General features: G+C 59.6%; 49 protein-coding genes and 1 tRNA gene (2 of these 50 cut by a window edge). 21 read left to right on the top strand and 29 right to left on the bottom strand.

Annotated elements, in window-relative coordinates:
* Window positions 1–173: the 3' portion of a DUF2780 domain-containing protein gene (locus AC0ZWN_RS12275; protein WP_095050275.1), read on the top strand. The gene continues 385 nt to the left of window position 1, outside the view; only the last 173 of its 558 coding nucleotides appear in the window; the start codon falls outside the window, past its left edge; its stop codon occupies window positions 171–173.
* 1 nt (window position 174) lies between these two features.
* Here AC0ZWN_RS12275 and AC0ZWN_RS12270 read toward each other — a convergent pair whose 3' ends face one another.
* Window positions 175–1062, bottom strand: a complete 888-nt coding sequence (locus AC0ZWN_RS12270) for an acyltransferase (protein WP_476335207.1) — start codon at window positions 1060–1062, stop codon at window positions 175–177.
* Window positions 1063–1319: 257 nt separating this feature from the next.
* Between AC0ZWN_RS12270 and rloA2 the strand changes: the two genes are divergently transcribed.
* From rloA2 to creD, 4 genes are all read left to right on the top strand, one after another.
* Entirely contained in the window at window positions 1320–1823 is a 504-nt protein-coding gene (gene rloA2, locus AC0ZWN_RS12265; RefSeq protein ID WP_007909997.1) for a retropepsin-like aspartic peptidase RloA2, read from the top strand.
* Window positions 1824–1896: 73 nt separating this feature from the next.
* A complete protein-coding gene (creB, locus tag AC0ZWN_RS12260; RefSeq protein WP_414927150.1) occupies window positions 1897–2577 on the top strand; it encodes a two-component system response regulator CreB in 681 nt (226 codons plus the stop codon).
* Entirely contained in the window at window positions 2577–3995 is a 1419-nt protein-coding gene (creC, locus tag AC0ZWN_RS12255) for a two-component system sensor histidine kinase CreC (protein ID WP_476335206.1), read from the top strand. Before creB ends, creC begins: the two co-directional genes overlap by 1 nt.
* A gap of 185 nt (window positions 3996–4180) precedes the next feature.
* Window positions 4181–5551: a cell envelope integrity protein CreD gene (gene creD / locus AC0ZWN_RS12250; protein WP_095050279.1), complete on the top strand. Its 1371-nt coding sequence runs from the start codon at window positions 4181–4183 to the stop codon at window positions 5549–5551.
* 208 nt (window positions 5552–5759) lie between these two features.
* On the opposite strand, the gene AC0ZWN_RS12245 is transcribed toward creD, so the two are convergent.
* From AC0ZWN_RS12245 to AC0ZWN_RS12210, 8 genes are all read right to left on the bottom strand, one after another.
* Entirely contained in the window at window positions 5760–6389 is a 630-nt protein-coding gene (locus AC0ZWN_RS12245; protein WP_476335205.1) for a glutathione S-transferase, read from the bottom strand.
* A gap of 176 nt (window positions 6390–6565) precedes the next feature.
* Complete coding sequence (locus AC0ZWN_RS12240) at window positions 6566–6745, bottom strand: hypothetical protein (RefSeq protein ID WP_016772844.1); 180 nt, start codon at window positions 6743–6745, stop codon at window positions 6566–6568.
* On the bottom strand, window positions 6742–7872 hold the full coding sequence (locus tag AC0ZWN_RS12235; protein ID WP_220557088.1) for a PepSY-associated TM helix domain-containing protein: 1131 nt from the start codon (window positions 7870–7872) through the stop codon (window positions 6742–6744). The genes AC0ZWN_RS12240 and AC0ZWN_RS12235 overlap by 4 nt, the downstream gene beginning before the upstream one ends.
* A gap of 74 nt (window positions 7873–7946) precedes the next feature.
* Window positions 7947–10373: a TonB-dependent siderophore receptor gene (locus AC0ZWN_RS12230; protein WP_476335204.1), complete on the bottom strand. Its 2427-nt coding sequence runs from the start codon at window positions 10371–10373 to the stop codon at window positions 7947–7949.
* 234 nt (window positions 10374–10607) lie between these two features.
* Window positions 10608–11582, bottom strand: a complete 975-nt coding sequence (locus tag AC0ZWN_RS12225; RefSeq protein WP_476335203.1) for a FecR domain-containing protein — start codon at window positions 11580–11582, stop codon at window positions 10608–10610.
* Window positions 11579–12055, bottom strand: coding sequence for an RNA polymerase sigma factor (locus tag AC0ZWN_RS12220; RefSeq protein WP_189661312.1), 477 nt, complete (start codon window positions 12053–12055; stop codon window positions 11579–11581). The genes AC0ZWN_RS12225 and AC0ZWN_RS12220 overlap by 4 nt, the downstream gene beginning before the upstream one ends.
* Before the next feature lie 353 nt (window positions 12056–12408).
* Window positions 12409–13116, bottom strand: coding sequence for a 3'-5' exonuclease (locus AC0ZWN_RS12215; RefSeq protein ID WP_476335202.1), 708 nt, complete (start codon window positions 13114–13116; stop codon window positions 12409–12411).
* Window positions 13113–15047: a putative nucleotidyltransferase substrate binding domain-containing protein gene (locus tag AC0ZWN_RS12210; RefSeq protein ID WP_305883329.1), complete on the bottom strand. Its 1935-nt coding sequence runs from the start codon at window positions 15045–15047 to the stop codon at window positions 13113–13115. The genes AC0ZWN_RS12215 and AC0ZWN_RS12210 overlap by 4 nt, the downstream gene beginning before the upstream one ends.
* A gap of 259 nt (window positions 15048–15306) precedes the next feature.
* On the opposite strand from AC0ZWN_RS12210, the gene AC0ZWN_RS12205 reads away from it, so the two are divergent.
* Complete coding sequence (locus AC0ZWN_RS12205; protein ID WP_095050287.1) at window positions 15307–15753, top strand: response regulator; 447 nt, start codon at window positions 15307–15309, stop codon at window positions 15751–15753.
* Window positions 15754–16151: 398 nt separating this feature from the next.
* On the opposite strand, the gene AC0ZWN_RS12200 is transcribed toward AC0ZWN_RS12205, so the two are convergent.
* Window positions 16152–18329, bottom strand: coding sequence for a malate synthase G (locus AC0ZWN_RS12200; RefSeq protein WP_476335200.1), 2178 nt, complete (start codon window positions 18327–18329; stop codon window positions 16152–16154).
* Window positions 18330–18833: 504 nt separating this feature from the next.
* On the opposite strand from AC0ZWN_RS12200, the gene AC0ZWN_RS12195 reads away from it, so the two are divergent.
* Window positions 18834–19352, top strand: a complete 519-nt coding sequence (locus tag AC0ZWN_RS12195) for a glycine cleavage system transcriptional repressor (RefSeq protein ID WP_093429935.1) — start codon at window positions 18834–18836, stop codon at window positions 19350–19352.
* 223 nt (window positions 19353–19575) lie between these two features.
* Here AC0ZWN_RS12195 and rarD read toward each other — a convergent pair whose 3' ends face one another.
* The 5 genes from rarD to AC0ZWN_RS12170 all read right to left on the bottom strand — a co-directional run bounded on the left by rarD (window position 19576) and on the right by AC0ZWN_RS12170 (window position 25471).
* Entirely contained in the window at window positions 19576–20463 is an 888-nt protein-coding gene (gene rarD / locus AC0ZWN_RS12190) for an EamA family transporter RarD (protein WP_476335199.1), read from the bottom strand.
* A 205-nt stretch (window positions 20464–20668) separates the two neighbouring features.
* Window positions 20669–21643, bottom strand: a complete 975-nt coding sequence (locus tag AC0ZWN_RS12185; protein WP_093429937.1) for a serine/threonine protein kinase — start codon at window positions 21641–21643, stop codon at window positions 20669–20671.
* Between the two features lie 169 nt (window positions 21644–21812).
* The gene (locus tag AC0ZWN_RS12180; protein WP_116254369.1) at window positions 21813–23714 is read right to left on the bottom strand and encodes a PhoX family protein; all 1902 of its coding nucleotides are present in this window, start codon (window positions 23712–23714) and stop codon (window positions 21813–21815) included.
* 70 nt (window positions 23715–23784) lie between these two features.
* Complete coding sequence (locus AC0ZWN_RS12175) at window positions 23785–24549, bottom strand: TOBE domain-containing protein (RefSeq protein ID WP_476335197.1); 765 nt, start codon at window positions 24547–24549, stop codon at window positions 23785–23787.
* Between the two features lie 187 nt (window positions 24550–24736).
* Complete coding sequence (locus tag AC0ZWN_RS12170; RefSeq protein WP_476335196.1) at window positions 24737–25471, bottom strand: double zinc ribbon domain-containing protein; 735 nt, start codon at window positions 25469–25471, stop codon at window positions 24737–24739.
* Between the two features lie 91 nt (window positions 25472–25562).
* Here AC0ZWN_RS12170 and bioB point away from each other — a divergent pair, with 91 nt between their 5' ends.
* The 10 genes from bioB to AC0ZWN_RS12120 all read left to right on the top strand — a co-directional run bounded on the left by bioB (window position 25563) and on the right by AC0ZWN_RS12120 (window position 38126).
* Complete coding sequence (bioB, locus tag AC0ZWN_RS12165; RefSeq protein ID WP_007910031.1) at window positions 25563–26618, top strand: biotin synthase BioB; 1056 nt, start codon at window positions 25563–25565, stop codon at window positions 26616–26618.
* A gap of 161 nt (window positions 26619–26779) precedes the next feature.
* Window positions 26780–27958, top strand: a complete 1179-nt coding sequence (gene bioF, locus AC0ZWN_RS12160; protein ID WP_476335194.1) for an 8-amino-7-oxononanoate synthase — start codon at window positions 26780–26782, stop codon at window positions 27956–27958.
* The gene (locus AC0ZWN_RS12155) at window positions 27951–28682 is read left to right on the top strand and encodes an alpha/beta fold hydrolase (RefSeq protein ID WP_476335192.1); all 732 of its coding nucleotides are present in this window, start codon (window positions 27951–27953) and stop codon (window positions 28680–28682) included. Before bioF ends, AC0ZWN_RS12155 begins: the two co-directional genes overlap by 8 nt.
* Complete coding sequence (gene bioC, locus AC0ZWN_RS12150) at window positions 28675–29484, top strand: malonyl-ACP O-methyltransferase BioC (RefSeq protein WP_093429942.1); 810 nt, start codon at window positions 28675–28677, stop codon at window positions 29482–29484. The genes AC0ZWN_RS12155 and bioC overlap by 8 nt, the downstream gene beginning before the upstream one ends.
* Window positions 29481–30161 carry a dethiobiotin synthase gene (gene bioD, locus AC0ZWN_RS12145; RefSeq protein ID WP_095050294.1) on the top strand — a complete coding sequence of 227 codons (681 nt, stop codon included), beginning with the start codon at window positions 29481–29483 and terminating at the stop codon, window positions 30159–30161. The genes bioC and bioD overlap by 4 nt, the downstream gene beginning before the upstream one ends.
* 107 nt (window positions 30162–30268) lie before the next feature.
* Window positions 30269–30565: a pyrroloquinoline quinone biosynthesis protein PqqE gene (locus AC0ZWN_RS12140; protein WP_093429944.1), complete on the top strand. Its 297-nt coding sequence runs from the start codon at window positions 30269–30271 to the stop codon at window positions 30563–30565.
* A gap of 274 nt (window positions 30566–30839) precedes the next feature.
* Window positions 30840–32645, top strand: a complete 1806-nt coding sequence (locus AC0ZWN_RS12135) for a phenylacyl-CoA dehydrogenase (RefSeq protein ID WP_095112722.1) — start codon at window positions 30840–30842, stop codon at window positions 32643–32645.
* A 312-nt stretch (window positions 32646–32957) separates the two neighbouring features.
* The gene (locus AC0ZWN_RS12130; RefSeq protein WP_093429947.1) at window positions 32958–34247 is read left to right on the top strand and encodes a GGDEF domain-containing protein; all 1290 of its coding nucleotides are present in this window, start codon (window positions 32958–32960) and stop codon (window positions 34245–34247) included.
* A gap of 90 nt (window positions 34248–34337) precedes the next feature.
* A complete protein-coding gene (locus AC0ZWN_RS12125) occupies window positions 34338–36134 on the top strand; it encodes an acyl-CoA dehydrogenase C-terminal domain-containing protein (protein WP_476335191.1) in 1797 nt (598 codons plus the stop codon).
* A 213-nt stretch (window positions 36135–36347) separates the two neighbouring features.
* Complete coding sequence (locus AC0ZWN_RS12120; protein WP_476335189.1) at window positions 36348–38126, top strand: acyl-CoA dehydrogenase C-terminal domain-containing protein; 1779 nt, start codon at window positions 36348–36350, stop codon at window positions 38124–38126.
* A gap of 227 nt (window positions 38127–38353) precedes the next feature.
* Here AC0ZWN_RS12120 and AC0ZWN_RS12115 read toward each other — a convergent pair whose 3' ends face one another.
* A complete protein-coding gene (locus AC0ZWN_RS12115) occupies window positions 38354–39268 on the bottom strand; it encodes a LysR family transcriptional regulator (RefSeq protein WP_093429950.1) in 915 nt (304 codons plus the stop codon).
* A gap of 169 nt (window positions 39269–39437) precedes the next feature.
* Between AC0ZWN_RS12115 and AC0ZWN_RS12110 the strand changes: the two genes are divergently transcribed.
* The 4 genes from AC0ZWN_RS12110 to AC0ZWN_RS12095 all read left to right on the top strand — a co-directional run bounded on the left by AC0ZWN_RS12110 (window position 39438) and on the right by AC0ZWN_RS12095 (window position 41911).
* Entirely contained in the window at window positions 39438–40721 is a 1284-nt protein-coding gene (locus AC0ZWN_RS12110) for an aspartate aminotransferase family protein (protein ID WP_476335187.1), read from the top strand.
* Window positions 40722–40973: 252 nt separating this feature from the next.
* On the top strand, window positions 40974–41330 hold the full coding sequence (locus AC0ZWN_RS12105; protein ID WP_077574786.1) for a type II toxin-antitoxin system RelE/ParE family toxin: 357 nt from the start codon (window positions 40974–40976) through the stop codon (window positions 41328–41330).
* Complete coding sequence (locus tag AC0ZWN_RS12100) at window positions 41323–41643, top strand: helix-turn-helix domain-containing protein (RefSeq protein ID WP_476335186.1); 321 nt, start codon at window positions 41323–41325, stop codon at window positions 41641–41643. The genes AC0ZWN_RS12105 and AC0ZWN_RS12100 overlap by 8 nt, the downstream gene beginning before the upstream one ends.
* Before the next feature lie 109 nt (window positions 41644–41752).
* Window positions 41753–41911: a YqaE/Pmp3 family membrane protein gene (locus AC0ZWN_RS12095; RefSeq protein WP_003228885.1), complete on the top strand. Its 159-nt coding sequence runs from the start codon at window positions 41753–41755 to the stop codon at window positions 41909–41911.
* A gap of 133 nt (window positions 41912–42044) precedes the next feature.
* On the opposite strand, the gene AC0ZWN_RS12090 is transcribed toward AC0ZWN_RS12095, so the two are convergent.
* From AC0ZWN_RS12090 to AC0ZWN_RS12030, 13 genes are all read right to left on the bottom strand, one after another.
* Entirely contained in the window at window positions 42045–43856 is a 1812-nt protein-coding gene (locus AC0ZWN_RS12090) for a S9 family peptidase (protein ID WP_476335184.1), read from the bottom strand.
* Entirely contained in the window at window positions 43822–44961 is a 1140-nt protein-coding gene (gene pqqE / locus AC0ZWN_RS12085; RefSeq protein WP_476335246.1) for a pyrroloquinoline quinone biosynthesis protein PqqE, read from the bottom strand. Before pqqE ends, AC0ZWN_RS12090 begins: the two co-directional genes overlap by 35 nt.
* Complete coding sequence (gene pqqD / locus AC0ZWN_RS12080) at window positions 44954–45229, bottom strand: pyrroloquinoline quinone biosynthesis peptide chaperone PqqD (protein ID WP_007910068.1); 276 nt, start codon at window positions 45227–45229, stop codon at window positions 44954–44956. Before pqqD ends, pqqE begins: the two co-directional genes overlap by 8 nt.
* Window positions 45226–45978 carry a pyrroloquinoline-quinone synthase PqqC gene (pqqC, locus tag AC0ZWN_RS12075; protein ID WP_093429953.1) on the bottom strand — a complete coding sequence of 251 codons (753 nt, stop codon included), beginning with the start codon at window positions 45976–45978 and terminating at the stop codon, window positions 45226–45228. The genes pqqD and pqqC overlap by 4 nt, the downstream gene beginning before the upstream one ends.
* A gap of 136 nt (window positions 45979–46114) precedes the next feature.
* Window positions 46115–47026 (bottom strand): pyrroloquinoline quinone biosynthesis protein PqqB, encoded by a 912-nt coding sequence (gene pqqB, locus AC0ZWN_RS12070; protein WP_108225161.1) that lies wholly within the window; start codon window positions 47024–47026, stop codon window positions 46115–46117.
* 81 nt (window positions 47027–47107) lie between these two features.
* Window positions 47108–47182 (bottom strand): pyrroloquinoline quinone precursor peptide PqqA, encoded by a 75-nt coding sequence (gene pqqA, locus AC0ZWN_RS12065; protein ID WP_003422658.1) that lies wholly within the window; start codon window positions 47180–47182, stop codon window positions 47108–47110.
* Window positions 47183–47338: 156 nt separating this feature from the next.
* The gene (gene pqqF / locus AC0ZWN_RS12060) at window positions 47339–49753 is read right to left on the bottom strand and encodes a pyrroloquinoline quinone biosynthesis protein PqqF (RefSeq protein WP_476335182.1); all 2415 of its coding nucleotides are present in this window, start codon (window positions 49751–49753) and stop codon (window positions 47339–47341) included.
* Window positions 49754–49791: 38 nt separating this feature from the next.
* On the bottom strand, window positions 49792–50586 hold the full coding sequence (locus AC0ZWN_RS12055; RefSeq protein ID WP_460089106.1) for a carbon-nitrogen hydrolase family protein: 795 nt from the start codon (window positions 50584–50586) through the stop codon (window positions 49792–49794).
* A gap of 12 nt (window positions 50587–50598) precedes the next feature.
* Window positions 50599–52281: a flavin monoamine oxidase family protein gene (locus tag AC0ZWN_RS12050; protein ID WP_095050305.1), complete on the bottom strand. Its 1683-nt coding sequence runs from the start codon at window positions 52279–52281 to the stop codon at window positions 50599–50601.
* Between the two features lie 205 nt (window positions 52282–52486).
* The gene (locus AC0ZWN_RS12045) at window positions 52487–52948 is read right to left on the bottom strand and encodes an Lrp/AsnC family transcriptional regulator (RefSeq protein ID WP_476335180.1); all 462 of its coding nucleotides are present in this window, start codon (window positions 52946–52948) and stop codon (window positions 52487–52489) included.
* Between the two features lie 296 nt (window positions 52949–53244).
* Window positions 53245–53811, bottom strand: a complete 567-nt coding sequence (locus AC0ZWN_RS12040) for a PBECR2 nuclease fold domain-containing protein (protein ID WP_476335178.1) — start codon at window positions 53809–53811, stop codon at window positions 53245–53247.
* A 216-nt stretch (window positions 53812–54027) separates the two neighbouring features.
* Window positions 54028–54104, bottom strand: a tRNA-Ile gene (locus tag AC0ZWN_RS12035).
* 15 nt (window positions 54105–54119) lie between these two features.
* A protein-coding gene (locus AC0ZWN_RS12030) for a bifunctional diguanylate cyclase/phosphodiesterase (protein ID WP_186619906.1) crosses the window boundary here: on the bottom strand, window positions 54120–57671 show its 3' portion. 195 nt of this gene lie beyond the right edge of the window; 3552 of the gene's 3747 nt are visible here — the last part of the coding sequence; its start codon lies beyond the right edge, outside the window; its stop codon occupies window positions 54120–54122.

Here is a 57671-nt window from a genome sequence, read left to right as displayed (position 1 = left end):
GCAACGTCAAGGACACCAATGACCTGAACAATGCCTTCAGCGCATTGGGCATGGACAGCGGCATGATCGGCCAGTTTGCCCCTGTGCTGTTGCAATACCTCGGTCAGCAGGGCGTCGGCGGTTCGCTGCTGAGCAGCCTGGGCAGCATCTGGGGCGCCGGCACCGGTAGCTGATTCAGCCGCGTTCGCCGCGCAGTTCGGCGATGCGCTGATCCTTCTCGTTCCAGAGCTGGTTGACCCAGTTCTGGACCGTCTGGCGGAACGCCGGATCATTCTCGTAATCGCCCTGCCACAGTGCCGGGTCGAGTTCGCGGGTCTTGATATCGATGATCACCCGCGGCACGTTGCCGCTGATCAAATCCCAGAAGCCCGGTATGTTCGCCTGTGGATAAACCACGGTGACGTCGAGAATCGCATCCAGTTGTTCACCCATCGCCGCCAACACAAATGCCACGCCGCCAGCCTTGGGCTTGAGCAAGTGCTTGAACGGTGATTGCTGCTGGGCGCTTTTTGCCGCGGTGTAGCGGGTGCCTTCCAGGTAATTCACCACGGTCACTGGCTGACGCTTGAACAGCTCGCAGGCCTGTTTGGTGATTTTCAGATCCTTGCCGGCCAGCTCCGGATGTTTTGCCAGAAATGCCTTGGTGTAGCGTTTCATGAACGGGTAATCCAGCGCCCACCACGCCAGTCCGAGAAACGGCACCCAGATCAGTTCTTTCTTGAGGAAGAATTTGAAGAACGGCGTGCGGCGGTTGAGGGTCTGGATCAGCGCCGGAATGTCGACCCACGACTGGTGGTTACTGACCACCAGATACGAAGTGTCACTGCGCAAGTCTTCGCCACCGCGAATGTCCCACTGAGTGGGGATGCACAGGCGGAAGATCAGCTTGTCGATCTCGGCCCAGGTTTCGGCGATCCACATCACCGCCCATGACGCGTAGTCACGCCAGCGGCCGGGGGCGACCAGTTTGAGCAGGGCAAACACCAGCAACGGCCCGATCAGGATCAGGGTGTTGAGCAACAGCAGCAGGGTGACGAAACAGCCGGTGAGCAGGCGGCGCATAAGCAACTCTTTGCAAACGGATGGGCGCGTCATGATAAGCAGCTTCGCGCGGCAGGCCAAATCGGTGGTGACGAATGTTTCACTTTAGTCGCGTTAACCTGATCGTTCCCACGCTCTGCGTGGTAACGCCGCCCGGGACGCTCCGCGTCCCTGTGACGCAGAGCGTCACTGGATGCATGCCCACGCAGAGCGTGGGAACGATCAAGCGCGCAACGGTCTAAAATCCCGTTGCCCAACCTCTCAAGGAAGCCCCTTACGTGAAATCCCTCCTTGCACTGTTTGCCCTCGTCGCCCTGCCGGTCATGGCCGCCGAGCCGACCCTGTACGGGCGCTATGAATACATCGCGCTGCCGGAAATCGGCGGTGAAGTGCTCAAGGCCAAGATGGACACCGGTGCGCTGACCGCCTCGCTGTCGGCCAAGGACATCGAGACCTTCACCCGTGATGGCGACGAATGGGTGCGTTTCCGCCTCGGCACCAAGGACGCCAGCAACAAGGTCTACGAACACAAGGTCGCACGGATCAGCAAGATCAAGAGCCGCTCGGATGAAGAGGACGAGGGCGAAAGCACCGAAGTCGCCAAACGTCCGGTGGTCGATCTGGAGCTGTGCCTGGGCAACGTCAAGCGTACCGTCGAGGTCAACCTGACCGACCGCAGCAACTTCAATTATCCGCTGCTGATCGGTGCCAAGGCCTTGCGCGAGTTCGGCGCGGCAGTGAACCCGGCGCGGCGCTTCACGGCGGATAAACCGGACTGCTGAGCCAAGTGGTCTCATTGACGTAACGTCAGGCTTGGGGCACCGTTCGCGCACCTAACCCACGGGCTCGGACGCCATGCCTCATATCCTGATTGTCGAAGACGAAGCGGCGATTGCCGATACGCTGATTTTTGCCCTGCAAGGCGAGGGGTTCGGCACCACGTGGCTGAGCCTCGGCGCGGCGGCGCTGGAGCATCAGCGGCAGACGCCTGCCGATCTGATCATCCTCGACATCGGCCTGCCGGACATCAGCGGCTTCGAGACCTGCAAGCAGTTGCGGCGCTTCAGCGACGTGCCGGTGCTGTTCCTCAGCGCCCGCGATGCCGAGATTGATCGCGTGGTCGGGCTGGAAATCGGCGCCGACGACTACGTGGTCAAGCCGTTCAGCCCGCGTGAAGTCGCGGCGCGAGTGAAGGCCATCCTTAAACGCATGGCGCCGCGTCCCGTCATTGAAGCCTCTTCGGCGCTGTTTCGCATCGATCCCGAGCGCGTACAAATCAGCTATCGCGGCCAGACGTTAAGCCTGACCCGCCACGAATTCCGCCTGTTGCAATGCCTGCTCGAACAACCCGAACGGGTGTTCAGCCGTGAGCAATTGCTTGATGCGCTGGGCGTCGCTGCCGACGCCGGCTACGAGCGCAGCATCGACAGTCATATCAAAAGCGTGCGCGCCAAACTGCGTCTGGTGCGCGCCGACGCCGAGCCGATCCAGACCCATCGCGGCCTCGGTTACAGCTACAGCCCGGGGCATAGCTGATGTCGCTGGGGCTGCGGATCTTTCTGGTGTATGTGCTGTTTGTCGGCCTCACCGGGTACTTTGTGCTCAACACGGTGATGGAAGAAATCCGCCCCGGCGTGCGCCAGTCCACCGAAGAAACCCTGGTCGATACCGCCAACCTGATGGCGGAAATCCTCCGTGATGATTTCAAGGCCGGCACCCTTAGCGAGAACCGCTGGCCCGAGTTGCTGCGCGCCTATGGCGAGCGCCAGCCGCAAGCAACGATCTGGGGCTTGCCGAAAAACCAGGTCAACCACCGTATCTACGTCACCGACGCGAAAGGCATCGTCGTGCTCGATTCCAGTGGTGTCGCGGTCGGTCAGGATTACTCGCGCTGGAACGACGTTTACCTGACCTTGCGTGGCGAGTACGGTGCGCGTTCGAGCCGCAGTGATCCGGATGACGCCAGCTCGTCGGTGATGCACGTCGGCGCGCCGATCCGCGACAACGGCCAGATCATCGGTGTGGTCACCGTGGCCAAGCCGAACAGCTCATTGCAGCCCTATGTCGATCGCACCGAGCGGCGCTTGCTGTTTTACGGCGCCGGGTTGATCGGCCTCGGTCTGCTGTTTGGTGCTTTGTTGTCGTGGTGGCTGAGCCGTGCGCTGCACCGTCTGACCGGTTATGCCCAGGCGGTGAGCGAAGGCCGGCGGGTGGAAGTGCCGCATTACCGTGGTGGTGAACTGGAACAACTGGCTACCGCCGTGGAACAGATGCGCACGCAACTGGAAGGCAAGGCCTACGTCGAGCGTTATGTGCACACGCTGACCCATGAACTGAAAAGTCCGCTGGCGGCGATTCGTGGCGCTGCGGAGTTGCTGCAAGGCGACATGCCGCCGGTTCAGCGATTGCGCTTTGTCGGCAACATCGACAGTGAAAGTGCGCGGATGCAGCAGTTGATCGAGCGGTTGTTGAATCTGGCACAAGTGGAACAACGTCAGGGCCTTGAAGAGCGGGTCGCTGTGCCGTTGGCGGCGCTGGTTGATCAATTGCTGCAGGGGCAGGCGGCGCGGATTGAAGGCAAACAGTTGCGCATCGAACAGACCATTGCGGCGGATCTGCTGTTGATTGGCGAGCCGTTTTTGCTGCGTCAGGCGTTGGGTAACTTGCTGGAAAATGCGCTGGATTTCACCCCGCGTCAGGGCTTGTTGCGCTTCAGTGCCCAGCGCGAAGAGGAGCAGATTGTTTACCGGCTCTTCAATGAAACCGCGCCGATTCCCGATTACGCCTTGCCGCGTTTGACCGAGCGCTTCTACTCATTGCCGAGACCGGACAGTGGACGAAAAAGCACGGGGTTGGGGCTTAACTTCGTTGAAGAGGTGGTCAAGTTGCATGGTGGGGCGATGCAGATTCGCAATGTCGAGAACGGTGTGGAAGTGACATTGCGCTTGCCTTGATACCGAGTCGTTGCCTTCGCGAGCAGGCTCGCTCCCACATAGGATTTGTGAACGACACAGATCCAATGTGGGAGCGAGCCTGCTCGCGAAGGGGCCGGTGAAGTCTCCACACAATCTCCACATTCCCCCCACAAAACCCCCACACCCACTCAGCAGACTCTCCCCATCCAAACAGGGAGAGTCCCATGAACAAGAATCTGACTATAAAGCTCGGCGCCATCGCCCTGCTGATCCTGCTGTTATTGATCCCGCTGCTGATGATCGACGGCGTCATCGACGAGCGCCAACAGCTGCGCGATGGCGTGCTCGAAGACATTGCCCGCAGCTCCAGCTACAGCCAGCAACTGAGCGGCCCGGTGATGGTGGTGCCGTATCGCAAAGTGATTCACAACTGGAAAACCAACGATAAAACCAACCAGCGTTACGACGAACCGGGCGAAGAACGCGGGCGTTTGTACTTCCTGCCGGAACGATTTGAACTGGACGGCCAGGTGCAAACCGAACTGCGTGCGCGGGGCATTTATGAGGCGCGGCTGTTCCACGCCGATAACCGCATCAACGGCCATTTCTCATTGCCGGCGCAATTGGGCATCAAGGAAGACTTCAGCGACTACCAGTTCGATGCACCGTTTCTCGCGGTCGGTATCAGCGATATTCGCGGTATCGAAAATGCGCTGAAACTGGAGCTCGATGGCCAGCGCCTCGATTTCGTTCCGGGTACGCAAGTCGGTTGGCTCGGTGAAGGTGTGCGGGTCACGCTGCCGTTGCTCGACACCAGTAAAACCACGGAACTGAGCTTCGGCTTCGACCTGCGTCTGCAAGGCACTGGTTCATTGCAGGTGCTGCCGGTGGGCAAGAGCAGCAGCGTCAGCCTCACTGCCAACTGGCCGCATCCAAGCTTTGTCGGCAACTTCCTGCCGGGCAAACGTGAAATCAATGATCAAGGTTTCAGCGCCGATTGGCAGACCACGTTTTTCTCCACCAACCTGCAAGACGCCATGAGCCGTTGCGTGAGCAGCAATGATTGCGAGGCGTTCAACGGTCGTAGCTTCGGTGTGAGCTTTATCGATCCGGTGGATCAATATCTGAAGAGTGACCGGGCGATCAAGTATGCGCTGCTGTTCATTGTCCTGACGTTCGCCGGTTTCTTCCTCTTCGAAGTACTCAAGAGTCTGGCCGTGCACCCGGTGCAATACGCGCTGGTTGGTGTGGCGCTGGCATTCTTTTATCTGTTGTTGCTGTCGCTGTCGGAGCACATTGGTTTTGCCCTGGCATATTTGCTGTCGGCCAGTGCCTGTGTGGTGTTGATCGGATTTTATGTCTGCCATGTGCTGCGCAGTGTGCGTCACGGCTTGAGTTTTTCGGCGGGGCTGGCGGCGTTGTATGGCCTGCTTTATGGCTTGCTGAGCGCTGAGGATTACGCGTTGTTGATGGGCTCGTTGTTGCTGTTTGGTTTGCTCGGTGTGTTCATGGTGCTGACGCGCAAACTGGATTGGTACGGGATCGGTCAGAAACCGGCGAAGCCGTTGGAGTTTGATGTCGGGGCGATGCAATGAGCCGGTCGCTGGGATTGCGTGAGGATCAGTGCTGGAGGGAGGGATTGGTGACGCGGATGATCGGTTTTTTGCCTGTGGAACCGAGGTGGTGCCATCGCTGGCAAGCCAGCTCCCACAATGAGTTCGGTGATGACACAAATCCCCGATCTACCACAAATCCTGCGGGAGCTGGCTTGCCAGCGAAGAGGCCGGAACAGGCGCCGCCGATTTAAGGCTTGGGCATCGTGGCGATCATGGACGGTCGCTGACTCACCTCAAAGAACCAGTTGGCCAGTTGCGGGTTGGCATCACGCCAGCCCAGGTCCGGGAAACGCAGATCGAGATAACCCAGCGCACACGCCACGCTGATCGCCGCGACATCGAAATGGCTGGTCAGCTCGGCAATGGCATCTTTTTCCAACACTGCGAGGGTGCGGCGGATCTTGTCGCGCTGAGCCTCGAGCCATTCATCCCAATGCTTTTCCGGCGCGCGCAGGACCATTTCATAACGCACCATCACCGACGCATCCATGATCCCGTCGGCCATCGAGGCCAGGGTCAGGCGGCGCCAGCGAGCCGCGCCTTCGCGCGGGATCAGCGGGTTGCCGACGTGTTGTTGGTCGAGGTATTCGAGGATCACACGGCTGTCATGGATGACATTGCCGTCGGCCAGGCGCAGGGCAGGGATCTTGCCCAGCGGGTTGTCGAGATTGAGCTCGGCGCTCGGGCTGACCGGGCTGAGCACGCAGTCTTGCAGCGCGACGCGATCCTGCTGGCCGGTTTCGTGCAGCAACACCATCACTTTGCGCACAAACGGGGAGAGCGTGTTGTGGTACAGGGTCATGCTGGGGGCGGACATTGGCAGGGTCTCGATCAGAACGATGAGGGAGCAGCATAGCCTGTCAGTGCACGAGCTCAAGCCTTGCGCCGAACCAAATGTAGGAGTGAGCCTGCTCGCGATAGCGTAATAACATTCAATAACTATGTTGACTGACCCGCAGCCATCGCGAGCAGGCTCACTCCTACAAAGGTGTTTCAGCTTCGCGGCAGAAAACCTCGTATCGCCAGAAACGCCGGCACACCCAGCCCAACCCAGCTCAACGCATCCCAAATCCCATCCCCAAGCAGCGCCGCAAACAACCCCGCCGCACTGAGCAACGCAATCACGATCGGCGTGCTGAACACTTTCCAGAAACTCGACTGACGCGGCTTCATGCAGAGGCCTCCGCCGTTTCCAGCACAGGCCTGGCCGCTCTGCGCCGAACCACCCACAAATACACGCCACTGCCGAGCACAATGATCGTCAGCACATCCAGAGTGGCCCAGAGGATTTTCATCGGCATGCCGCCATAGTCACCAAAGTGCAGCGGCTGCGACATGCCCATGGCGTCCATGTACCACGGCCGCTCGGCCACGGCGGTGACCTGCAGCGTGGTCGCATCGATCAGCACCGGCGTCAGCAGATGCGAGGTCAGGTGCGTACCGCCCTTCATGAACACCGAGTAATGGTGTTCGCTGGAAAAGCGTGTGCCGGGGAAGGCAATGAAATCCGGTTTCATCTCCGGCGCAACTTCAGCAGCGATATCGAGCAAACGCGTGGCCGGCGCCAGGTGGGTCAGCGGTGGCGCACCGCGGTACGGTTCGATCAGCGCAGTCAGTGCGTCATTGCGCCAGGCAGCGATCAGCAGGTCGGCGCAGGCGCTGATCACACCGGTCACGCCGACAACCAGCGCCCAGGTCAGGGTGACAACACCGATCAGGTTATGCAGGTCGAGCCAGCGCAGCCGTGTCGACTTGTCCTGACGCACCGTGCCGAACTTCAAACGGCGCATGAACGGCAGGTACAGCACCGTCCCGGATACGATGGCCACGACAAACAGCAGCCCCATGAACGCCAGCAGTAATTTGCCCGGCAGCCCGGCGAACATGTCGACATGCAGTCGCAGGATGAACAGCATCAAGCCGCCATTGGCCGAAGGCGTTTCCAGCGCTTCCCCGGTTCGCGCATCGAGCATGAACGTGTGCGAGGAATTCGGTTCGGTGCCAGCGGTTTTCGCCATGATCGTCAGCACGGCGTTCGGCTCATCGTCATCGAAACCGAAGTACTGCACGACTTCGTCGGGACGATGTTTTTCTGCGGCCTCGACCAGTTGCGCCAGGTTCAGCCGTGGCGTGTCGGCCGGCATCTCGCGTACTTCGGGTGCATCGCCGAGCAGATGTTCGATCTCGTGATGGAAAATCAGCGGCAGACCGGTCAAGGCCAGCATCAGCAAAAACACGGTACAGACCAGGCTGGTCCAGGTGTGGATGAACGACCAGCGACGAATTGTTTTACTTTTCATTTCATGACCTTCAAAAACACCAAAGCCGTCCACGAAGGACGGCCTGGTCACAGGGCCTGTTTCAGCTCAAGCGCTTACCACTTGTAAGTGGCGCTGGCGACGACACTGCGTGTGTCGCCGTAGTAGCAGTAGAAGCTGTCGCAGGTGGAAATGTATTCCTTGTCGAACAGGTTGGTTGCGTTGACCGCCAGCGACGCGCCTTTGAGGCTGTTGTCCAGACGGCCGAGGTCGTAATGCACACTTGCGTCGAACACGGTGTAGGCGTCCGCTTTGCCCAGCCAGGTATTGGCCTTGTCGCCGTAGGTGTTGCCGGTGTAACGCACGCCACCGCCAATGCCGAAGCCGTCGAGGACGCCGGCGTGCCAGGTGTAATCGGTCCACAGCGACGCTTGCTGGTTCGGCATCAGTTGCAGGCGATTGCCCTTGTCGACGCCATTCTGCACTTCGGATTTGGCCAGGGTGTAGGCAGCGATGACTTTCAGGTTGTCGGTGACGTCGGAAACCGCTTCCAGCTCCAGGCCTTTGACTTTCACTTCGCCGGTCTGGCTGGTGATCGACACGTTGTTGACGAAGGTGTTGACCGAAACGTTCTTCTGGGTGAGGTCGTATACGGCAGCGGTCAGCAGGGTTTTGCTACCCGGTGGCTGGTACTTGATGCCCAGTTCCCACTGCTTGCCTTCGGTCGGTTTGAGCGAACCCGTCGAGGTAGCGTCGGCACCCGTGGTCGGCTGGAAGGATTCGGCGTACGACAGGTACGGCACGAAACCGTTGTCGAAGACATAACTGAGCGCTGCGTTGCCGCTGAAGGCCTTGTCACGCTGGGTGTTGGTGGCATCGCCCTTGTTGATGAACTTTGTGCTGGTGTGCACCCAGTCTTCACGGCCGCCGAGGGTCAGGCGCCACTGGTCGAGGGCCATCTGGTCCTGAATGTACAGGCCGGTCTGGTAGGTTTTCTGGTCGTAATCGTAAAACGCCGTGGAGCGCGCTGGACGTACGATTGGCTGGCCGTAGATCGGGGTGATCACGTTGGTGGTCAAACCGTCGCCGAAGATCGAGGTGTAGTTGGTGTTGCTGCGCTGATGATCCAGGCCCAGCAGTAGGGTGTGGCGGATATCGCCAGTGGCGAAGTCGGCCTGGAAGTTGTTGTCCACGGCGAACTGGCTGATGTCTTCTTCGACGCTGGTGCTGGTGCGCCCGACGTTGCCTTGATCATCCACTTCGGTGAAAGGGTAGGAACCCGGCGTCAGCGACTGGAACGACAGGTCCGACTTGGTGTAGCGCAGGTTCTGCTTGAACTGCCAGACATCGTTCAGACGATGTTCGAAGGCGTAGCCCAGCGCGTAGTAGGTGCGATCGTAATATTCCCAGTCCGGATCACCCAGATTCTTGTGGTGGGAAATATCACCGAACGGTGACTTGATCTTGGTGCCCTGAATCGGCAGGAACTGACTGGTGATGCCGGTATCGTCGCGGGTGAACTGGCTCAGCAGGGTGAGCTTGGTGTCGTCGTCGATGTTCCAGGTCAGGCTCGGCGCGATGTTGTAGCGCTTGTTGTCGACGTGATCGACTTGCGTGCCGCTGTCGCGCACCACACCGCTGAGACCGTAGAGGAACTGGCCGGCGTCATCGATCTTGCCGGTGCTGGCGAAGTTGATCTGACGGTGATTGTCGCTGCCGTACTGCAGCTGGATTTCGTTGCTGGCTTCGGCGCTTGGGCGACGGCTGACCATGTCCAGCAAACCGCCCGGTGGGGTCTGACCGTACACCGACGACGCCGGGCCACGCAGCAGAGCGAGGCGGTCGAGGTTCCAGGTTTCCTGTTTCGGGTTGGCGTACACGCCTTTTGGCAGTGGCAGGCCGTCGAGGAACTGGGTCGGTTCGAAACCGCGCACCCGCAGCCAGTCGGCACGGGTGTCGCTGCCGTAGCTGCTGGCGGTGATACCCGGCATGTAGCGCACGGCGTCATCGAGGCTGTGCACGCTGCGGTCGTCCATTTGCTGGCGGGTAGCGACGGAGATCGAACGCGGTGCTTCGACCAGCGCGGTGTCGGTCTTGCTGCCAGCGGCGGTGCGGGTGGCGGTGTAGCCGTCGACCGGTCCCCAGGCGCTTTCGAAGTTTTCCACACCGATGACGGAAGTTTCCGGCAGGGCCAACGTCCCTTCAGGCACCGCCACAAGGGTGTAGGTGCCGGTGCTGCTTTGTTCCAGTTGCAGACCGCTGCCACGCAGGGCCGCGCGCAAGGCACCGGCCGCGTCGTACTGGCCGTTGACCGGTGCCGAGGTTTTGCCTGCCGCCAGCGACGGACTCAGCGACAGCGCAATGCTGCCTTGGCTGGCGATCTGGTTCAGGGTGGTCGACAGAGGCGCCGCCGGCAGGTTGTAGGCGCGCACGCTGGACGCTTGTTCAGCGGCGAGCAACGGACTGCTGATCAGCGGCGCGCTGAGCGCGATGGCGACGGCCAGCAGACCGGGGCGCAACAAGGTGTCTAGCGAACGGGACATACGGCGGCTCCTGAATGGAAATATTTCTCAATTGCCTGTGTGCCGGATGAAAAGCAGAAAGTGATAGGGCAGGATGAAAATAATTTCGATTAACTGGAAACAGCCACATTTCTGCGGGCTTGATCGTTCCCACGCTCCGCGTGGGAATGCCTCAATGGACGCTCTGCGTCCGCTTCGGCAGGGACGCAGAGCGTCCCGAGCTGCATTCCCACGCAGAGCGTGGGAACGATCAGGTCAAGGGGAGGAGGGCTCGGCCTTAGCGACTGTGACCCAATATGGCGTATGCCGCTCGATCTGCACCGGCAGGGTCGGCAGCAGGGCGCTCAGGGCTTTATCGGTGTCATGCAGCGGGAAGCTACCGGTAATCCGCAGGTCAGCCACGTCCGGTGCCACGCCCAGATGCCCGCGACGATAACGCCCGAGTTCGTGCACCAGATCGCCCAACCGCGCGTTATCGACCACCAGCATGCCGCGCGTCCAGGCATCGGCGCCGGGGTTGAGCGCGACGATCGAACCCAATCCATCACGGCGCAGCAGCATTTGCTGGCCTTCATGGAGAATTTGCTCATCAGGGTTGGATTGCGGGTGCGCCGCGACCGCCGACTGCAACACACTCAGGCGCGTGCCTTGGTCTTCACGCTTGACCAGGAACCGCGTACCCAGCGCGCGCATGCTGCCTTCGCGGGTTTCGACGATAAAAGGGCGCGCATCGCCATGCCCGGTTTCGACAAGAATTTCGCCTTCCTGCAAGACGATCAACCGGCGCTTGTCATCGAACCGCACATCCACCGCACTGTGGGTGTTCAGATTCAACACAGTGCCGTCTGCCAAACGCACGGTGCGCTGCTCACCGGTCGCGGTGCGTTGATCGGCGAGCCAGTAATCCAGCGGCAGAAAGCGTTCGCTGGCGAACAGCCCCACACCGACCAGTAGCACAACGCTGGCCAGCCCACTGCCCAGTCTGCGCACCCGGCGGCGAATGCCTTCGCGTGACTGCAGCAAGGCACTGCGGGCCGGACCTTTGGCCACGCTGAAGCGCTGATCGAGCATGCCCAGTTGCCGCCACGCGCGGGCGTGTTCTTCATGGGCCGCATGCCATTTGGCGAATTCCTCGCGCTCCAGCGGGCTGCTCGAATCGAGGGTCAGTTGCCAGGCAATCGCTGCGTCCAGCACATGCGCCGGCACCGGTCTGGAACTGGCCGGGCTCACGTCGGCTCTCCGTACAGCGCGATGTAGCACTGACGAATCCCCTGGGCCAGATACTGGCGCACGCGCGGCACCGAGACGCCGAGCTTGTCGGCGATCTCGGCATGGCTGAGGCCATCGAGGCGGTTATAAAGGAAAGCGGCGCGGGCCTTGGTCGACAGTTTGCCGAGCAAGCGGTCGATGGCTTTGAGGTCTTCGAGGATCATTTGCTGTTCTTCCACCGACGGTTGTTCGCCTTCGGGGATCAGCATCAGTTCGGTGAGATAGGCCTGTTCCAGCGCCGCACGGCGGAAGTAGTCGAACAGCAAGCCTTTGGCGATCGCCACCAGAAAGGCGCGTGGCTCGCGCGGTGTCAGCATGTCGTCGCGACCGAGCAGGCGGACGAAGGTGTCCTGGCTCAGGTCTTCGGCGCGCTGCGGGCAGGCCACGTTGCGCCGCAGCCACGCCAGCAGCCAACCGCGATGGTCACGATACATCGCACCGACGAGCTCACTATTAGGGCTTGGGACTGACGACACCGGACATCACCGATTGGGAAATATTAACTAACGCGAATTGTTCGCGATTGTGGCAGAGGTGGGAATGGTTAGCAATTGGCCACTGGTCAGGTAAGCGTTTAAAGGCAGACCCTCACCCTAGCCCTCTCCCAGAGGGAGAGGGGATCGATCGGGGGATATTCTGGAGGTACACCGACCTGAGCGAACTTCAGGGAATCCATAATCGACACGATTTCTCAGGTCGATGAAGAGCCCGAGACACCTCGGTCGGCCCCCTCTCCCTCTGGGAGAGGGCTGGGGTGAGGGCGATGGATCTTGGACTTGACTCAATTTCAGAACGAAGGCGCCTGCTGCCGCCGCTTCCACTGACTCAGCCGCTGCTGCAAATTCAACGGACTATGAATCTGCTGCCCCCGCGCCCGGCTGAACAGAATCAACGCCAACTCCGCAGTGGCCAGCGCATCGGCACTCGCGTTATGCCGCTCGAACACCTCAAGCTTGAACCACTCAATCCACTCATCCAGCCCGGCCTCACGAATATTCGCTTGCGGACACACCAGCGGTGCAATGTCGGCGACATCAAGAAAGACCTGCTGCAACTTGTGCCCCAGATGTTCCTTCAGCGCACGCCCGAGCATGTGCTGATCAAACGGCGCATGAAACGCCAACACCGGGCTGTCGCCGATAAATTCCATGAGTTCCAGCAACGCCTCGACCGGCTCACTGCCCGCCGCAATCGCATTCGGCCCCAACCCGTGAATCAACACGCTGGGGCTGAGCTTCAGCTCGCGACATTGCAGCGTGCGTTCGAACTGCTGACTGAAATCGATCGCGCCGTCCTCGATCACCACCGCGCCAATCGACAACACACGGTCCTTGTTCAGATTCAGCCCGGTGGTTTCCAGATCCAGCACTACCCAACGTTGTTCGCGCAGTGTGCATTCGCTCAGCTCGGTAATCGTCGGCAGCTGCGCCAGACGCTGCTGAAAATCCACCGGCACCACCGCACTCGCCGGGCGCAGCCACGAGAACAGGCTCATAGCTGATACCGCAAGGTCAGGCTGCTCTGCAGGCGCTGGGCCTGGCGCAGGGATTCACGCAGGATGCGCCGGTCGAGATGATTGAGGCTGTCCGGGTCGACGCGGTTGGAATAGGGCAGGTTCTCCCGCGTCTGCAATTGATGCTGCTGCATGCGCGTCTGCTGTATGAAGTGATAGGCCTCTTCATACGCCGCGCCATCCAGTCGCTCGATGACTTCTTTCTCGACCAACTGACGGAAGCGCTCGAGGGTATTGTTGGCGTCGATACCGTTAGCCAGCGCGAGCAATCGTGCGCCATCCACGAACGGCGTCAGCCCCTGCACCTTCAGGTCCAGCGTGGCTTTCTCGCCATTCTTGCGTGCCAGCACAAACTCACGGAAACGCCCCACCGGTGGACGATTGCGCAGGGCGTTCTCGGCCATCATGCGCTGGAACAAACGGTTGTCGCCGACCTGATCGAGAATGCCCCGGCGCAGTTGTTCACAGCCTTGTTCATCACCCCAGACCACGCGCAGGTCGAAATAAATGCTCGACCCGAGCAGATTCTCCGGCGTCGCCTCACGAATAAAAGCTGCAAAGCGCCGTGCCCATTCTGCCCGCGACAGACACAGCTCGGGGTTGCCGGCCATGATGTTGCCCTTGCACAGGGTGAAGCCGCACAGCGCCAGGCTCTGGTTGATCTGCTGGGCAATTGGCAGCAGCTTGCCGCGAATCTCCGCTGCATGCGCAGCATCGCGGGCGTCAAACAGAATGCCGTTGTCCTGATCGGTGTGCAGCGTCTGCTCGCGGCGGCCTTCGCTGCCGAAGCACAGCCAGCTGAACGGCACGCCGGGATCGCCTTTTTCCGCGAGGGTCAACTCGATCACCCGGCACACAGTGTGATCGTTGAGCAAGGTGATGATGTGGGTGATCTGCGTCGACGACGCGCCATGAGCAAGCATGCGCTCGACCAGTTGGCCGATCTCACCGCGCAGACCGACCAGCTGTTCGACGCGTTGGGCGCTGCGAATCGTCCGGGCTAGATGCACCAGGTCGACCCGTTGTAGCGAAAACAGATCACGTTCTGAGACCACGCCACACAAACGCTGATCCTTGACCAGACAGACGTGGGCGATATGCCGTTCGGTCATGGCAATTGCCGCATCGAACGCACTGTGATCCGGCGAAAGATAAAAGGGCGAAGGCGTCATGTGGCGCTCGATGGCCTCGCTGAAATCACCGACGCCCGCAGCCACGACATGACGCAGATCGCGCAGGGTGAAAATGCCCAGCGGCGCCTTGTGTGCGTCCACCGCAACGATGCTGCCGACCTGCTGCTCGTGCATCAGCTTCACCGCTTCACGCAATGGCGTGTCGGGGCTGCAGGTGACCGGGTGACGCATCGCCAGTTCGCCCAGTCGGGTGTTCAGCGAGTACTGCGTGCCGAGGGTTTCCACGGCTTTCTGCTGCACTTGCTGATTGACTTGATCGAGCAGACTGCTTACCCCGCGCAAGGCGAAATCGCGAAAGGCGTTGGAGAGGGCGAACAGTTTGATGAACGCCAGTTTGTTCAGTTGCAGGCAGAAAGTGTCTTCGCCCGCAAGGTGCTCGGTGCGCGTCGCGCGTTCGCCGAGCAATGCGGCCAGCGGAAAACATTCGCCGGTGGTGATTTCAAACGTGGTCTCGGTGCCGGGCTTGGTGATGTGCTGACGTTCGCCGACCACCCGACCTTGCTTGACGATATAGAAGTGTTCAACCGGGCCGTCGGCCGGTTTGATGATGCTTTCGCCCTGGCCGTAGAAACGCAGCTGACATTGCTCCACCAGATAAGCCAGGTGGGCGTGTTCCATCTGATTGAAGGGCGGGAAGCGCTGGAGGAATTGCAGGGTGCCCTGAATGTTCTGCAATACCGCGGTTTTCCCTGCCTGGGTGAAGGCGTCCGCTTTACTCATAACCATTACCGCAGTCTTTTTCGAATTGTTGTTGTCGGATCGTTCTGACCATGGTCGACCCCTGCGGGCGGGGTGCCCATTGGACGTAAGTCTAGGTTTGAGCTGCCGTTGGGCACATTTAGGAAGAGCCCTACAAAAACAGTCGGAAATTCGCCCGCCAGCCTCTTGGAAAAAAATCCGACGAAGTGCACATTGAAGCTCTGCTTAGCGATGTCTGACGACTGTGCCAGGTGATTGATTTGAAAACGTAGAGAACGCCATGTCCGACCACGATATTTTGAGCGACGCCGAGCGTGAAGCGCTCAGCGCTGTAATGCTCGAACCCGATTTGCCGCCGCAGCGTGTACTGATCGTCGATGACGACAAGGACGCTCGGGAGCTGTTGTCGGAGATTCTCGCGTTGGATGGCATTCGTTGCATGACCGCAGCCAGTGGCGAAACGGCGCTGAAGATGCTCGAAGAAAAACCGTCGATCGGGCTGGTGATTACCGATCTGCGCATGGGCCATGTCGGTGGCCTTGAGCTGATTCGCCAGGTGCGTGAGTCGGTAAGGGCGGCGATGCCGATCATCATTGTCTCGGGCGATGCCGATGTGAAAGACGCGATCGCGGCGATGCATTTGAGCGTGGTGGATTTTCTGCTCAAGCCGATTGATACGGGCAAGTTGTTGGAGTTGGTGAAACATGAATTGGGGATTGAACCCTAAGAGCCCCTCACCCTAGCCCTCTCCCGGAGGGAGAGGGGACTGACCGCGGTGAATGTTTGAGGTACACCGACCTGAGATTCCCGAGTCGAACTCCGGTTTTGAAAGCACAAAGATCGGCTCCCTTTCCCTTCTACCCTTGGCAACTCCTGAGCCGAGCTCAGATTTTGAAAAGCACAGAGATCGGCTCCCTTTCCCCTCTACCCTTGGCAATTCCTGAGTCGAGCTCAGATTTTGAAAAGCATACAGATCTGCTCCCTTTCCCCCTCTCCCCCTGGGGGAGAGGGCTAGGGTGAGGGGGGATGGATCTCAAGCCCACCACAAAAATCCAATCCACAGCACAAACAAAAAAGCCCTGATCTTTCGATCAGGGCTTTTTCATGTCCGGCATTCAGCGCAAGTTACAGGCCGTTGGCCTTCTTGAACTCGCGACGACGACGGTGCAGCACCGGCTCGGTGTAGCCGTTCGGCTGTTTGGTGCCTTCGATCACCAGTTCGACCGCCGCCTGGAAGGCGATGTTGCTGTCGAAGTTCGGTGCCAGCGGACGGTACAGCGGGTCGTTGGCGTTCTGACGATCCACTACCGGCGCCATGCGCTTGAGGCTTTCCATCACTTGCGCTTCGGTGACGACAGCGTGGCGCAGCCAGTTGGCGATGTGCTGGCTGGAGATACGCAGCGTGGCACGGTCTTCCATCAGGCCGACGTCATTGATGTCCGGCACTTTTGAGCAACCCACACCCTGGTCGATCCAGCGCACCACATAGCCAAGAATGCCCTGGGCATTGTTGTCCAGTTCGTTCTTGATCTGCTCCGGAGTCCAGTTCGGATTGACCGCCAGCGGAATGGTCAGGATGTCGTCCACCGAGGCGCGAGCACGTTTGGCCAGTTCGGCCTGACGGGCGAACACGTCGACCTTGTGGTAGTGCAGCGCGTGCAGCGCAGCAGCAGTCGGCGACGGCACCCAAGCGGTGTTGGCACCGGCCAACGGGTGCGCGATTTTCTGCTCAAGCATCGCGGCCATCAGGTCGGGCATCGCCCACATGCCTTTACCGATTTGCGCGCGACCTTGCAGGCCGGTGCTCAGACCGATATCGACGTTCCAGTTTTCGTAGGCGCCGATCCACTTCTCAGCCTTCATGTCGGCCTTGCGTACCACCGGGCCGGCTTCCATGGAGGTGTGGATTTCGTCGCCAGTGCGGTCGAGGAAACCGGTGTTAATGAACACCACGCGCTCGCTGGCCGCTTTGATGCAGGCCTTGAGATTGACCGTGGTGCGGCGTTCCTCGTCCATGATCCCGACTTTCAGGGTATTGCGCTTAAGGCCCAACACGTCTTCGATGCGACCGAACAGCTCGTTGGTGAACGCTGCTTCTTCCGGGCCGTGCATCTTCGGTTTAACGATGTAGACCGAACCGGTGCGGGTGTTGCGGCGCGAAGTGTTGCCGTTGAGGTTGTGCATCGCCGCCAGGCAAGTGACCAGACCGTCAAGGATGCCTTCCGGCACTTCGTTGCCTTGACTGTCGAGGATCGCGTCGATGGTCATCAAGTGGCCAACGTTGCGCACGAACAACAGCGAACGACCGTGCAACGTCACTTCACCGCCATTTGGCGCGGTATAGGTGCGATCCGGGTTCATGGTGCGGGTGAAGGTCTGGCCGCCCTTGGACACGGATTCCGCGAGGTCGCCCTTCATCAGGCCGAGCCAGTTGCGGTAGATCACCACTTTGTCGTCGGCATCGACGGCAGCCACGGAGTCTTCGCAGTCCATGATGGTGGTCAGGGCCGCTTCCATCAGGATGTCTTTGACGCCGGCGGCGTCGGTCTGGCCAACCGGGGTGCTGGCGTCGACCTGGATTTCGAAGTGCAGACCGTTGTGTTTCAGCAGAATGGCGATTGGCGCGTTGGCGTCGCCCTGGAAACCGATCAGTTGTGCATCGTCGCGCAGGCCGGTGTTGCTGCCGCCCTTGAGGGTGACCAGCAGTTTGCCGTCAGCGATTTTGTAGGCGGTCGAATCGACGTGGGAGCCAGCAGCCAATGGTGCGGCTTCGTCGAGGAAGGCACGGGCGAAGGCGATGACTTTGTCGCCACGCACCTTGTTGTAGCCTTTGCCTTTTTCCGCGCCACCTTCTTCGCTGATCGCGTCGGTGCCGTAGAGGGCGTCATACAGCGAACCCCAGCGGGCGTTCGAGGCATTGAGAGCGAAGCGGGCGTTCATCACCGGCACCACGAGTTGCGGGCCGGCGGTACGGGCGATTTCATCATCGACATTTTGCGTCGTTGCCTGGAAATCAGCCGCTTCTGGCAACAGATAACCGATTTCTTGCAGGAAGGCTTTATAGGCCACGGCGTCGTGCGCCTGACCGTTGCGTTCCTGGTGCCAGGCATCAATGCGAGCCTGGAAGTCATCGCGTTTGGCGAGTAGGGCTTTGTTCTTCGGCGCCAGGTCATGAATGACCTTGTCGGCACCTTCCCAGAATTTTTCGGCGGTGAGGCCGGTACCGGGAATGGCTTCGTTGTTCACGAAGTCGAACAGGACTTTGGCGACCTGCAGGCCACCGACTTGAACGTGTTCAGTCATTGCTTGCCTCACTCTGCTCAGCTATTTCGCTTTTCAGCTCTTCAATTTGACAATGAAGCCTCTGGCCATTTAAACCACAAACCTGCCGACCAGTACATGCCATTGCTGGCGGCTGGGCTGGGACCAATCAACGGCTTGGGGCCTTGCTGACGGGGCTTTCAGGGTTGCGAACAGGCTTTGGGCAGACATCGATCCAGCGTTATGTAGTGCGCGCTGCGGCATACTACATGATGAGTTGCGCTTGTGAAAATCAGACTAATTACGTCGTTCTGCGACCTCATGTCGCATTGCGGTCACATCGCGGAACGGGATGTTCTCAAAAAACAGATGGATTGTTCCAGCTAAATATAAAAAGTTGTACACATAAATAGTAATTGGCTGCTATGGCACCGGTTTTTGTGGGAGCGAGCTTGCTCGCGAAAGCGTCGGTCGCCTCAACGCAAAATCGACCCTTGCCTATACTTCCCCCTTCTATAACAAAAGTCATGACAAGAGGGCTGCGCCATGGACCATCTCGTACTCACCGTATTCGCCCCGGACAAGCCCGGGCAGGTCGAGCGCATCGCCCAATGCATTGCCGAACACGGCGGTAACTGGCTGGAAAGCCGCATGTCGCGGATGGCCGGGCAGTTCGCCGGGATTCTTCGGGTCGGGGTGCCGGCAGAGGCTTACGACGAATTAGTCGATGCCTTACAAGCATTGTCGACGCATGGCATTCGCGTATTGATTGCTGAGAGTGGCATCGAGCAATCCTGCACCTGGAAGCCGATCGCCATGGAGTTGGTGGGCAATGACCGGCCCGGTATCGTCCGCGACATCACTCGGCTGTTGAGCGAGCAGGGCGTCAACCTTGAGCGGCTGGTGACTGAAGTGCGTCCGGCACCGATGAGCAGCGAACCGCTGTTCCACGCCGAAGCGATTCTCGCGGTACCGCTAACCCTGTCGCTGGATGTATTGCAGTCGCGGCTGGAAACCCTGGCTGATGATCTGATGGTCGAACTGGTATTACGCACAGACAGTTAAGCGCTGACCGGGTTATCCAGTTTTAACGTGCACCTGCCTGTGGATAACCTGTAGAGACCGGGCGCAGCGCCAAGCCGGCCGGGGCTTGCGCGGAACTGATCAAAAAACCGCCAACATTCAGTGACTTGCACACAAACGGCGGGGATCACGTTGTGGATAACCTTGGGAAGAAACGATGCAGGCCACGAGAACCGTGGCCTGTGAGGGTTTGTACGTTTTTTGATCAGCTGCGCCGGCGTAAACTGATCACCGCGTCGACGCTGTAAACGGCCAGGCCGGCCCAGATGAAGATAAACGCCACCAATGTGCTGGACGATAGATGCTCACCGAACAGCAGCACGGCTTGCAGCAGCACCAAAGTCGGCGCCAGGTATTGCAGGAAGCCGATGGTGGTGTAGGGCAAGTGACGCGTGGCAGCGTTGAAACACACCAGCGGCACCAATGTCACCGGGCCGGCCGCTACCAGCCACCAGGCTTGCGAGGTGGTCCAGAACTCCGGTTGGGCGCTGGTCGCGGTCTGATTGAACAGCAACCAGGCAATTGCGATCGGTACCAGCATCCAGGTTTCCACCACCAGCCCCGGTAACGCCTTGACCGGCGCCTGTTTGCGGATCAGACCGTAGAAGCCGAACGTCAACGCCAGCACCAGCGATACCCACGGCAGACTGCCGACCTGCCACACCTGCTGCGCCACACCAACCGCCGCCAGGCCGACCGCGAGCCACTGCATCCGGCGCAAGCGTTCGCCGAGAATCAACATGCCCAACAGCACGTTTACCAACGGGTTGATGTAGTAACCGAGGCTCGCTTCCAGCATGCGCCCGTTATTCACCGACCACACGTAGGTCAGCCAGTTGGCCGCGATCAACGTGCCGCTCAAGGCCAGAATCGCCAAACGTTTAGGGTTGTCGAGCAGTTCGCGCAACCAGCCCGGATGTTTCCACACCATCAGCAACAACGCACCAAACAGCGCCGACCACAGCACTCGATGGATGATGATTTCAACGGCCGGCACTTCGGCGATGGCTTTGAAGTAGATCGGGAACAGGCCCCAGATGATGTAGGCACTCAGGCCCAGAGTGTACCCACGGCGCGGGTTGGCGGCTTGCATGCAGAATCCTTGCTTAGGCAGCTAACAAAGGAGGGATTGTAAGGAGATTTGTCTACGAATGCCGTAGCTGATTGGTCAGAAATGTGTGAACACACAACCCCTGTGGGAGCGAGCTTGCTCGCGAATACGGACTGACATTCAACATTATGCTGACTGACATGACGCTTTCGCGAGCAAGCTCGCTCCCACAGGGTTCAGGTTTGAATCAGAAGAGTTTCAGTGGCTCTTCATTCAGCGCGGACAGTTGCTCACGCAACGCCAGCACCTGATCACCCCAATAACGCTCGGTGCCAAACCACGGAAAACTGTGCGGGAACGCCGGGTCATCCCAGCGCCGCGCCAGCCAGGCGCTGTAGTGCATCAGGCGCAAGGCGCGCAGCGGCTCGATCAGCGCCAGTTCTCGCGGATCGAAGTCGTGGAACTCGTTGTAGCCATCCATCAATTCCGACAACTGCCCCAGGCATTCCTGACGATCACCGGCGAGCATCATCCAGATGTCCTGCACCGCCGGGCCCATGCGGCAGTCGTCGAGGTCGACGATGTGGAACATCTCGTCGCGGCACATCATGTTGCCGGGGTGGCAATCGCCGTGCATGCGGATGTTCTGGTGCGGCGTATTGGCGTAGGCATCTTCCACGCGTTTAAGCAGGTCGCGGGCGACGGACTCGTAGGCCGGCAGCAGGCTTTTCGGAATGAAGTTGCCTTCGAGCAAGGTGTTCAGCGAAGCGTGGCCGAAGTTCTGCACGGCGAGGGCTTCACGGTGCTCGAACGGCTTGGTCGCGCCGACCGCGTGGATGCGCCCGAGCAACTGGCCGAGGCGATACAACTGATCAAGGTTGCCCGGCTCCGGCGCACGACCGCCGCGACGCGGGAACAGAGTGAAGCGAAAACCGGCATGTTCGTGCAGGGTTTCGCCGTTGTGGATCAGCGGCGCTACCACCGGGATGTCGACGTTGGCCAGTTCGAAGGTGAATTGATGTTCTTCGAGGATGGCTTCGTTGGTCCAGCGTTGCGGGCGGTAGAACTTGGCGATCAGCGGTTCGGAGTCTTCGATGCCGACCTGATAGACGCGGTTTTCGTAGCTGTTGAGCGCGAGAATGCGCGCATCACTGAGAAAGCCGATGCTTTCAACGGCATCGAGCACGAGGTCGGGGGTAAGGGTTTCAAACGGGTGGGCCATGCTGACTCCTGCGCGCAGCAGGCTGCCGCGTCCGGCCCAGCATGGTAGCGCAGATGGCAGCGGGGAGGTGGTTGGTGTCTGTGCTGACGCTATCGCGAGCAGGCTCACTCCTACTGGGGAACGCACGCATTCCAAATGTAGGAGTGAGCCTGCTCGCGATGAGGGCCTGTCAGGCGCCGACGATTCCACCATCCTCGCGAGTGATCGCCATCACCGAAGACCGCGGCTTGCCATTCGGCAAATGCTCAGGGAAGGTCGACCCGCCGTTCTCCCCCGGATGCTGAATCCCGACAAACAGGGTTTTCTGATCCGGCGAGAAACTGATCCCCGTCACCTCACAACCAATCGGCCCGACCATGAATCGGCGAATTTCACCGGTCTTGGGATCGGCGCAAAGCATCTGGTTATTTCCCATCCCGGCAAAGTCGCCGGTGTTGCTCGAATCACCGTCGGTGAGAATCCACAAGCGCCCGGCCTTGTCGAAACCCAAGCCATCCGGGCTGTTGAACATGTTCTGCGGAGTGATGTTCTTTGAGCCGCCCTTCGGCGTCCCGGCATGCACGCCCGGATTACCGGCGACTACAAACAGGTCCCAGGCAAACGTCTTCGAGGCGTGATCGTCACGGTCGGTGCGCCAGCGCAGAATCTGCCCGTAAACGTTTTTCTCACGCGGGTTCGGCCCGCCCACCGGCTGGCCGTCTTCGCCACGCTTGGCGTTGTTGGTCAGGGTGCAGTAAACCTGACCGTCCTTCGGACTGACGACGATCCATTCCGGACGGTCCATGCGCGTCGCACCAACAACACTGGCGGCGAGGCGCGCGTGGATCAGCACTTCAGCCTGATCGGCAAAACCGCTGCTGGCGTCGATGCCGTTCTTGCCGTGGGTCAGTTCGATCCACTGGCCCTGGCCTTTCGGGTGATCGGGGTTGCTGTCGCCGTTGTCGAATTTCGCCACGTACAAGGTGCCGTGATCGAGGATGTCGCGGTTGGCCTTGGCGTTGCGATGGTTGATGCGGTCGCGGCTGACGAATTTATAGATGAACTCGCCACGCTCGTCGTCGCCCATGTACACCACGGCGCGACCGTCGTCGGTCTCGGCCAGTGCGGCGTTTTCATGCTTGAAGCGGCCCAGCGCTGTGCGCTTGACCGGGGTCGATTGCGGATCGAACGGATCGATCTCGACCACCCAGCCGTGTCGGTTGAGTTCGTTGGGGTTTTTCGCCATGTCGAAGCGCGGGTCGTACGGGTGCCAGTTGATCTCGCGGCTGGCGACGGAGACACCGTAACGCTTCTGCGCCGGGTCGAACTGTTGCTGGGCATTGCTGCTGCCGAAACAGTCGGTGAAGTTTTCTTCGCAGGTCAGGTAAGTACCCCACGGCGTTTTGCCGTTGGCGCAGTTCTGGAAGGTGCCGAGGACTTTCTTGCCGTGTTTGTCGGCCGCCGTTTTCATCAAGTCGTGACCGGCAGCCGGGCCGCTGATGCGCAGCGGTGAGTTGCCGTGAATGCGGCGGTTGTAGCGCGAACCCTGAACGAACTGCCATTGACCGTTCTTGCGCTGTACCTCGATCACCGACACGCCCTCGCAGGCCAGCGCCTTGCGCACGTCTTCGGCCGATTGCGGCATGCCGCCGTGCGGATAGAGGTAGCGGTAGTTGGTGTATTCGTTGTTGATCGCCATCAGCGCGCGATTGCGGTCGTCGGGGAAGGCGAACAGGCTCATGCCGTCGTTGTTGTCGCCGAATTGCACTTCCTGTGCGGCAGCGGTGCCGTTGCCACTCGGGTCGAAGGCCGGGCCGTTCTTTTGCAGGGGCTGGCCCCAACTGATCAGCACCGAAGACTTGTAGCCTTTGGGCAGTGTGATGACGTCGGTGGTTGCCGCCGGAATACTCTCGAAACCGAGCAGACGGCTGTTGCCGGCACTGACGCCAGTGGCCAGCGCGCTGCGGCTCAACAGGCTGCCGCCGAGGAACATCGCCGCGCCGCACAGCGCGCCGGCGCCGATGAAACCGCGACGGCTGAGGCCGACCATTTTTTCCAGGTCAGTGGATTGGTTTTCTTCTAATAGGCTCACATCAGGCTCCCTGCTTGGTTTTGGCAGCCACCTTAATGAGCGTCGATGACGCTTTCGTTGCAGCGCCTGATTACAGCGGCGTGCCGAGCAGCACGTTGGACGGCGAAAACTGCACCTGCACTGGTTGTGCGATGGCCAACCCGCGAGTGCGCAGGTCCAACGGTTCCGCCAGGGCACAGAGGGTATGGCCGTTGGGCAGGGCAATGCGCACTTCACTCGGGCCATCCTCGGCGTCGAGGATCGCTTCGATGGTGCCGTTGAGAAGATTGTGACCAAACGTTGCAGGCTGCTCATTGCTGAGCAATTCCAGCCAGCCGGCCTTGATCAGGGCCACCACTTCGGTGCCGGCTTGCAGCTCCAGATGCACGGTGCTGTCGTGGGTGATCTGCGCGTCGAGGCACAGGCCTTCGGCCAGTTCGAGGCGGATCAGGTCATTGCGGCCCTGCGCTTCGATCGCCACGACCTTGCCGTGCAACTGATTGCGCGCGCTGGTTCTGAGCATCAAACGACCGAGCAGATCCAGATCACTGGCGTCTTCCGCTGCCTCCAGCACCTGGGCCTGCAAGGCCTGCAGTTTTTGGTACAGGCGCAAAACGCGCTCGCCTTCGCTGGAGAGTTTCGCACCGCCGCCACCCTTACCACCGACGGCGCGCTCGACCAGCGGTTTCTGCGCGAGGTTGTTCAGCTCATCGATGGCGTCCCATGCCGCTTTGTAGCTCAGGCCAGCACTTTTCGCCGCGCGGGTGATCGAGCCCTGTTCGGCGATATGTTGCAGCAGGGCGATGCGCTGCGGACGGCGGACGATGTGCTGGGAGAGCAGGGAAGGCATGGACATGAATGGGTGCTTTTTTGCTGTGGCGGTGGAGGAGGAAGTTGGCCGCTCGCAACGCGAGAGTCAAGCTTGACGCAGAACCCTGTGGGAGCGAGCTTGCTCGCGAAAGCGGCTTGTCAGTCAACATTGATTTTGAATGTGCTGGCCCCTTCGCGAGCAAGCTCGCTCCCACATGAACATTGCGTTGGCTTCAGTTTCCGGGGTTTGGCGTGCGGGCCAAGCAATAAACATCAACCCGCGCAGCGCCCGCGTTCATCAGCAACCGGGCGAGAGCCTGTGCGGTCGCGCCAGTGGTCAATACGTCGTCAACCAGCGCGAGATGTCGGTCTTTTATGCGCGCATCCGGCATGAGGCTGAAGGCATTGCGCAGATTATGTTTACGCGCCTTGGCATCAAGATCCTGCTGGGCACCGGTCTCCTTGACTCGCCGCAGAACCCGTTCTTCGCACGGCAGATCCAGTGACTGACTCAACCAGCGCGCCAGCATCGCAGCCTGGTTGAACCCGCGTTGACGCAGACGTTTGTTCGCCAGCGGCACCGGCAACAACACATCAGGCCTCGGCAACCCCTCATCGAAGCGATGTTGCAGGTATTGCCCGAGAACGTCGGCGAGCAGGTGACCAAACGGCCATTTTGCGTTGTGTTTAAAACGCGTAATCAAACTGTCGACCGGGAAGCCGTAGCGCCACGGCACCACCACCTGTTCGAACGCCGGCGGCTCTAGCAGGCACTCGCCACAGGTCAGGCCGGCGGCAGAGAGTGGCAGGGCGCAGGTCTGGCAGTGGTCGCCGAGCCAGGGCAAATCCGTTTCGCAGGCCACGCAGATTGGCATTTCTGCTTCTGCCGGCTCATCGCAAAGTAAGCAGATCTGTACATTATTTAAACAGATGTAAACCTGTCCTTCGTATCGTGGTTGACAGCGCATGACTCTTCCTTAAATATGCCGAACATCCGTGTCGCGCCTGTGGGTATTCCGTTCCCGCAGCCGCCAGCCAAGCATAACCAAGGAACTACCCATGAGCGCGAGCACCACCGCCACCCTGCGTCACGACTGGTCTCTGGCCGAAGTCAAAGCACTCTTCGTACAGCCATTCAACGACTTGCTGTTCCAGGCGCAAACGGTGCACCGCGCACATTTCAACGCCAACCGCGTTCAGGTGTCGACACTGCTGTCGATCAAGACCGGCGCCTGCCCGGAAGACTGCAAGTACTGCCCGCAGTCCGGTCACTACAACACCGGCCTGGAAAAAGAAAAGCTGATGGAAGTGCAGAAGGTCCTCGAAGAGGCAGCACGCGCCAAGGCCATCGGTTCGACACGTTTCTGCATGGGCGCGGCGTGGAAACATCCGTCGGCCAAAGACATGCCGTACGTGCTGAAAATGGTCGAAGGCGTGAAGGCCATGGGCCTGGAAACCTGCATGACTCTTGGCCGTCTCGACCAGGATCAGACCGAAGCACTGGCCAAGGCCGGGCTCGATTACTACAACCACAACCTCGACACGTCGCCGGAGTTCTACGGCAGCATCATCACCACCCGTACTTACAGCGAACGTCTGCAAACGCTGGCCTATGTGCGTGAATCGGGGATGAAGATCTGCTCCGGCGGCATTCTCGGCATGGGCGAGTCGCTGGATGACCGCGCCAATCTGCTGATCCAGTTGGCCAACCTGCCGGAGCATCCGGAATCGGTGCCGATCAACATGTTGGTGAAAGTTGCCGGCACGCCGCTGGAAAATGCTGAAGACGTCGACCCGTTCGACTTCATCCGCATGCTCGCCGTGGCTCGCATCCTCATGCCGCAATCCCACGTACGCCTGTCCGCCGGCCGCGAAGCGATGAACGAGCAGATGCAGGCCCTGGCCTTCTTCGCCGGCGCCAACTCGATTTTCTACGGCGACAAACTGCTGACCACCGCCAACCCGCAGGCGGACAAGGACATGCAGTTGTTTGCGCGTTTGGGTATTCAACCGGAAGCCCGTGAAGAGCATTCCGATGAGGTGCATCAGGCCGCGATCGAGCAGGCGCTGGTGGAGCAGAAGAGCAGTGAGCAGTTCTACAACGCCGCAGTGTAAAAAGCTGCGCGGATTCCTCTGAAGGAATGCAAAACCCCTGTGGGAGCGAGCTTGCTCGCGAAAGCGGTGCCTCAGTCGACATTGATGTTGGATGTGAAGGCCTATTCGCGAGCAGGCTCGCTCCCACAAGGGATCTGTGTCACTTGAAAGTCGAGGCCTGCATGTCTTTCGATCTCGCCGCACGCCTTGCTGCCCGTCGTGCCGAAAATCTCTATCGCCAGCGACCGCTGCTTGAGTCCCCGCAGGGGCCTGAAGTGGTGGTCGACGGCAAACCATTGCTCGCGTTCTGCAACAACGATTACCTGGGCTTGGCCAATCATCCGCAAGTGATCGAAGCCTGGCGCGCCGGTGCTGAACGCTGGGGCGTCGGTGGCGGTGCCTCGCATCTGGTGATTGGCCACAGCGGCCCGCACCACGCTCTGGAAGAAGCGCTGGCCGATCTCACCGGTCGACCGCGTGCATTGCTCTTTACCACCGGCTACATGGCTAATATCGGCGCGGTCACGGCGCTGGTCGGGCAGGGCGATACGGTGCTGGAAGACCGCCTCAATCACGCTTCGCTGCTGGACGCGGGTCTTTTGTCCGGCGCGCGTTTCAATCGTTATCTGCACAACGACGCGGTGAGCCTGGCCAAGCGTCTTGAGAAAGCCAGCGGCAATACGCTGGTAGTCACCGACGGTGTGTTCAGCATGGACGGCGACCTCGCTGACCTGCCGGCATTGGCTCGTGAAGCCAAGGCCAAAGGCGCGTGGCTGATGGTCGATGACGCTCATGGGTTCGGGCCGCTCGGTGCGAACGGTGGCGGCATCGTCGAGCATTTTGGTTTGAGTCAGGAGGACGTGCCGGTACTGGTCGGCACCCTCGGTAAAGCCTTCGGCACCGCTGGCGCCTTCGTCGCGGGCAGCGAAGAGCTGATCGAAAGCCTGATCCAGTTCGCCCGTCCGTACATCTACACCACCAGCCAGCCCCCGGCGCTGGCTTGCGCGACCCTGAAAAGTCTGGAGTTGCTACGCACTGAACACTGGCGCCGGGATCATCTGCAGACCTTGATTCGCCAGTTCCGCCTGGGTGCCGAGCAGATCGGTCTGGAGTTGATGGACAGCTTCACGCCGATCCAGCCGATCATGATCGGCGATGCCGGGCGAGCGGTGCGGTTGTCGCAAATGTTGCGCGAGCGCGGGCTGATGGTTACCGCCATCCGCCCACCGACCGTGCCCGCCGGCAGCGCGCGCTTGCGCGTGACCCTGACCGCCGCCCACAGCGAGGCGCAGGTGCAGCTATTGTTAGAGGGACTGGCCGATTGCTTTGCCCAACTGACGTCGGAGCCAAGCCATGCGTGATCGCCTGATTCTGCTGCCCGGCTGGGGCCTCGGCGTTTCGCCGATGGAGCCTCTGGCCGCCGCTTTGCAAGGGCTCGACGAGCATCTGAAAGTGGAAATCGAGCCGCTGCCGGAGCTGGATTCCAGCGACCTGCAAGACTGGCTCGATGAACTCGATGAACGCATTCCACAAGACGTCTGGCTCGGTGGCTGGTCGCTGGGTGGCATGCTCGCGTCCGAATTGGCGGCGCGCCGTGGCGAGCGTTGCTGCGGATTGCTGACGCTGGCGAGCAATCCTTCCTTCGTTGCCCATGAACAGTGGCCGACCGCGATGCCGGGCGAGACTTTCGATGCGTTTCTCGCCGGTTGCCAGGCCGATCCCCGGCTGACCCTCAAACGTTTTTCACTGCTCTGTGCTCAAGGTGCACAAGATGCGCGCGGCTTGTCGCGGTTGATGCTCGGCGGCGCACCGCACACGGCGCCGTCGGCGTTGATGGCGGGCCTGGAACTGCTCGCGCAACTGGACATCCGCGAAGCGCTACAAGCATTTCGCGGCCCGCAATTTCATCTGTTCGCCGGACAGGACGCTCTCGTTCCGGCGGAAGCGGCGGGGGCGTTGTTCGTCCTGTTGCCGGATATCGAAATCGGTCTGATCGAACAGGCCAGCCATGCCTTTCTTCTGGAAGACCCCCACGGACTGGCGGGCGCTATCCAGGCTTTTCTACATGAGTGCGGTGATGACTGATTTGTCTCTTGTGCTGCCCGGCGGCTTGCCTGACAAGCGTCAGGTCGCGGCATCTTTTTCCCGCGCGGCGGCCAGTTACGACAGCGTCGCCGAGTTGCAACGTGATGTGGGTACACAATTGCTTCAACGCTTGCCGGCGGATTTTTCACCGTCGCGCTGGCTGGATCTGGGCTGTGGCACCGGTTATTTCACCCGGGCACTGGCCGCGCATTTTGCCGAGGGCCATGGTCTGGCGCTGGACATTGCCGAGGGCATGCTCGATCACGCGCGGCCGTTGGGCGGCGCTGATTACTTCATTGCTGGCGATGCGGAGCGTCTGCCGTTGCAGGACTCGACTTGCGACTTGATCTTTTCCAGCCTGGCGGTGCAGTGGTGTGCGGATTTCGATGCAGTGCTCAGCGAAGCCTTTCGCGTACTGAAACCGGGAGGGATTTTTGCGTTTGCTAGTCTTTGTGTAGGGACGTTGTTCGAGTTGCGCGACAGTTGGCGGCAGGTCGACGGGATGGTGCACGTCAACCGCTTCCGCGAGTTCACCCGTTATGAGCAACTGTGTACGGCCAGTGGCTTGCGTACGTTGAGTCTGGAGAATCAGCCGCACGTGCTGCATTACCCCGATGTGCGCAGCCTGACCCATGAATTGAAGGCCTTGGGTGCGCACAATCTGAATCCCGGACGGCCCGGTGGTTTGACCGGACGGGCGCGGATTCTCGGGCTGGTGGAAGCTTACGAGCAATTCCGTGAAGCGTCGGGATTGCCGGCGACTTATCAGGTGGTCTACGCCGTGTTGGAGAAACCCGTATGAGCGCAGCCTATTTCATCACCGGAACGGACACCGATGTCGGCAAGACCACGGTTGCCGCAGGGTTGCTGCACGCGGCGCGTTCGGCCGGGCTGAGCACAGCGGCGGGCAAGCCGGTGGCGTCCGGGTGCGAAGTGACGCCCAAGGGGCTGCGCAATTCCGATGCGTTGGCGCTGTTGGCCGAATGTTCGCTGCCGCTGACTTATCAACAGGTCAATCCCGTGGCGTTCGAGCCTGCGATCGCTCCGCACCTGGCAGCGCGTGAGGCCGGAGTAGCGTTGACCGTGCAATCGTTGCTGGCGCCGATGCGCGAGATTCTGGCGATGAACGCCGATTTCACCTTGATCGAGGGCGCGGGTGGCTGGCGGGTGCCGTTGGCGGATCAGGACAATCTGTCGGATCTGGCGATTGCGTTGAAGCTGCCGGTGATTCTGGTGGTGGGTGTGCGGCTGGGGTGCATCAGTCATGCCTTGCTGACGGCCGAGGCGATTGCCCGTGATGGCCTGCAATTGGCCGGGTGGGTGGCGAATATCATCGATCCGAAGACTTCGCGGCTTGAGGAGAACCTCGCCACATTGGCCGAGCGAATTCCGGCGCCATGCCTTGGGCGCGTGCCGAAACTCAAGAGCTTGAGTGCCGAAGCGGTAGCGGATCATTTGCAACTGGATCTGCTCGACTAAGCTTTTCTCTATGGGCAGGCACTGTGCCATTAGTGTTTTTGACGGGTGTTTTTCTGGCGCCTCTGGTTCAATGGCGCCATTGATCCTTCCCAAGGATGAGAACTGTTATGGAAATCTCCGGTAACACAGCTTTTTATGCAGGTCTGAGCTCGATTCAAAGCGGGCAGAACCGCGTTGATCAGGCCGCCAGTCAGATTGCCAACAACACCATTGAGCGTTCGGTCACCAGCCAGTCTTCGGAAGCGCAGGTCGATCGTCTGCGCGGCGTTGATCGCAGCCAGCAAATGGACCTGGGCAGCGACATGGTGCAAATGGCCCAGGGCAAATTTCAGGTGGAGCTAGGCGTAAAAGTTGCCAAAGCTTCCGACGAAATGCTCGGTACGATCATCGACACCTTCGCCTGATTTTTCGCCATCTACACCCTGAACGCCGCGCTTTGTCGCGGCGTTTTTCGTTGTAAGTCCTTCTCCCTCAACTAATCTTTTTTCAGCGCCCATGACTCGTTCGAGCTCATGGCGGTTTGCTGCGTCCGCTGTTTGAAAGATGCGGGGACGAACGGCAAAAGATCGATGCTTGACAAGATTTCGGCGTAAACGTATGTTTCAAACAACTGTTTGACCGTCACAACAAATCAACACGGTCGTTCATTCCCGGTTACATCAGCAGAGGTTTATCGCTATGCCTGACTACAAGGCCCCCTTGCGTGATATTCGCTTCGTTCGTGACGAACTGCTCGGCTACGAAGCGCACTATCAGAGCCTTCCGGCTTGCGCAGACGCAACTCCAGACATGGTTGACGCCATTCTCGAAGAAGGCGCCAAGTTTTGTGAGCAGGTACTGGCGCCGCTGAACCGCGTGGGCGACCTCGAAGGTTGCACCTGGAGCGAGTCCGGCGTGAAAACTCCGACCGGCTTCAAAGAGGCTTACAAGCAATTCGTTGAAGGCGGCTGGCCAAGCCTCGCTCACGACGTTGAGCACGGCGGCCAAGGCTTGCCGGAGTCGCTGGGTCTGGCAGTGAGCGAGATGGTTGGCGAAGCCAACTGGTCGTGGGGCATGTACCCAGGCCTGTCGCACGGTGCGATGAACACCATCTCCGAGCACGGCACCCCTGAGCAGCAAGAAGCCTATCTGACCAAACTGGTTTCCGGCGAATGGACCGGCACCATGTGCCTGACCGAACCACACTGCGGCACCGACCTGGGCATGCTGCGCACCAAGGCCGAACCTCAGGCTGATGGCTCCTATAAAGTCTCCGGCACCAAGATCTTCATCTCGGCCGGTGAACACGACATGGCCGACAACATCGTCCACATCGTACTGGCCCGCCTGCCGGATGCACCGGCCGGCACCAAAGGCATCTCGCTGTTCATCGTTCCAAAGTTCATGCCCAATGCTGATGGCACCGTCGGTGCACGCAACGCAGTGAGTTGCGGTTCGCTGGAACACAAGATGGGCATCCACGGCAACGCCACTTGCGTGATGAACTTCGACGGCGCCACCGGTTACCTGATCGGCCCGGCGAACAAAGGCCTGAACTGCATGTTCACCTTTATGAACACCGCTCGCCTGGGGACCGCGCTGCAAGGTCTGGCCCACGCCGAAATCGGTTTCCAGGGCGGCCTGAAATACGCTCGCGACCGTCTGCAAATGCGCTCCCTGACTGGCCCGAAAGCGCCGGACAAAGCCGCTGACCCGATCATCGTGCACCCTGACGTACGCCGCATGCTGTTGACCATGAAGGCGTTCGCCGAAGGCAACCGTGCGATGGTGTACTTCACCGCCAAACAGGTCGACATCGTCAAATACGGCGTCGATGAAGAAGAGAAAAAGAAAGCCGACGCATTGCTGGCCTTCATGACCCCGATCGCCAAGGCGTTCATGACCGAAGTCGGTTTTGAATCCGCCAACCACGGCGTACAGATCTACGGCGGCCACGGCTTCATCGCCGAATGGGGCATGGAGCAGAACGTTCGCGACAGCCGCATTTCGATGCTGTACGAAGGCACCACCGGTATCCAGGCACTCGACCTGCTGGGCCGTAAAGTGCTGATGACGCAAGGCGAGGCCCTGAAAGGCTTCACCAAGATCGTCCACAAGTTCTGCCAGAACAACGAAGGCAACGAAGCCGTTGCAGAGTTCGTCGCACCGCTGGCCGCGATCAACAAGGAATGGGGCGAGCTGACCATGAAGGTCGGTATGGCTGCCATGAAAGATCGCGAAGAAGTCGGCGCGGCTTCCGTGGACTACCTGATGTATTCCGGTTATGCCTGCCTGGCTTACTTCTGGGCCGACATGGCGCGTCTGGCAGCTGAAAAGCTGGCAGAAGGCACCGGCGACGCGGCGTTCTACACGGCCAAGCTGCAAACCGCGCGCTTCTACTTCCAGCGCATCCTGCCGCGTACCCGTACGCATGTGGCCACCATGCTGTCGGGCGCCAACAACCTGATGGACATGAAAGAAGAAGACTTCGCACTGGGCTACTAAGCCTTAACGTGGTCTTTTGAAAAACCGCTGCTCCTTAGGGGGCGGCGGTTTTTTTTTTGCGCAAGAATGGTATCTGAAAGAGGGGCTGCGGCTGCCGTTTTGCGGGGATCGTTGAGGGAATCCGCAGGTATGGCCATTACTGGTGATGGCCATGACTGCGGATTCGGCAAAAAACTTGGCAAATCGCTCAGATAGTCAGGTTTTCTGCCGTTAAAGAGACTGCGTGTGATCTGGATCACATTGTGTGTGCTTAACTGCACGCATTGCAGGCACAATGCCATCTCTTTGCTATGACGGGTCGGAGCTTTACCCTTGCCGCGTTCTTCCGCTGTACGTTTCAGTCATTTCCTGCCATCACTGCTGTTGTTACTAGCGGGGTTGGCGGCTGCGTACGTCAAAGACCTCAGCGTGTTCTTCACGTCGCTGTTCAATGTGTTGCCGACGTTGGTGCTGTTGCTGGGCGGCGCGTATTGCGCGGTTTATCGCCGTCAGCGCGAGCTGTTTCTGATGCTCACGGTGTACATCGCCTACTTTCTGCTCGACACCCAGACCGACTATTACCGCGACAACGGCAAGGTCCGCGAAGACGCTGCGGTGGTCTTCCACCTCGTCTGCCTGCTGTTGCCGTTGTTGTTCGGCTTGTTCGCCGCATGGCAGGAACGTACACATCTGTTCCAGGACATGGTCGCGCGTTTCGCCGTGTTACTGGCCTTTGGCAGCGTGGCATTGGGGCTTGAGCAAAGTTATCCCCAGGCATTGCTGATGTGGCTCTCGGAAATTCGCTGGCCGGCGCTGCACGGCGCGTGGATGAGTCTGATCCAGCTCTCGTATCCAGTGTTCATCTCGGCGTTCCTGCTATTGGCCTGGCAATACTGGCGCAATCCACGTCCGCTGCATGCGGCGCAATTGGTTGGCCTGCTTGGCGTGTTCTGGATGCTGCCGAAAACCTTCATCCTGCCGTTCACCCTGAACATCATGTGCAGCCAGGTGATGTTGATGATTGCCGCTGCGGTTGCGCACGAGGCTTATCAGATGGCCTTCCGCGACGAACTCACCGGTCTGCCGGGCCGTCGCGCGCTCAATGAACGCATGCAGCGCTTGGGTCGCAACTACGTATTGGCGATGAGCGACGTCGATCACTTCAAGAAATTCAACGACACCCACGGCCACGATGTTGGTGACCAGGTTTTGCGTCTGGTCGCCAGCAAGCTGTCGAAAATCAGCGGTGGCGGTAGGGCGTATCGTTATGGCGGTGAGGAATTCGCCCTGGTGTTCGCAGGCAAAACCCTTGAGGAATGCATGCCGCACCTTGAGGTGATCCGCGAGTCGATTGCGTCCTACAACATTCAACTGCGCAATCAGGAAAACCGCCCGCAGGATGATCAGCAAGGTCGTCAGCGCCGCGCCGGCTCTGGTGCTTCCAGCGTTTCGGTCACGGTCAGCATCGGCGTTGCCGAACGAGTGGAGCAGCGCAACCCGGAACAAGTGCTGAAGTCCGCCGACGAGGCGCTCTATGCCGCAAAAGGCGCGGGGCGTAACTGCGTGATGGCATACGGACAAAACCGCCGTGGCGCGGTGCGTATGGACACGGCCGCAGGTTGAGTGATGACGGCGCATTCAGCGTCTGCACAATGATTGTGGGGTGTGGTGGCCGGCAGTAGGTTGGAGCAATCTGCTGACGGAGAAGCCACCATGCCTGAGTACAAAGCTCCCTTGCGCGACATGCGCTTTCTGATCGATCACGTCTTCGACTTCCACAGCAATTACGCCGCCCTTGGCGCGCACGACGCCAGCCCGGACATGATCAACGCGATCCTCGAAGAGGGCGCGAAGTTCTGTGAGAACGTTCTGGCGCCGCTCAATCGCAGCGGTGATGAAGAGGGCTGCCATTTCGACAACGGCGTGGTGACAACGCCAGCCGGCTTCAAGCAAGCCTTCGCACAATACGTGGAAGGCGGCTGGCACGGTCTGGCGGCGGATCCGGCTTACGGCGGCCAAGGCCTGCCGAGCTCGCTTGGGCTGGTGATCAGCGAGATGGTCGGCTCCAGCAACACTTCCTGGGGCATGTACCCGGGCCTGACCCACGGCGCGATGTCGGCGATCCATGCCCACGGCAGCGCCGAGCAGAAAGACACCTACCTGAACAAACTCACCGCCGGGCAATGGACCGGCACCATGTGCCTGACAGAAGCCCATTGCGGCACCGACCTGGGGATCATCAAGACCCGCGCTGTGCCTCAGGCTGATGGTAGTTACGCGGTCACCGGCAGCAAGATTTTCATCTCTGCCGGCGAGCACGACATGAGCGACAACATCATCCATCTGGTGTTGGCCAAATTGCCCGACGCTCCAGCCGGGACCAAAGGGATTTCGCTGTTTATCGTGCCGAAATTCTTGCCGGATACGGCGGGTGAAGCGGGCGAGCGCAACGGTGTTTCCTGTGGTTCGATCGAACACAAGATGGGCATCAAGGCTTCGGCCACTTGTGTGCTGAACTTCGATAGCGCCAAGGGCTATCTGATCGGTGAGCCGAACAAGGGCCTGAACTGCATGTTCACCATGATGAACCACGCGCGGCTAGGCACCGGCATGCAGGGTTTGTGTCTGGGCGAAGCAAGCTTCCAGGGCGCGATCAAATACGCTAACGACCGCTTGCAGATGCGCGCGCTGACCGGCGCCAAAGCCCCGGATAAACCTGCCGACCCGATCATTGTCCACCCGGACGTGCGGCGCATGCTGCTGACCATGAAAGCCTTTAACGAAGGCAATCGGGCGCTGACCTACTTCACCGCGCAGTTGCTCGATGTCGCGCATCTGAGCGGTGATGCCGAAGCACGGCAGGAGGCCGAGGATTTGCTGGCGTTCCTCACGCCAATCTGCAAAGCGTTCATGACCGACACCGGCCTGGAAGTGACCAACCACGGCATGCAGGTGTTCGGCGGCCACGGTTTCATTCGCGAATGGGGCATGGAGCAACTGGTGCGCGATTGTCGGATTGCACCGATCTATGAAGGCACCAACGGCATTCAGGCGCTGGACCTGCTCGGACGCAAGGTGCTGGGCAGTCAGGGCAAGTTGCTGCGCGGTTTCACCAAAATCGTCCATAAGTTCTGCTCAGCCAACGCTGAGCACCCGCAGCTGGGCGGTTTCGTTGCGCAGCTCAATGAGCTGAACCAGCAGTGGGGCGACCTGACGATGAAGGTCGGCATGGCGGCGATGAAGAACCCGGATGAAGTGGGCGCGGCGTCGGTGGATTACCTGATGTACAGCGGTTACATCATCCATGGCTATCTGTGGTTGCGCATGGGCCTGGTAGCGCAGGCGCAACTGGAGGCCGGCAAGGGCGATGCGGATTATCTGCGGGGTAAGTTGGCGACCTGCGAGTTTTACTTCAAGCGGTTGCTGCCGCGTACGGCGGCGCATCGTGCGGCGATCGAGGCGGGCAGTGATTGCTTGATGAAGTTGCCGGCTGAAATGTTTGCGCTTTAAGGCAGATCAAAAGATCGCAGCCTGCGGCAGCTCCTACATGGGACCGAGTTTTATCTGTAGGAGCTGCCGCAGGCTGCGATCTTTTTTTGCGGTGACTAAAAATAACAAATCGGTCACCGGTTGACCCTATGTGTCGCAAAAGTTGTTGAGGTACACTCGGGCTCAGAAAACATCATTCCACGAATCACCTGTTTAGATCTTGCGAGGTTTGCCATGGCTGACTACAAAGCGCCGCTGCGCGATATGCGCTTCGTCCTCAATGAAGTGTTCGAAGTCGCCAAACTCTGGGCCGAACTGCCGGCTCTGGCCGAGACCGTCGACGCCGAAACCGTTGAAGCCATTCTCGAAGAGGCCGGCAAAGTCACCAGCAAAAGCATCGCACCTCTGAGCCGCGCTGCCGACGAAGAAGGCTGCCACTGGAAGGACGGTGCCGTCACCACGCCGGCCGGTTTCCCACAGGCTTATCAGACGTATGCTGAAGGCGGCTGGGTTGGCGTCGGTGGCGATCCGCAATACGGCGGCATGGGCATGCCCAAAGCCGTGTCGGCGCAAGTCGAAGAAATGGTCAACTCCGCCAGCCTGTCGTTCGGTCTGTACCCGATGCTGACCGCCGGCGCCTGCCTGTCGATCAACGCTCACGCCAGCGAAGAGCTGAAAGCCGCGTACCTGCCGAACATGTACGCTGGCGTCTGGGCCGGCTCGATGTGCCTGACCGAGCCGCACGCCGGCACCGACCTGGGGATTATTCGCACCAAGGCCGAGCCTCAGGCCGACGGCTCCTACAAAGTCAGCGGCACCAAGATCTTCATCACCGGTGGCGAACACGACCTCACCGAAAACATCATTCACCTGGTGCTGGCCAAGCTGCCGGACGCCCCGGCCGGTCCTAAGGGCATCTCGCTGTTCCTGGTGCCGAAGTTCATGGTCAACGCCGACGGCAGCCTGGGCGCGCGCAACCCGGCGAACTGCGGTTCGATCGAACACAAAATGGGCATCCAGGCGTCCGCGACCTGTGTGATGAACTTCGATGAAGCCGTGGGCTATCTGGTCGGTGAGCCGAATAAAGGTCTGGCCGCGATGTTCACCATGATGAACTACGAGCGTTTGGGCGTCGGCATCCAAGGTCTGGCCACCGGCGAGCGCTCCTATCAGAACGCCGTCGAATACGCCCGCGACCGTCTGCAAAGCCGTTCGCCGACTGGCGCGCAGAACAAAGACAAAGTCGCTGACCCGATCATCGTCCACCCGGACGTGCGGCGCATGTTGCTGACCATGAAAGCCTCGAACGAGGGCGGCCGTGCGTTCTCCACCTACGTAGCGATGCAGCTCGACACCGCCAAGTTCAGCGAAGACGCCACCACCCGCAAACGTGCGGAAGATCTGGTCGCGTTGCTGACGCCTGTGGCCAAGGCATTCCTCACCGACCTGGGTCTGGAAACCACCGTGCACGGCCAGCAGATTTTCGGCGGCCACGGCTACATCCGCGAGTGGGGTCAGGAGCAACTGGTACGTGACGTGCGCATCACCCAGATCTATGAAGGCACCAACGGCATTCAGGCACTGGACCTGGTCGGGCGCAAGATCGTCGGCAGCGGTGGCGCTTTCTACAAGCTGTTTGCTGACGAGATCCGCCATTTCACCGCGACGGCCAGCGCCGATCTGGGTGAATTCACCAATCCGCTGAACGATGCCGTCGACACTCTCGACGAGCTGACCTCGTGGCTGCTGGACCGGGCGAAAACCAATCCGAACGAAATCGGCGCGGCTTCGGTCGAATATTTGCAAGCATTCGGATACACAGCGTACGCCTACATGTGGGCATTGATGGCCAAAGCTTCGCTGGGCAAAGAAGCGCAAGACGATTTCTATGCCAGCAAACTGGGCACCGCGCGCTTCTACTTCGCCCGTTTGCTGCCGCGTATTCACTCGTTGAGTGCGTCGGTGAAGGCCGGTAGCGAGTCGCTGTTCCTGCTGGATGCGGCGCAATTCTGATGCGATGACGTCATGTAAGCATTCTCTTACATGACGTGCTGCTGTTCTCCCATATGCGTAGATTGGATCCACGGCTAATCTACATTTCATGGACGTCGCGCAGGAAGCGCAAAGCAACAACACGGACACGTAGGATTCTGCCAGGGTGGCGGAGTGAAATGGATGTCAGGGAAACAGTCTGCAAAGCCCCGCTTCGGCGGGGTTTTCTTTTGCCTGAAGAAAAGTGCTCAGACCAGAGGATCTCTCTCTGGCCGCACTTCACGCTCCATCACTTCCTCCAGCAATGTCTGCAATAGCGCCAAAGGTGCCTGCTGGCGCTGCACATCGCGACAGACCAACCCAACTTTCAGCGGCACGCGCGGTTCGCTCAGCGGTTTCCAGAGCAGATCCTGATCGTCGTACTCCTTTTGCGAACGCCCCGGCAGCACCGTCGCCAGTTTGGTGTGCGGCAGACTGTCGAGTATCCCCACCATATTGTTCAGTTCGGCCTGCACCTGCGGGCGTCGTCCGAGGTTGGTCAGTTGCGCCTGCCAGATCTGGCGGATCTGAAACTCTTCGCCCAGCAACAACATCGGCAGTTCAGCCGCCTGGCGCATCGAAACTTTCTTGAATTCACGCAGCGGATGATCCGCCGGGATGACCAGCGTCAGCTCATCTTCGTAGAGCATCACGCCGTGCAGGCCGGGTTGGCGCGGCGGCAGGTAACTGATGCCGATGTCCAAAGAGCCGTTGAGCAGCCGCCGCTCGATCTCAAGTCCGGTCAATTCATAGATCTGCACCACCAGATGTGGCTGTGCCTTGCGCACCCGCTCAAGCATTTGCGGAACGAGACTGGTGTGAACCGTTTGCAGCACGCCGATTGCCAGCGTGCGCAAGGCCTGGCCCTTGAAGTTGCCCAACGCCTCACGCGCCCGTTGCAATCCGTCGAGCAGCGGCAAGGCGTGGTTGTACAACGTGTGCGCGGCGAGGGTTGGCAGCAGACGCTTGCTGCTGCGCTCGAACAGGGTAACGTCGAGGTTCTGTTCGAGCTGGCGGATCTGCTGCGACAGTGCCGGTTGCGAGATCGACAGGCGTTCGGCGGCGCGACCGACATGGCCTTCTTCGTAGACCGCGACGAAATAACGCAGTTGTTTGAAATCCATAAGTAATGCTTATCGAAAATGCTGGTAAATCGAAATGGCCCGCAGGCCTCAGTGAGCCTAGTCTAACCGCATTCACAAGGCTTACAGGGCCAGAAAGCGCGATGAATAGCGTTCGCTTCGACAGTGTTTGCATAGGCAGTTCAAAACACCTTAAACGCGGTGTTTTTCAATGAATCTGTTCAGTTTGCGGCGCCAGACGCCGAGTCTTGATGACCTCGCCTTTGAGGCCGACTCTTCTGAGATCAACGAAAATCTGAGCACCGCGCGCCTGATGCCCAGCGTTGAACGGCCGCAACAGGTGTTTGTTCGTGGTCAGGGTTCCTGGTTGTGGGACAGCAATGATCGCGCGTACCTCGACTTTTCCCAGGCCGGTGGCGCCAACAGTCTTGGTCACAGTCCTTCGGCATTGGTCAAAGCCATCAGCAGTCAGGCGCAGGCACTGATCAATCCCGGCTTCAATCTGCACAATCGCGGCATGCTCAGCCTCGTCGAACGTCTGTGCGCCAGCACCGGTAGCGATCAGGCCTATCTACTCAACAGCGGCAGCGAAGCCTGTGAAGCAGCGATCAAACTCGCGCGCAAGTGGGGCCAACTGCGTCGTGGCGGCGCCTCGCGAATCATTGTCGCGAAGCAGGGTTGCCATGGCCGCAGTCTGGCGACGATTTCTGCCTCCGACAGCTGCAACCTGCACAACCGTTTCGCGCCGTTACTGCCGGGTTTCGATCTGGTGCCGTTCAACGACTTGCCGGCCCTGCACGCGGCGGTCGATGCGCAAACCGTGGCGATCATGCTTGAACCGATCCAGAGCGATGCGGGGGTGGTGCCGGCGACCGAGCATTACCTAAAAGGCGTTGAACGTCTGTGCCGAGAGCTCGGCATTCTGCTGATCCTCGATGAAGTGCAAACCGGCATCGGTCGCTGCGGCACCTTGCTTGCCGAACAGTCCTATGGCGTACGCGCCGATATCGTCGTACTCGGCAAAGGCCTTGGCGGCGGTGTGCCCTTGGCGGCGCTGCTGGCGCGGGGCAAGGCGTGTTGTTTCGACGCGGGTGAACTGGGCGGCACGCATCACGGCAATGCGCTGATGACAGCGGCTGGTCTCGTGGTGCTCGACAGCGTGTACGACCGCAGCTTCCTGCAGCAGGTCAACGATAATGGCCAGCATCTGCGCGAAGGCCTGGCCCGATTGGCGCACCGCTACGACCACGGCGAATTGCGCGGCCAAGGCCTGTTCTATGGTCTGACCCTGTCGGACGATTCCGCCGATGCTGTGGTCCATGCAGCCCTGCACGAAGGCCTGCTGCTCAACGCCCCGCAAGCCAACTGTTTGCGCTTCACCCCGGCGCTCACTGTCAGCAAAACCAACATCGACGAAATGCTCCTGCGCCTGGGCCGCGCCTTCTCGCGAGTGCGAACCGCACAACTGCAATGCCGCAAGGGGATTGCCGTCTGAACTGAAGTTTCCTACCCGACTTCCAGAACCGTCTCGCGGTATAACGCACGCCCCACGCCTGATTCTTTTGGCGTGGGGCGTTTTTTTGTGGCCGGGTTTTGCAGATGGCGTTTAGTGCTTGAGAGTTCGTCGTGCGAATGGTTTTTTAGAAAGTCCCTGCAGGGAATGCGGGGGCAGACCGATCGATATTTTCGAGACGGATGGCTTGGTAATCTATACCACTGGGTGGTATGTTTTTTGGAAGGGATACCGATGTCATTCAGGCTGTTCAAAACCAAGGGTTTTGCGATACGAGCCGGCAAGGCTTGGATCAGCGACGCGGAGCTCCGGGAAGCATTTTGCGAGATGCTTGAAGGTCAGGCTGACGATCTTGGTGGTGGCGTCTGGAAGAAGCGGTTGAACGCCAACCGTCATCGTTCGATTGTTCTGGCTAAGGGCGGGCGTTACTGGATCTATCAAGTGCTGTTCGCCAAGAAAGATCAGAGCAACATCACAACATCTGAATTGAAGGATTTACGAAAGTTAGCCAAAGCCTATGCTCAACTGACCGAGGAGCAGATCCGGGATTTGTTGGCAATGAAGGAGTTTGTGGAGATATTTCATGAGTAAGAAATTCAAAAGTGAAGTTTTTGAATCGATACACGAATCAGCCAGCGCTCTAGTGGCTGTCGGCGCAATCAGCAAGGCAACAATGCGGGAGTTTGATGAGTCGTGTCTGGCAACGGTTCCTGAAGCGATCCCGGCGGAACAGATCAAGGCTCTGCGTGAGCGCAATAATGTTAGCCAGCCGGTATTCGCTCGCTACTTGAACACGAGCGCGTCGACAGTCAAACAATGGGAATCGGGAGACAAGCACCCCAGCGGAATGGCGCTGAAGTTACTGAGCATCGTGCAGAAGCACGGACTGCAAATTCTTGGCTGAGCTAGCAGTTTGATACCGACACCGTGATTAGCACTGAACCCTGACGAACGGCGCAGGTCGATTAGCTTGTATGGCTCATGTGAGCCAACCCCCATTCAGGAGCTGACCCATGGACTTCATTCGCATCATCATCGCCATTCTGTTGCCGCCACTGGGTGTGTTTCTGCAGGTCGGGTTTGGCGGGGCGTTCTGGTTGAACATTCTGCTGACGTTGTGCGGGTATATTCCGGGGATCGTGCATGCGGTGTACATCATCGCCAAGCGTTGAGTACTGCTGCGCCTGATAGATAGCTTTCGCGAGCAGGCTCGCTCCCACAGGGGATTTGTGAACAACACAGATCCAATGTCGGAGCGAGCCTGCTCGCGAATGGGGCAATTCGGTTTTGAACGGGGCGCGGTGATCAGTCCGCCAATCCCATCACCCGCCGATAGAACTTCCACTCCTGCTCCAGCGCATGCGCCTGATTGGCCGCGCGGCGGAAGCCGTGGCGTTCGTCGGGGTAGTAATGCGCTTCGACGGGGATGTCGTTCTGCTCCAGCGCCGTGACCATGTCGCGAGTCTGTTGTGGCACGACCACGGCATCCAGCTCACCCTGAAAGAAAATCACCGGTACGCGGATATTGTTTGCGTGCAACAACGGCGTGCGGGCGGCGTAGCGTTCGGCGTCTTGCTCGGGATCGCCGATCAGCCAGTCCAGATAATCACCTTCAAATTTGTGCGTAGCCCGAGCTAATGCAACCGGATCGCTGACGCCGTACAAACTCGCTCCAGCGCGGAAGACTTGCTTGAACGCCAGCGCACATAACGTGGTGTAGCCACCTGCGCTGCCGCCACGAATGAATGCGCGATCACCGTCGATCAAACCCTGGCCGGTGAGATAACTCACCACCGCACAAGCATCCTCGACATCCACCTCACCCCAGCTCAGATGCAAGGCCTGCCGATATTCGCGGCCATACCCGCTGCTGCCGCGATAGTTGAGATCGGCCACGGCGAAGCCGCGTTGCGTCCAGTACTGAATGCGCGGGTCGAGCATCGGGTAGCAGGCCGATGTCGGGCCGCCGTGGATGAACACCACCAGCGGCGGGTTTGTCTCGCCGCTCATGGCCGGATAAAAGAACCCATGCGCTTCGCCCGAACCGCTTGGGTAGCACAGGGTTTGCGGACGGCTGATGCGCTCTGCGGGTAAAGGCGCCACACCGCCGGCCAGCACGTTCACTTTGCGCGTCGCCCGATCAATGGCGATGACCGCAGAAGGACTGATCGGCGAGGCGGCGATACAGTAGATAAATTGCGCATCCAAAGCCAAATGCCGGAAACGACTGTAGTCACCGGTGAAGTCGTCATCGCCTAATGTCAGACGGCCGAAACCGCCTTCACTCCAACTGGCTAAAACCGAATTTTCAACAGGCAACCAAGTGCAGCCGCCCAGTTGCCACGGTGCTGGCGCGTGATCGGCTTGCGCAGCAGGTAATGGCTCCAAACCGTCGGAAGTCTCAGCCCACGGCTGCCAGAATCCACCGCGATCGGTCAGGCAATACAGCCGACCTTCAGCATCAAATCGTGGCTGTTGAATGGATTCTTCAATCTCACCACCGGCAACGCATCGCGAAGGCCCAAATGCACCATCGGCCAAGCGCTCAGCCACCATCAACCGGGTCGACGTCCACGGTTGATGCGGCCGGCTCCACTCGATCCACGCCAAGCGCTGGCCATCCACACTGATGATTGGCGCCGCATAAAAATCCGCGCCTTCAGCCAATAAATGCCGGGTTCCGTCAGCCAGATCAATGGCGACGAGCCGATGTTGATCTTGCTGTTCTTCGACCGCCAGCACCTGGCCGAAAGCAAAATGCAGATCGCCATAACGGCACTCGCCCGACGTCAATGCTTCAGGCTCGCCATCGAGGTTTTGGCGATACAACTGCTGATCCGTCTCAGCAACGAATACCACCCCATCCGGTGTCAGACAAAACGCGCCACCGCCATATTCGTACACCCGACTGCGTACACTGAAACCGTTCGGTGTTAGACATTTCGCCACACCATCGCGCCAATGCCAGATCCGGCATGCGGCATCCTCAGGACGATATTCATTCCAGAACAGCCCGTTGGCACCGAGCTGCAGTTCGGCAAAGTCCATCCCGGCAGCGACGGCTTGCGAGGCGCTGAAAGGCTCAGCCTTTGGCGATGAGGCGCGAGTTTCGTTCATTGCGGAAGGCCAGTTGTTCGATGGTTTGAGTGGCAGTCTCGGCTTCTTCGCGGGCCTTGAGAATCACGCCGTGATGTTCGGACTTGCTGCACACCGGGTCGGCATTACTCGCATCACCGGTGAGCATGAACGCCTGACAGCGGCAGCCGCCGAAGTCTTTTTCTTTCTCGTCGCACGAACGGCACGGCTCGGGCATCCAGTGGTAACCACGGAAGCGGTTGAAGCCGAACGAGTCGTACCAGATGTGCTGCATGCTGTGATCGCGCACATTGGGAAATTGCACCGGCAGCTGTCGGGCGCCATGACAAGGCAGGGCGGTGCCGTCCGGTGTGACTGTCAGAAAAATACTGCCCCAGCCGTTCATGCAGGCCTTCGGGCGTTCTTCGTAGTAATCCGGGGTGACGAAAATCAGCTTGCACGGATGCCCTTCGGCTTCCAGCTTCGCGCGGTATTCGTTGGTGATGCGCTCGGCACGGACCAGTTGCTCTTTGGTCGGCAACAGGCCGACACGATTGAGCTGCGCCCAACCGTAAAACTGGCAGGTGGCGAGTTCAACGAAGTCGGCTTCCAGCGCAATGCACAGCTCGATGATGCGGTCGATCTTGTCGATGTTGTGCCGGTGGGTGACGAAGTTCAGCACCATCGGATAGCCATGGGCCTTCACTGCGCGGGCCATTTCCAGCTTTTGCGCGAAGGCCTTTTTCGAGCCGGCGAGCAGGTTGTTCACTTGCTCGTCGCTGGCCTGGAAACTGATCTGGATGTGATCCAGGCCAGCCTTTTTGAAGTCGCTGATTTTCTGCTCGGTCAGGCCGATGCCGGAGGTGATCAGGTTGGTGTAGAAACCCAACTGCCGCGCTTCATGAATCAGCTCGGCGAGATCCTGACGCACCAGCGGCTCGCCGCCGGAAAAGCCCAGTTGCGCCGCGCCCATCTCCCGCGCTTCGCGGAACACTTTGATCCACTGTTCGGTGCTCAGCTCTTTGCCCTGCTCGGCGAAATCCAGCGGATTGGAGCAGTACGGGCATTGCAGCGGGCAGCGGTAGGTCAGCTCGGCGAGCAGCCACAGCGGCAGGCCGACTTCAGGCTTGGGCGGCAGATCAGGCAAGTTCGATCCAGTGCTGCGCACGGGCAACCTCCATGAATTGCTCGATGTCGTCACCGAGCTCGGGCACGCCGGGGAACTGCTCATCGAGTTTGGCAATAATCGCCGCAACGTCGCGTTCGCCGTCGATCAAGCCGCCGATCAGCGCGGCGCTGTCGTTGAGTTTGATCATGCCTTCGGGGTAGAGCAGCACGTGACCTTTCTGCGCCGGCTCGTACTGGAAGCGGTAGCCGGGACGCCAGGTCGGGACTTTGCTGCGGTCGAAACTCATAAGGTGATTCCTTTATGCCAGACGCGTTGTTCGGTGACGCTGTGATACGGCGGGCGGTTCAGTTCGTAGGCCATGCTCATGGCATCGAGCATGCTCCAAAGAATGTCGAGTTTGAACTGGAGAATTTCCAGCATGCGTTCCTGGCCTTCGCGGGTCTTGTAGTGCTCAAGCGTGATCGCCAGACCGTGCTCGACATCACGCCGGGCCTGACCGAGGCGGGTGCGGAAATATTCGTAACCGGCCGGGTCGATCCACGGGTAATGCTGCGGCCAGCTGTCGAGGCGCGACTGGTGGATCTGCGGTGCGAACAGTTCAGTCAGCGAGCTGCTGGCGGCTTCCTGCCAACTGGCCCTGCGGGCGAAGTTGACGTAGGCATCGACGGCGAAACGTACGCCGGGCAGTACCAGTTCCTGGGAGCGCAATTGATCCGGATCGAGGCCGACCGCTTGACCGAGTCGCAGCCAGGCTTCGATGCCGCCGTCTTCGCCTGGGGCGCCGTCATGGTCGAGCAGACGTTGAATCCACTCGCGGCGGATTTCCCGATCGGGGCAGTTGGCGAGGATCGCCGCGTCCTTCAGGGGGATGTTCACCTGATAGTAGAAGCGGTTGGCGACCCAGCCCTGAATCTGTTCGCGGGTGGCGCGGCCTTGGTACATCGCCACGTGGTAGGGGTGGTGGATGTGGTAGTAGGCGCCTTTGGCGCGCAGCGCCGCTTCGAATTCGGCGGGGGACAGCGGGGTGTCGGTCATTGCGGTTCTCCGGGGAACAACCGTTGGAATCCTGGGTGTTTATTCGGACGCTTTCGCGAGCAAGCTCGCTCCCACAGGCTTTGTGAACGCCACAGAACCAATGTGGGAGCGAGCTTGCTCGCGAAGAGGCCGGTGGCTACAGCACAATACTCATGCCATCGAACGCCACTTCAACATTACGCCGGGCCAACTCGGCACGCTCCGGCGAATCTTCGTCGAGAATCGGATTGGTGTTGTTGATGTGGATAAGCACTTTGCGCTGCTCAGGCAACTGCTCCAGCACTTCGAGCATGCCGCCAGGGCCGTTCTGCGCCAGATGGCCCATCTCGCGACCGGTGCGGGTGCCGACGCCACGGCGCTGCATTTCATCGTCATCCCACATCGTGCCGTCCACCAGCAGGCAATCGCTGCCGGCCATGATCTCCAGCAACGGCGCATCGACCTTGCCCAGGCCCGGCGCGTAGAACAATTTGCCGCCGGTGTTCAGGTCTTCAACGATCAAACCGATGTTGTCGCCCGGGTGCGGATCGAAGCGGTGCGGCGAGTACGGCGGCGCCGCGCTGCGCAGGGGCAGCGGGGTGAAACGCAGGTTCGGGCACGCCGCCACGGTGAAACTCTGGTCGAGTTCGATGCGGTTCCAGTCCAGCCCGCCGTTCCAATGGGTGAGCATCTTGAACAACGGGAAACCGGTGCTGAGGTCTTCGTGAACCATGTCCGTGCACCAGACCTGATGCGGACAGCCTTCGCGCAGGCTGAGCAGGCCGGTAGTGTGGTCGATCTGGCTGTCCATCAGGATGATCGCGCTGATGCCGGTGTCACGCAGGGCGCGGCCCGGTTGCATCGGGGCGAAGCTTTGCAGCTGCGCGCGGATGTCCGGTGAGGCGTTGCACAGCACCCAGTTCACGCCGTCATCGGAAATCGCGATGGACGATTGGGTGCGGGCCTTGGCATTCAGGCTGCCGTCGCGAAAACCTGCGCAGTTGACGCAGTTGCAGTTCCACTGCGGAAAACCGCCACCGGCGGCCGAACCCAGAATCTGGACGAACATGAACGCTCCATCATTTCTACGCGGAAAATAAAACGCCCCGGCGAGCCGAGGCGTTGCACTGCAATTCTACGTAAGCAGAACTCAGCGGCTGGCGAAGTACATGGTGACTTCGAAGCCGATACGCAGGTCGGTGTAAGCCGGTTTTGTCCAGGACATAGGGTGTCTCCTCAGGTTGGGTGGGATAGCGCTGTCCATAGGTATAGTCCACGGCAGCGCAAAGATGTTCCAAATAGTTAGGCGGCTATGTTACTCAAAATTTCACCGGGTTTGCCCGTGAATATTCGAGAAAGCTCCTTGCAGCCTCGGTAATGATCAATTTGTCGTTTGCCATGGGTTACCGGGCGCGGGGTCGCTGGCGAGACAGAGCCAGCCGCCTTCGGCGTTGATCAAGCGCTGTGCTGCGTTAAACAACGCCTGGCGATCGAGTTGGCCAATGGCGGCGAGCAATTGCCCAAGATAATCCGACGAGTGGCCTGCGAGTCTGGCCTGCCAGAGCAGCTCAGCAGCGTCTTTGCTGGATAGATTGGCTGCGTCGAATTGATCCGCGAGGTTATGCCGCTGCTGGTTGAGGCTGGCCTCATCAAACTGTTCGATCAGCGCGGGCATACCTTTGAGGAACTGTTGAATGTGCTCGAGCAACTCCGCAGGTCTGGCGCTCGGGGATTGCACGCCAAACAGCAGGGCGGTTTGGCCATTCATCTGACGAAGCGCACTGAACACCGCATAGCCCAATTGCAATTCGACGCGCAGGCGCTGGTAGAACGGCGTCTGGCACACGTGCGCCAACAGTCGCCACGCGGCGTCCTCGACGATGTCGCGGCTGGCGGCGGGGCAGAACAACAGCACGGCGTGTTCGCTGGAGGCGGTATCGACATGGCGCCAGTGTTTTTGCGCGGTGATTGCCGCCGGCGCTGCCAGATGGTTGTCCGGGATGCCGGGAACCCGGCTCAGGGCCAGGCCCATGGCGGACTGGGTCTGTTGGCTCAGTCCCAACGCGAGGCCGTCCCAATGCGAAGTTGTCCACAGTTGTTGGGCGTCGTCGCCGGTTTCAGCTGATTCCAGCGCCTGTTCCGGCAGCGCTTTCAGCAACTGGCGAATGGGGATCAGCGGCGTTTCCGCCTCACTACGCAACGAATCGGCGTCAACTTGCGTCAGACATTTCAGCGCATGCTCCAGGACGCTGGGCATTGGCTCCTGCAGGCCGTTGAGCTTGAGCAACCATTGATGCCCTGTGGTGCTGAAAGACAACTCGACTCCAGCCTCGCGCGCGTCTTGCTGAGTTTGCCGGAGACTGCGTTGCAATCTCGAGTGCAGATCAGGGCTGGCGGCAGACTCAACCTGCCAACGCAGATAAATCGCGCCTTCATCGCCGCTGTCCGGCAAGACCTGGCTGAACTGCATCGGCGAGCGTTCGCGACGGCCGCGCGAGCGATCCTGAGCAAATGTACGAAGGCCACGGTGGGCGCTGGTCTGGCCGCGAATCAGGCCCGCATTGGCGAGCGGTTCGCTGGCGCGCAGAAATGGATTGGCAGCGGGTAATCGCCAGTGAGCGCTGAAGTTATCCACAACACCGATTTCATGGAGCAGATGTTTGAGGGCGCTGATGCCGCTGTCGGACAGACCACTCTCTTGTCGCTCGCTGTCGAGTCGTGCCAGTTGCAGCGCGCCGCTGACTTGTTGCTGGCGCTGAACCAGGGCCGTGTATTCCGCCCGCAGCGGCGTCCAATCCTGTTGCGCGAAGAAGCTCAGCCAATCCTTCGCGCGTTCGCTAATGGCGTTCATCGATTCGGCTAGTGCGATGAATGCCAGATGCAGCAGGGCTTGCCCGGCAAAGCAGTACAGTGGTGCGGCTTTCAGATCATCCGCCAGATTCTGTTCCAGCAGATGCGCCAGCAACCCACCGGGCTTGGCACTGTTCAGCCAGTGGCAGAGGAATGCCATTGCCTCGGCGGAAGTCTCCGGCAAATCATCGAACGCAAACAACAGATTGGCGCGTCGCTCAGCGGCCTGTTGATAACTTTTCACCGCCAGTTGCAGGGGCGCAGCCTGCGCAATTTTATCCCCAGCCGGCAAAGCCGCTGCGAACTGCTCGGCCAGTGCACGCAGCTCTTCAAGGCTCTGCGGCCCCACCAGGCTCAAGCTCATTTGTCCGGTGCGATAGAACTGCTGGTGGAAATCCTTCAACGCTTGTTGAAACGCTGGCAATTCCACTTTCAGGCTATCCCGATTCCCCGCATGAAATCCGCGCAACGGATGCTCTGCCGGTAAACCCTCATACAACGCAAACTGCTGCTGAGCCGCAGGATCTTGCGACCAGGCGACAAATTCCGCCTGCAACACTTCTCGTTCCCGCAACTGATCGTCCAGATTCATACGCGGCTTGGCGAGCATGTCTGACAGACGCTCCAACCCCTTGCTGAACGAGCGCGTCGGCAGCTCAAAGAAAAAGTCAGTGGTGCGTTCGCCAGTGCTGGCATTCACTTGGCCACCGTGGCGCTGCACGTAGGCCATCAACCCTTCGTCCGCCGGAAAACGCTCAGTGCCGAGAAACAGCAAATGCTCGAGGAAATGCGCCAGCCCCGGCCACGCCAATGGCACGTCATGACTACCGGCAGCCACCCGCAGGGCAGCGGCACTGCGCTTGAGGCCTGGCACATGACGCAGGGTCACGCGCAAGCCGTTGGCCAGGGTTTCGGTGTGGGGGCGGGGGTGAGTCGGCGCAGGCATGGGCACTTCCAGAACAGTGAAGTGCCCATGCTAGCGGATTAGCGCTTGTTCAGCGCGCCGTAAAGCTCCGGGCGGCGGTCGCTGAGGTAGCGATTGGCCGCGCGGGAATCGACCATCAACTGCCGATCCAGTTCGCCGACGATCAACGCTTCGTCCAGACCGGCCTGAGCAATACGGCTGCCGTCAGGCGCGGCGATGCTGCTTTGCCCGCAATAATGGATATCGCCTTCATGGCCGCAGTAGTTGGCGTAGGCCACGTAGCATTGGTTTTCGAAGGCGCGGGCACGTACGGAGACATCGGCGATAAAATCGAACGGAATCATGTTCGCCGTCGGCACCAGAATCAGCTCGGCGCCGTCGAGGGCCAGGCGTCGGGCGTTTTCCGGGAATTCCAGGTCGTAGCAGATCAGGAAACCGAGTTTCCAACCGTTCAGTTCAACCACCGGAAAATCGCCTTCACCGGGGCTGAACATCGAGCGATCAAGGTCACCGAACAGGTGCGTCTTGCGGTAATTGCACAGGCGCTCACCGTTGGCGTCTATCAACTGCACGGCGTTGTAGATCTGCCCGTCCGCCGTGCGCTCGGGGTAACCGTAGAGAATCGCCAAACCGGCCGACTTGGCAATGCGGCCGATCTGTTGCGCCCATTCCCCGTTGTAGACCTCGGCCAGGGTGCTGACCGCTTCGGCGCCAATGTTGTAGCCGGTCATGAACATCTCCGGCAGCACCAGCAGATCGGCGCCTTTGGCCTCCATCGCCACTTGATGCAAGCGTTGCAGGTTGGCGGCGGGGTCCAGGGGCAGCGGTGGACATTGGTAAAGGGCTACACGCATCAGGGATTCCTCTTACTCGGGCAGGGCGATAGGGCCGATGTCTTTGAACACATCACCCGGGCCCGGGTTCGCTTTATGTGTCGAACCGCCGAAATGCTTCATGATCCCCCACACCGCGTTGAGCGATGTCTGCACTGCGCCTTCAACCCACGCCGGTGTCCACGACACATCGTCGCCAGCGATGAAAATCCCGCGCTGCTCGGCGGGCATCTCGTCCTGCATGAAGTGCGCGTACATGCGCTGGTTGTAGCGATAGTGGCCGGGCAGGGCGCCCTTGAACGCACCGAGAAAGTAAGGGTCGGCTTCCCACGACACGGTGATCGGATCGCCGATGATGCGCGCGGCGATGTCGACTTTCGGGTAGATCTTTTTCAGCGCGTTCAACGCCAGCTCAACGCGTTTTTCCACCGGGTGCGGAAGCATCTTCAAGGCGTCGCTCATCCACGAGTACGACAGGCAGATCACCCCCGGTTTGTCGTCGCCGTTGTCGAACAGATAAGTGCCGCGGGTCAGGCGATCGGTGAGGGTCATGCTCATCAGGTCGCGGCCGGTTTCCGGGTCTTTGTCTTTCCAGAATGGCCGGTCGACCATCACGAAAGTCTTCGACGATTGCATATAGCGGGTGCGGTCGAGGGCCATCCACATCTTCTGCGAGAACAGGGTTTCGTCGCATTCGATCTGGGTGGTCAGCAGCCAGCTCTGGCAAGTGGTCAGCACTGCGGCGTATTCGCGAGTGTCGCCATTATTGTCGGTGACCGCGAAACGGCCATCGGCCGCGTGAGCGATTTTCTTCACCCCCGAGCGTGGCGCACCACGGTGCAGGGATTTCAGGCTGGTGCCTTCCGGCCAGTGCACGCAACGCTCCGGCACATGCCGCCAGATGCCTTGTGGTACTTGCTCGACGCCACCGACCACCAGGTGCTGGTGATCGTCGCAGTTGGTCATCACCACGCGGAAGATTTCCAGCATCGAGTTGGGGAAGTCGGAATCCCAGCCGCCGGTGCCGAAACCGACCTGCCCGAACACTTCGCGGTGATGGAACGACAGTTTGGCGAAGGCTTCGGAGGTGGCGACGAAGTCGTAGAACGTGCGGTCGTCCCACAACGGCACCAGGGTATTCCAAAGTTCTTTCAGGCGCGGCACATCGCGATCGCGGATGGCTTGCTGGATATCGGCGAACTGCGAGCCGGCTTCCAGTGCGTCCGCCCAGGCGTCAGCCACTTCCTGAAACAGTGCAGGAAGATCCGCCAGCTTTTGTGCGTAATGGGTTTTGCCTTCCAGGTCGATCACGGTGCTGCCGGAGGCCGGCGTCAGCGGGTTCGGGAAAGGTTTGGTTTCCAGGCCGAGCTTGTCGACGTAGTGATAGAACGCGGTGGAGGACACCGGAAAACGCATGCCACCCAGTTCCGCGACGATGCCGTCAGTGCCGTTGAACGCTTGCGAGCGCAGACGTCCGCCGAGCTTCGAAGCCTCGTAGACCACCGGTTTCAGGCCGAGCTTCATCAGCTCGTAAGCCGCTACCAGGCCGGCGATGCCAGCGCCGACGATCGCCACTTCAGCGCCATGATGATGTTCAGGAATGGTGCCGAGACCGGCCGGGTGCTCGATCCAGTCGTCGAACGCGAACGGAAAGTCCGGGCCGAAAATGGTGACTGGTTTCTTACCGTCTGCAGGATGGCGATTGTTCTTGTTCATGGCTGACCTTGCTGGCGACCCGACGCAGGATGCGCGTCTGAGTCTAGGAAAAGATGCCTGCCATTCTAGGGAGCGTAGAACACGTTAATAAGACGCAAAGTGTCGTCGTTTTGACATTCTTTTGATCAAAGTGACGATTCATGGCTTCACTTCGATCACTGTGGGAGCGGGCTTGCCCGCGATGAGGCCCATACACCAGCACACTTCAAACCGGCTGCCCCCGATCAATCTTGCTGCTCAAGATGATCGAAGTCGTGGTCTTCTCGACCCCATCTACACTCCCGATCTGATCCAGCAACTGGTCCAGCTGCTCCGGCGAATCGGTGCGCAACCACGCCACATAATCAAACTCGCCACTCACTGCACACAGTTGTTGCACCTGCGCCATCGCACTCAACCGGCGCACCACCTCTTTGCCGGAACGCGGCTGCACCTTGATCCCGACATAGGCCTGCAATCCGCCATCGACCACGCGCTGACCCAGGCGCACGCCATAACCGGTGATCACTTTGGCTTTTTCCAGCCGCGCCAGACGCGACGTCACAGTGGTGCGCGCGATGCCCAATTGCCGCGCGAGCATGGCTACGCTTTCACGGGCATTGATCTGCAGGGCGGCGATCAGCTGACGGTCGATTTCATCAAGCACGGGCGTGCGGGTGTCGGGCAAGGGGGCGGCTCCATGGGTGTGGGGGCGGTGAGTACGCATGTTACAGACACTGTCAGCAACACGCTTGCAGGCGATGTTTGAATTGTTCACCCAAGAATCGATGCCATCGTTGCGCTGAAACAATACATCGGATATTTGATTTGACTTGGTTGGCCTATTTATCAAGAATGCCAGCAAGAGCGCGAAATCCGCTGCCTTGCAGGGCATTAGTGGACGTAGGTACCTCAGCGATGCTGCAACATCGGTGTAAGGTGAGACCTCTTCATCCCATTTCCTGAGGATGCAAATATCAGGATTCAAATATTAAGGGCAGCCAAATGGCTGCCCTTTTCTTTGTCTTCAAGAATGTACCGCTTGTACAAAAGCTCGCCTTGGCGGTGTTTGTTCATCGCTCTGGCGGGAGCGTGCATGAAGTTCCAGAGGACATGCCCGTTGCGCACATCGACCACGACAAGCATGTCGTTTTTTGCCTCGTAGGCGTTTATGAATGCCATTCGGTATCCGCCGTTATCGTAGAGAACTTTCCATACTTCAAAAGGTCCCGTCAGCGTATCTAAGGCATGTCGAACATAACGTTCTCGGGAATCTGGACGTTTCTCGACGATGTGGGCCAGTTTGTCTCTCAGGACCGCGACGTTCCCGATGGGCGTGAGGATGGTAACGGCCAATAATGACTCGTCGACAAACCCAAAGTGATCCGAGAGGATTTTGAGCGCGCCTTCTGCGTCCTCAGCCCTTTTTACCTCTTCTATTGCGGCTGACCGAAGTTCTCTCGATAAGGTTCTGAGATCGGGTAAGGCGAGGTCGATCCAGGTTTGCTGGTCGGCTGCTTCCTTTATCAGTGGCGCAGCATTCACGAGCATGAAATCGATCCTGGACGGGCGGAGGCGTCCGGAGATTACTCGTCTGGAGAAACGGTCAACAACGCGCGGAGAGGGGAGAAAACCTAGTTTGGGAACATTCCTACAGATCTTGCGGTTGTATTCCTAACAATGCCCTTCGTACATTGCGCTCGCCAAGACGTCGAACCCTAATCCATCGCCCAAGAAAAAGCCGCGCATTTAGCGCGGCTTTCAATTTGGTGGGCCCACACGGACTTGAACCGTGGACCAAAGGATTATGAGTCCTCTGCTCTAACCAACTGAGCTATAGGCCCTCAGTAGGTCGCGGATTATAGCGACGGTTTCTCGGCTGTGCTATCCGAAAAATCCGATACGGTTACACGAAGAAACGTTGCTGCGAATTCTTCCGGCGGCAGCGGCAGGCTGACGATGTAGCCCTGGATCTGTTCACAGCCTTCGGCGGCGAGAAATTGTTGTTGTGCCTGGGTTTCCACACCTTCGGCGATAACCGTGAATTGCATGCTCCGGCCCAGTGCAATGATCGCCCGGACGATGGCCGCATCGTGGGGGTCATCGGGCAGTCCGCGGACAAACGACTGGTCGATTTTGAGGATGTCCAGCGGCAGCCGTTTGAGGTAACTGAGCGAAGAATATCCGGTGCCGAAGTCATCAATCGCCAATTGAACGCCGAGGTGTTTGAGCTGGTGTAACACCGCCAACGCCTCTTCGGCCTGACTCATGATGAAGTTCTCGGTAATTTCCAGTTGCAGTAAATCCGGTTGCAGGCGGTTGTCGTTGAGCAGCTGTTCGATGCGTCCGAGCAGATTCGGCTGACGCAATTGCGCACCGGCGAGGTTCACCGACAGCGGGCCGAGGCTGTCGTAGACCTGACTCCATTCGAACATTTGCCGGCACGCCGTCTCGAGCACCCAGTCACCAATCTGCAGGATCATGCCGTTCTCTTCGGCCAGCGGAATGAAGTGTTCTGGTGGCACGTCGCCGAAGGTCGGGTGACGCCAGCGGATCAGCGCTTCGGCACCGACCAGACGATGATCGTCGAGGCTGATTTTTGGTTGGTAGTAGAGAAACAGTTCATCACGTTCAATGGCCCGACGCAGTTCATGCTCAAGCGCAATGCGCTCGCTGGCCTGGGCGGTGAGGTCGCGGGTGTAGCTCTCGACGCGGTTGCGGCCCTTGGCCTTGGAGCGGTACATCGCCGCGTCGGCGTTTTTCACCAGCGTGGCGACGTCGCAACCGTCTCGAGGATAGAGGCTGGTGCCGATGCTGGCACTGATGAAGAACTCATGCTCACCGGCCTGGAATGGCGCACCGAAGCAGTTGAGCAGTTTGGTGGCGATGTTGTCGGCGTCGCTGGCCTGTTGCAGGCCGGGTAACAGAATGATGAATTCGTCACCGCCCAGACGCGCCACGGTATCGATGTCTCGCAATTGCTCCTTCAGGCGCACGGCGATGCCCTTGAGCAGCAGGTCGCCGACCGGGTGGCCGAGACTGTCATTGATGTGTTTGAAGCGGTCGAGATCGAGAAACAGCACGGCGCCCTGACTGCCGTTTTCCTGCTGGCTGTTCAGTGCCATCAGCAAGCGGTTTTCGAACAGCGTGCGGTTCGGCAGGCCGGTAAGCGGGTCGTGATGCGCCTGATAGTCGAGTTTGGCTTGTGCATGTTTGAGGCTGGAGATGTCGGCAAACACCGCAACAAAGTGGGTAATGAACTTGTCGCGATTGCGCACAGCACTGATGGTCAGCCAGCTGGGGTATAGCTCGCCGTTCTTGCGTCGGTTGGAGATCTCGCCTTGCCAGTGACCTTCGTCGGTCAACTGGTGCCACATTGCCGCGTAGAACGCGCTGTCATGCAGGCCGGAGGCGAGCAGGCGCGGCGTATGCCCGAGCGCTTCGCTTTCGCTGTAGCCGGTGATTTCGGTGAAAGCGCGATTGACCGCACTGATGTGTTGTTGGGTGTCGGTGATCAATACGCCTTCAGCGGTACTTTCGAACACGGTGGCGGCCTGCTGCAGTTTTTCCTGCATCAGATGCCGCTCGGTAATGTCGCGGGCGATGGTCAGCATGCAGTCATCTTCGCCAATCGGCAGCGGACGGCTAGATACTTCACAGAGGCGGATCTGCCCGTCACTGCGGCGGATATGGCAGGTGAAGTCACGGACGAAGCCGTCGCGATGCAACAGATCGAGCATCTGTTTGCGTTCGTTGAGGTTGACCCAGATTCCCAGATCCAGTGCCGAGCGATCCACCGACATGGCGCTATTGAAACCGGTGATACGGCTGAATCCTTCGTTGACCTCCAGCAGCAGGCCGTCGCTCTGGCGTGACAGCAGCAAACCGTCCGGCGAAGCATGGAAGGCTTTGGCAAATTTCTCTTCGGAGGTTTGCAGTTGCTGTTGGGTTTCCTTGAGTTGGGTAATGTCTCGTACTACGACGACAAGCGCGGGTGTAGTGTCCAGATCAAACGGCTCGGCGGAAATCAGGCCGGTAAACAGTTGGCCATTGTTGCGGCGAAACGGCATCTCCAGATTACGAATGCTGCCTGCCTGCAGGCGCTGCAGCAATCCGGGACCGACGCCGGGAATCCCCCAGATATTCAGCTCGGTCGCCGTTTGGCCCAGCACTTCTTCGGCTTTCAGTCCGATCTGTTCTTCAAACGCTTCGTTGACCTCCAACAGGCAGCCATCGGACAGCCGTGCAATCACCAGAATGTCCGGGCATTGCTGAAACACCGAGGCGAACTTTTGCTCCGAGAGTCGCAGCGCCTCTTCGGTGCGCTTGATTTCGCTGATGTCGATCATCAGGCCGCGCATCACCGGCTCATGGCCATGCTCGATCAGGCTGACGATGTCGCGCACCCACAGGCAGCGGCCATCAGCGGTTATCACCCGATAGTCGACGATGTGATCGCGACCCTGGCGAAGCGCTTCTTTGCAGTAACTTTGTGTACGGGTCAGATCGGCCGGGTGAATGATGTTGTGCCAGAAACCGGGAATCAACCAATGGGATTGTGGATAGCCAAGCAGGTCCTCGGCGTGGGGCGACACATAGCTGTAGGTGAAGTCGCTCATCCGCGCTTCCCAGGCGATGGCCGACAGGCTCTCGACCAGGCCACGATAGTGGTATTCGCTGCTGCGCAGTTCCTGTTCGAGGTCGATACGTCGGGCGATTTCCGAACTCAGGCGGCGGTTGATGCGGATCACCACGGCGAGAATCGTCACCAACAGCAACAGACCCGGTAAACCGTAGATCAGCAGGTCCGACCAGAATGTCCGATGATCAAGGACGTTGCCGACCCAGTGCTCCTGAATGCTGCTGATTTCATCAGGGCTCATGTCAGCAAGGACTTTGTCGAGAATCCCCACCAGCATCTTGTTATCGCGGGGCACGGCCATCGCCAGTTGGTAGCGATATGGGGTTTCGCCACTGACGTACAGACCGTCGAGCTTGAGCTGGCGCAGGCTCCAGACGCTGGACGCGAGGTCGCCGACGACGGCGTCCACTTCGTCGGTCGCCAACGCTTGTAATGCCGAACTGACATTGGGCATGGCCACCAGATTCAGATCGGGGTGGTGGGTGCGCAGCAGTTCGTGGGGCGCGTAGTTTTCCACCACGGCGATCTTCAAACCGTACAGGTCGTCGAGCTTGCGCGGTTGCGCGCCGCCGATGTGGGCGAGAATGACGATCGGAAAATCAAGATACGGGCGGGTGAACGACAGGTAGGTCTGACGCTCGGGGGTGGACATGATGCCGGGCAGGAGGTCGATCTTGCCCGATTTGACCTGTTCGAGCACCACCGTCCAGCTCACCGGTTCAATGGGCGTCAATTTGATTGCCAAGCGTTGGCGAATCACGTCGATATA

It is taken from the genome of Pseudomonas sp. 3B-A001-10F (genome assembly GCF_056313565.1).
Note: the sequence above shows the minus strand (reverse complement) of the source record. Positions and strands in the feature narration are given on the sequence as shown.

What these genes read in the sequence shown, in the direction of transcription:
- AC0ZWN_RS12270 (WP_476335207.1), bottom strand. Translation starts at nt 1,062, where the DNA reads ATGCGCCGCCTGCTCACCGGCTGTTTCGTCACCCTGCTGCTGTTGCTC.
- creB (WP_414927150.1), top strand. Translation starts at nt 1,897, where the DNA reads ATGCCTCATATCCTGATTGTCGAAGACGAAGCGGCGATTGCCGATACG.
- creC (WP_476335206.1), top strand. Translation starts at nt 2,577, where the DNA reads ATGTCGCTGGGGCTGCGGATCTTTCTGGTGTATGTGCTGTTTGTCGGC.
- creD (WP_095050279.1), top strand. Translation starts at nt 4,181, where the DNA reads ATGAACAAGAATCTGACTATAAAGCTCGGCGCCATCGCCCTGCTGATC.
- AC0ZWN_RS12245 (WP_476335205.1), bottom strand. Translation starts at nt 6,389, where the DNA reads ATGTCCGCCCCCAGCATGACCCTGTACCACAACACGCTCTCCCCGTTT.
- AC0ZWN_RS12240 (WP_016772844.1), bottom strand. Translation starts at nt 6,745, where the DNA reads ATGAAGCCGCGTCAGTCGAGTTTCTGGAAAGTGTTCAGCACGCCGATC.
- AC0ZWN_RS12235 (WP_220557088.1), bottom strand. Translation starts at nt 7,872, where the DNA reads ATGAAAAGTAAAACAATTCGTCGCTGGTCGTTCATCCACACCTGGACC.
- AC0ZWN_RS12230 (WP_476335204.1), bottom strand. Translation starts at nt 10,373, where the DNA reads ATGTCCCGTTCGCTAGACACCTTGTTGCGCCCCGGTCTGCTGGCCGTC.
- AC0ZWN_RS12220 (WP_189661312.1), bottom strand. Translation starts at nt 12,055, where the DNA reads ATGTATCGTGACCATCGCGGTTGGCTGCTGGCGTGGCTGCGGCGCAAC.
- AC0ZWN_RS12215 (WP_476335202.1), bottom strand. Translation starts at nt 13,116, where the DNA reads ATGAGCCTGTTCTCGTGGCTGCGCCCGGCGAGTGCGGTGGTGCCGGTG.
- AC0ZWN_RS12210 (WP_305883329.1), bottom strand. Translation starts at nt 15,047, where the DNA reads ATGAGTAAAGCGGACGCCTTCACCCAGGCAGGGAAAACCGCGGTATTG.
- AC0ZWN_RS12205 (WP_095050287.1), top strand. Translation starts at nt 15,307, where the DNA reads ATGTCCGACCACGATATTTTGAGCGACGCCGAGCGTGAAGCGCTCAGC.
- AC0ZWN_RS12200 (WP_476335200.1), bottom strand. Translation starts at nt 18,329, where the DNA reads ATGACTGAACACGTTCAAGTCGGTGGCCTGCAGGTCGCCAAAGTCCTG.
- AC0ZWN_RS12195 (WP_093429935.1), top strand. Translation starts at nt 18,834, where the DNA reads ATGGACCATCTCGTACTCACCGTATTCGCCCCGGACAAGCCCGGGCAG.
- rarD (WP_476335199.1), bottom strand. Translation starts at nt 20,463, where the DNA reads ATGCAAGCCGCCAACCCGCGCCGTGGGTACACTCTGGGCCTGAGTGCC.
- AC0ZWN_RS12185 (WP_093429937.1), bottom strand. Translation starts at nt 21,643, where the DNA reads ATGGCCCACCCGTTTGAAACCCTTACCCCCGACCTCGTGCTCGATGCC.
- AC0ZWN_RS12175 (WP_476335197.1), bottom strand. Translation starts at nt 24,549, where the DNA reads ATGTCCATGCCTTCCCTGCTCTCCCAGCACATCGTCCGCCGTCCGCAG.
- AC0ZWN_RS12170 (WP_476335196.1), bottom strand. Translation starts at nt 25,471, where the DNA reads ATGCGCTGTCAACCACGATACGAAGGACAGGTTTACATCTGTTTAAAT.
- bioB (WP_007910031.1), top strand. Translation starts at nt 25,563, where the DNA reads ATGAGCGCGAGCACCACCGCCACCCTGCGTCACGACTGGTCTCTGGCC.
- bioF (WP_476335194.1), top strand. Translation starts at nt 26,780, where the DNA reads ATGTCTTTCGATCTCGCCGCACGCCTTGCTGCCCGTCGTGCCGAAAAT.
- AC0ZWN_RS12155 (WP_476335192.1), top strand. Translation starts at nt 27,951, where the DNA reads ATGCGTGATCGCCTGATTCTGCTGCCCGGCTGGGGCCTCGGCGTTTCG.
- bioC (WP_093429942.1), top strand. Translation starts at nt 28,675, where the DNA reads ATGACTGATTTGTCTCTTGTGCTGCCCGGCGGCTTGCCTGACAAGCGT.
- bioD (WP_095050294.1), top strand. Translation starts at nt 29,481, where the DNA reads ATGAGCGCAGCCTATTTCATCACCGGAACGGACACCGATGTCGGCAAG.
- AC0ZWN_RS12140 (WP_093429944.1), top strand. Translation starts at nt 30,269, where the DNA reads ATGGAAATCTCCGGTAACACAGCTTTTTATGCAGGTCTGAGCTCGATT.
- AC0ZWN_RS12135 (WP_095112722.1), top strand. Translation starts at nt 30,840, where the DNA reads ATGCCTGACTACAAGGCCCCCTTGCGTGATATTCGCTTCGTTCGTGAC.
- AC0ZWN_RS12125 (WP_476335191.1), top strand. Translation starts at nt 34,338, where the DNA reads ATGCCTGAGTACAAAGCTCCCTTGCGCGACATGCGCTTTCTGATCGAT.
- AC0ZWN_RS12120 (WP_476335189.1), top strand. Translation starts at nt 36,348, where the DNA reads ATGGCTGACTACAAAGCGCCGCTGCGCGATATGCGCTTCGTCCTCAAT.
- AC0ZWN_RS12115 (WP_093429950.1), bottom strand. Translation starts at nt 39,268, where the DNA reads ATGGATTTCAAACAACTGCGTTATTTCGTCGCGGTCTACGAAGAAGGC.
- AC0ZWN_RS12110 (WP_476335187.1), top strand. Translation starts at nt 39,438, where the DNA reads ATGAATCTGTTCAGTTTGCGGCGCCAGACGCCGAGTCTTGATGACCTC.
- AC0ZWN_RS12105 (WP_077574786.1), top strand. Translation starts at nt 40,974, where the DNA reads ATGTCATTCAGGCTGTTCAAAACCAAGGGTTTTGCGATACGAGCCGGC.
- AC0ZWN_RS12100 (WP_476335186.1), top strand. Translation starts at nt 41,323, where the DNA reads ATGAGTAAGAAATTCAAAAGTGAAGTTTTTGAATCGATACACGAATCA.
- AC0ZWN_RS12095 (WP_003228885.1), top strand. Translation starts at nt 41,753, where the DNA reads ATGGACTTCATTCGCATCATCATCGCCATTCTGTTGCCGCCACTGGGT.
- AC0ZWN_RS12090 (WP_476335184.1), bottom strand. Translation starts at nt 43,856, where the DNA reads ATGAACGAAACTCGCGCCTCATCGCCAAAGGCTGAGCCTTTCAGCGCC.
- pqqD (WP_007910068.1), bottom strand. Translation starts at nt 45,229, where the DNA reads ATGAGTTTCGACCGCAGCAAAGTCCCGACCTGGCGTCCCGGCTACCGC.
- pqqC (WP_093429953.1), bottom strand. Translation starts at nt 45,978, where the DNA reads ATGACCGACACCCCGCTGTCCCCCGCCGAATTCGAAGCGGCGCTGCGC.
- pqqB (WP_108225161.1), bottom strand. Translation starts at nt 47,026, where the DNA reads ATGTTCGTCCAGATTCTGGGTTCGGCCGCCGGTGGCGGTTTTCCGCAG.
- pqqF (WP_476335182.1), bottom strand. Translation starts at nt 49,753, where the DNA reads ATGCCTGCGCCGACTCACCCCCGCCCCCACACCGAAACCCTGGCCAAC.
- AC0ZWN_RS12055 (WP_460089106.1), bottom strand. Translation starts at nt 50,586, where the DNA reads ATGCGTGTAGCCCTTTACCAATGTCCACCGCTGCCCCTGGACCCCGCC.
- AC0ZWN_RS12050 (WP_095050305.1), bottom strand. Translation starts at nt 52,281, where the DNA reads ATGAACAAGAACAATCGCCATCCTGCAGACGGTAAGAAACCAGTCACC.
- AC0ZWN_RS12040 (WP_476335178.1), bottom strand. Translation starts at nt 53,811, where the DNA reads ATGCTCGTGAATGCTGCGCCACTGATAAAGGAAGCAGCCGACCAGCAA.